This is a genomic window from Micromonospora qiuiae, assembly GCF_016863555.1.
Taxonomy (GTDB): domain Bacteria; phylum Actinomycetota; class Actinomycetes; order Mycobacteriales; family Micromonosporaceae; genus Micromonospora; species Micromonospora qiuiae.
This window is the reverse complement of the sequence record NZ_BOPC01000051.1, coordinates 1-57,671: the sequence shown is the minus strand read 5'-3', so window position 1 is coordinate 57,671 and position 57,671 is coordinate 1. Positions and strand designations below refer to the sequence as shown.

Annotated in this window: 54 protein-coding genes and 1 tRNA gene (1 of these 55 running past the window's edge); 36 read left to right on the top strand and 19 right to left on the bottom strand. The window is 71.6% G+C overall.

Features of this window, described 5'->3' with window-relative positions; genetic code table 11:
* Positions 1-652: the 5' portion of a DNA recombination protein RmuC gene (locus Vqi01_RS18900; protein ID WP_204036133.1), read on the bottom strand. 530 nt of this gene lie to the left of the window's left edge; the window shows 652 of its 1,182 coding nt (coding positions 1-652); its start codon is at positions 650-652; its stop codon lies off the left edge, out of view.
* 74 nt (positions 653-726) lie between these two features.
* Between Vqi01_RS18900 and Vqi01_RS18895 the strand changes: the two genes are divergently transcribed.
* Together Vqi01_RS18895 and Vqi01_RS18890 are read left to right on the top strand one after the other, a co-directional pair.
* The gene (locus Vqi01_RS18895) at positions 727-897 is read left to right on the top strand and encodes a hypothetical protein (protein ID WP_204036132.1); all 171 of its coding nucleotides are present in this window, start codon (positions 727-729) and stop codon (positions 895-897) included.
* Positions 870-1,652, top strand: a complete 783-nt coding sequence (locus Vqi01_RS18890) for a hypothetical protein (RefSeq protein ID WP_204036131.1) — start codon at positions 870-872, stop codon at positions 1,650-1,652. Before Vqi01_RS18895 ends, Vqi01_RS18890 begins: the two co-directional genes overlap by 28 nt.
* A 101-nt stretch (positions 1,653-1,753) precedes the next feature.
* Here Vqi01_RS18890 and ppc read toward each other — a convergent pair whose 3' ends face one another.
* Complete coding sequence (ppc, locus tag Vqi01_RS18885) at positions 1,754-4,540, bottom strand: phosphoenolpyruvate carboxylase (protein ID WP_204036130.1); 2,787 nt, start codon at positions 4,538-4,540, stop codon at positions 1,754-1,756.
* Between the two features lie 162 nt (positions 4,541-4,702).
* Positions 4,703-4,840, bottom strand: coding sequence for a hypothetical protein (locus Vqi01_RS18880; protein ID WP_204036129.1), 138 nt, complete (start codon positions 4,838-4,840; stop codon positions 4,703-4,705).
* Between the two features lie 82 nt (positions 4,841-4,922).
* Here Vqi01_RS18880 and Vqi01_RS18875 point away from each other — a divergent pair, with 82 nt between their 5' ends.
* Positions 4,923-5,963, top strand: coding sequence for a S66 family peptidase (locus Vqi01_RS18875; RefSeq protein WP_204036128.1), 1,041 nt, complete (start codon positions 4,923-4,925; stop codon positions 5,961-5,963).
* A gap of 86 nt (positions 5,964-6,049) precedes the next feature.
* On the opposite strand, the gene Vqi01_RS18870 is transcribed toward Vqi01_RS18875, so the two are convergent.
* Positions 6,050-6,304 carry a winged helix-turn-helix domain-containing protein gene (locus tag Vqi01_RS18870; protein WP_239098488.1) on the bottom strand — a complete coding sequence of 85 codons (255 nt, stop codon included), beginning with the start codon at positions 6,302-6,304 and terminating at the stop codon, positions 6,050-6,052.
* A 179-nt stretch (positions 6,305-6,483) separates the two neighbouring features.
* On the opposite strand from Vqi01_RS18870, the gene Vqi01_RS18865 reads away from it, so the two are divergent.
* Positions 6,484-6,792: a hypothetical protein gene (locus Vqi01_RS18865; RefSeq protein ID WP_204036127.1), complete on the top strand. Its 309-nt coding sequence runs from the start codon at positions 6,484-6,486 to the stop codon at positions 6,790-6,792.
* A gap of 124 nt (positions 6,793-6,916) precedes the next feature.
* Here the strand turns inward: Vqi01_RS18865 and Vqi01_RS18860 are convergent, their stop codons facing one another.
* A complete protein-coding gene (locus tag Vqi01_RS18860) occupies positions 6,917-7,408 on the bottom strand; it encodes a hypothetical protein (RefSeq protein ID WP_204036126.1) in 492 nt (163 codons plus the stop codon).
* A gap of 200 nt (positions 7,409-7,608) precedes the next feature.
* The gene (locus tag Vqi01_RS18855; protein WP_204036125.1) at positions 7,609-8,532 is read right to left on the bottom strand and encodes a cyclase family protein; all 924 of its coding nucleotides are present in this window, start codon (positions 8,530-8,532) and stop codon (positions 7,609-7,611) included.
* Positions 8,533-8,955: 423 nt separating this feature from the next.
* Here Vqi01_RS18855 and mfd point away from each other — a divergent pair, with 423 nt between their 5' ends.
* From mfd to Vqi01_RS18835, 4 genes are all read left to right on the top strand, one after another.
* The gene (mfd, locus tag Vqi01_RS18850; protein WP_204036124.1) at positions 8,956-12,618 is read left to right on the top strand and encodes a transcription-repair coupling factor; all 3,663 of its coding nucleotides are present in this window, start codon (positions 8,956-8,958) and stop codon (positions 12,616-12,618) included.
* Between the two features lie 105 nt (positions 12,619-12,723).
* On the top strand, positions 12,724-13,482 hold the full coding sequence (locus Vqi01_RS18845) for a hypothetical protein (protein ID WP_204036123.1): 759 nt from the start codon (positions 12,724-12,726) through the stop codon (positions 13,480-13,482).
* Between the two features lie 2 nt (positions 13,483-13,484).
* Positions 13,485-14,468: a nucleoside triphosphate pyrophosphohydrolase gene (locus Vqi01_RS18840; protein WP_204036122.1), complete on the top strand. Its 984-nt coding sequence runs from the start codon at positions 13,485-13,487 to the stop codon at positions 14,466-14,468.
* A gap of 104 nt (positions 14,469-14,572) precedes the next feature.
* Positions 14,573-16,189: a DUF885 domain-containing protein gene (locus Vqi01_RS18835; RefSeq protein ID WP_204036121.1), complete on the top strand. Its 1,617-nt coding sequence runs from the start codon at positions 14,573-14,575 to the stop codon at positions 16,187-16,189.
* A 14-nt stretch (positions 16,190-16,203) separates the two neighbouring features.
* Here Vqi01_RS18835 and Vqi01_RS18830 read toward each other — a convergent pair whose 3' ends face one another.
* Entirely contained in the window at positions 16,204-16,896 is a 693-nt protein-coding gene (locus Vqi01_RS18830) for a hypothetical protein (protein ID WP_204036120.1), read from the bottom strand.
* Between the two features lie 221 nt (positions 16,897-17,117).
* Between Vqi01_RS18830 and eno the strand changes: the two genes are divergently transcribed.
* The 15 genes from eno to Vqi01_RS18755 all read left to right on the top strand — a co-directional run bounded on the left by eno (position 17,118) and on the right by Vqi01_RS18755 (position 29,527).
* Positions 17,118-18,401, top strand: coding sequence for a phosphopyruvate hydratase (gene eno / locus Vqi01_RS18825; protein ID WP_204036119.1), 1,284 nt, complete (start codon positions 17,118-17,120; stop codon positions 18,399-18,401).
* Positions 18,402-18,430: 29 nt separating this feature from the next.
* Positions 18,431-19,063 (top strand): FtsB family cell division protein, encoded by a 633-nt coding sequence (locus tag Vqi01_RS18820; RefSeq protein ID WP_204036118.1) that lies wholly within the window; start codon positions 18,431-18,433, stop codon positions 19,061-19,063.
* A gap of 16 nt (positions 19,064-19,079) precedes the next feature.
* Positions 19,080-19,637, top strand: coding sequence for a DUF501 domain-containing protein (locus Vqi01_RS18815; protein ID WP_204036117.1), 558 nt, complete (start codon positions 19,080-19,082; stop codon positions 19,635-19,637).
* A 26-nt stretch (positions 19,638-19,663) separates the two neighbouring features.
* Positions 19,664-20,173, top strand: coding sequence for an amino-acid N-acetyltransferase (locus Vqi01_RS18810; RefSeq protein ID WP_372444380.1), 510 nt, complete (start codon positions 19,664-19,666; stop codon positions 20,171-20,173).
* A 43-nt stretch (positions 20,174-20,216) separates the two neighbouring features.
* Complete coding sequence (locus Vqi01_RS18805; protein WP_204036142.1) at positions 20,217-21,155, top strand: Ppx/GppA phosphatase family protein; 939 nt, start codon at positions 20,217-20,219, stop codon at positions 21,153-21,155.
* Between the two features lie 111 nt (positions 21,156-21,266).
* A complete protein-coding gene (locus Vqi01_RS18800; RefSeq protein ID WP_204036116.1) occupies positions 21,267-21,767 on the top strand; it encodes an LppU/SCO3897 family protein in 501 nt (166 codons plus the stop codon).
* A gap of 210 nt (positions 21,768-21,977) precedes the next feature.
* The gene (locus tag Vqi01_RS18795) at positions 21,978-22,664 is read left to right on the top strand and encodes a dienelactone hydrolase family protein (protein ID WP_204036115.1); all 687 of its coding nucleotides are present in this window, start codon (positions 21,978-21,980) and stop codon (positions 22,662-22,664) included.
* Positions 22,657-23,397 (top strand): uracil-DNA glycosylase, encoded by a 741-nt coding sequence (locus tag Vqi01_RS18790; protein WP_372444378.1) that lies wholly within the window; start codon positions 22,657-22,659, stop codon positions 23,395-23,397. The genes Vqi01_RS18795 and Vqi01_RS18790 overlap by 8 nt, the downstream gene beginning before the upstream one ends.
* Positions 23,398-23,473: 76 nt before the next feature.
* Entirely contained in the window at positions 23,474-24,202 is a 729-nt protein-coding gene (locus Vqi01_RS18785; protein WP_204036114.1) for a DUF4129 domain-containing protein, read from the top strand.
* On the top strand, positions 24,199-24,786 hold the full coding sequence (locus Vqi01_RS18780) for a hypothetical protein (RefSeq protein WP_204036113.1): 588 nt from the start codon (positions 24,199-24,201) through the stop codon (positions 24,784-24,786). Before Vqi01_RS18785 ends, Vqi01_RS18780 begins: the two co-directional genes overlap by 4 nt.
* Entirely contained in the window at positions 24,786-25,793 is a 1,008-nt protein-coding gene (locus tag Vqi01_RS18775; RefSeq protein WP_204036112.1) for an AAA family ATPase, read from the top strand. The genes Vqi01_RS18780 and Vqi01_RS18775 overlap by 1 nt, the downstream gene beginning before the upstream one ends.
* 7 nt (positions 25,794-25,800) lie before the next feature.
* Positions 25,801-27,183 (top strand): DUF58 domain-containing protein, encoded by a 1,383-nt coding sequence (locus Vqi01_RS18770; protein WP_204036111.1) that lies wholly within the window; start codon positions 25,801-25,803, stop codon positions 27,181-27,183.
* Between the two features lie 58 nt (positions 27,184-27,241).
* Positions 27,242-27,805: a hypothetical protein gene (locus Vqi01_RS18765; protein ID WP_372444379.1), complete on the top strand. Its 564-nt coding sequence runs from the start codon at positions 27,242-27,244 to the stop codon at positions 27,803-27,805.
* Positions 27,806-27,961: 156 nt separating this feature from the next.
* Positions 27,962-29,275 (top strand): NAD(P)/FAD-dependent oxidoreductase, encoded by a 1,314-nt coding sequence (locus Vqi01_RS18760; RefSeq protein WP_204036109.1) that lies wholly within the window; start codon positions 27,962-27,964, stop codon positions 29,273-29,275.
* Between the two features lie 171 nt (positions 29,276-29,446).
* Positions 29,447-29,527, top strand: a tRNA-Leu gene (locus Vqi01_RS18755).
* A 180-nt stretch (positions 29,528-29,707) separates the two neighbouring features.
* Here the strand turns inward: Vqi01_RS18755 and Vqi01_RS18750 are convergent.
* Positions 29,708-29,926 (bottom strand): hypothetical protein, encoded by a 219-nt coding sequence (locus Vqi01_RS18750; RefSeq protein WP_204036108.1) that lies wholly within the window; start codon positions 29,924-29,926, stop codon positions 29,708-29,710.
* Between the two features lie 538 nt (positions 29,927-30,464).
* On the opposite strand from Vqi01_RS18750, the gene Vqi01_RS18745 reads away from it, so the two are divergent.
* On the top strand, positions 30,465-31,298 hold the full coding sequence (locus tag Vqi01_RS18745) for a Bax inhibitor-1/YccA family protein (protein ID WP_204036107.1): 834 nt from the start codon (positions 30,465-30,467) through the stop codon (positions 31,296-31,298).
* Positions 31,299-31,592: 294 nt separating this feature from the next.
* Positions 31,593-31,913, top strand: coding sequence for a hypothetical protein (locus Vqi01_RS18740; protein ID WP_204036106.1), 321 nt, complete (start codon positions 31,593-31,595; stop codon positions 31,911-31,913).
* 200 nt (positions 31,914-32,113) lie between these two features.
* On the opposite strand, the gene Vqi01_RS18735 is transcribed toward Vqi01_RS18740, so the two are convergent.
* Complete coding sequence (locus Vqi01_RS18735; protein ID WP_204036105.1) at positions 32,114-32,917, bottom strand: SGNH/GDSL hydrolase family protein; 804 nt, start codon at positions 32,915-32,917, stop codon at positions 32,114-32,116.
* A 49-nt stretch (positions 32,918-32,966) separates the two neighbouring features.
* Positions 32,967-34,019 (bottom strand): SGNH/GDSL hydrolase family protein, encoded by a 1,053-nt coding sequence (locus Vqi01_RS18730; protein ID WP_204036104.1) that lies wholly within the window; start codon positions 34,017-34,019, stop codon positions 32,967-32,969.
* A gap of 139 nt (positions 34,020-34,158) precedes the next feature.
* Between Vqi01_RS18730 and Vqi01_RS18725 the strand changes: the two genes are divergently transcribed.
* Positions 34,159-34,515: a YkvA family protein gene (locus Vqi01_RS18725; RefSeq protein ID WP_204036103.1), complete on the top strand. Its 357-nt coding sequence runs from the start codon at positions 34,159-34,161 to the stop codon at positions 34,513-34,515.
* 84 nt (positions 34,516-34,599) lie between these two features.
* Positions 34,600-35,970 (top strand): cystathionine beta-synthase, encoded by a 1,371-nt coding sequence (locus tag Vqi01_RS18720; protein WP_204036102.1) that lies wholly within the window; start codon positions 34,600-34,602, stop codon positions 35,968-35,970.
* Between the two features lie 140 nt (positions 35,971-36,110).
* On the opposite strand, the gene Vqi01_RS18715 is transcribed toward Vqi01_RS18720, so the two are convergent.
* From Vqi01_RS18715 to Vqi01_RS18685, 7 genes are all read right to left on the bottom strand, one after another.
* A complete protein-coding gene (locus Vqi01_RS18715; RefSeq protein ID WP_204036101.1) occupies positions 36,111-36,620 on the bottom strand; it encodes a GNAT family N-acetyltransferase in 510 nt (169 codons plus the stop codon).
* Positions 36,617-37,546 (bottom strand): ribonuclease Z, encoded by a 930-nt coding sequence (locus Vqi01_RS18710; RefSeq protein ID WP_204036140.1) that lies wholly within the window; start codon positions 37,544-37,546, stop codon positions 36,617-36,619. Before Vqi01_RS18710 ends, Vqi01_RS18715 begins: the two co-directional genes overlap by 4 nt.
* A gap of 400 nt (positions 37,547-37,946) precedes the next feature.
* Positions 37,947-39,140: an osmoprotectant NAGGN system M42 family peptidase gene (locus tag Vqi01_RS18705; RefSeq protein ID WP_204036100.1), complete on the bottom strand. Its 1,194-nt coding sequence runs from the start codon at positions 39,138-39,140 to the stop codon at positions 37,947-37,949.
* A complete protein-coding gene (gene ngg / locus Vqi01_RS18700) occupies positions 39,137-41,011 on the bottom strand; it encodes an N-acetylglutaminylglutamine synthetase (protein ID WP_204036139.1) in 1,875 nt (624 codons plus the stop codon). The genes Vqi01_RS18705 and ngg overlap by 4 nt, the downstream gene beginning before the upstream one ends.
* A 2-nt stretch (positions 41,012-41,013) precedes the next feature.
* The gene (locus tag Vqi01_RS18695) at positions 41,014-42,798 is read right to left on the bottom strand and encodes an N-acetylglutaminylglutamine amidotransferase (RefSeq protein ID WP_204036099.1); all 1,785 of its coding nucleotides are present in this window, start codon (positions 42,796-42,798) and stop codon (positions 41,014-41,016) included.
* Positions 42,799-43,019: 221 nt separating this feature from the next.
* Positions 43,020-43,682 carry a peptide-methionine (S)-S-oxide reductase MsrA gene (gene msrA / locus Vqi01_RS18690; RefSeq protein ID WP_204036098.1) on the bottom strand — a complete coding sequence of 221 codons (663 nt, stop codon included), beginning with the start codon at positions 43,680-43,682 and terminating at the stop codon, positions 43,020-43,022.
* 156 nt (positions 43,683-43,838) lie between these two features.
* The gene (locus Vqi01_RS18685) at positions 43,839-44,264 is read right to left on the bottom strand and encodes an HIT family protein (RefSeq protein ID WP_204036097.1); all 426 of its coding nucleotides are present in this window, start codon (positions 44,262-44,264) and stop codon (positions 43,839-43,841) included.
* Between the two features lie 167 nt (positions 44,265-44,431).
* On the opposite strand from Vqi01_RS18685, the gene Vqi01_RS18680 reads away from it, so the two are divergent.
* The 3 genes from Vqi01_RS18680 to ilvA are packed head-to-tail and all read left to right on the top strand — an operon-like array spanning position 44,432 to position 48,277.
* Positions 44,432-45,574: a cystathionine gamma-synthase gene (locus Vqi01_RS18680; protein WP_204036096.1), complete on the top strand. Its 1,143-nt coding sequence runs from the start codon at positions 44,432-44,434 to the stop codon at positions 45,572-45,574.
* 16 nt (positions 45,575-45,590) lie between these two features.
* Positions 45,591-47,003, top strand: coding sequence for an amidase (locus Vqi01_RS18675; protein ID WP_204036095.1), 1,413 nt, complete (start codon positions 45,591-45,593; stop codon positions 47,001-47,003).
* Between the two features lie 53 nt (positions 47,004-47,056).
* On the top strand, positions 47,057-48,277 hold the full coding sequence (gene ilvA / locus Vqi01_RS18670; protein WP_204036094.1) for a threonine ammonia-lyase: 1,221 nt from the start codon (positions 47,057-47,059) through the stop codon (positions 48,275-48,277).
* Between the two features lie 56 nt (positions 48,278-48,333).
* Here ilvA and greA read toward each other — a convergent pair whose 3' ends face one another.
* Both greA and Vqi01_RS18660 read right to left on the bottom strand, forming a co-directional pair.
* Positions 48,334-48,831, bottom strand: coding sequence for a transcription elongation factor GreA (gene greA, locus Vqi01_RS18665; RefSeq protein WP_204036093.1), 498 nt, complete (start codon positions 48,829-48,831; stop codon positions 48,334-48,336).
* Between the two features lie 200 nt (positions 48,832-49,031).
* Positions 49,032-49,466 (bottom strand): DUF4307 domain-containing protein, encoded by a 435-nt coding sequence (locus Vqi01_RS18660; protein WP_204036092.1) that lies wholly within the window; start codon positions 49,464-49,466, stop codon positions 49,032-49,034.
* Positions 49,467-49,687: 221 nt separating this feature from the next.
* Here Vqi01_RS18660 and mca point away from each other — a divergent pair, with 221 nt between their 5' ends.
* The 6 genes from mca (at position 49,688) to purE (ending at position 57,604) form a co-directional block, all read left to right on the top strand.
* Positions 49,688-50,569, top strand: a complete 882-nt coding sequence (gene mca, locus Vqi01_RS18655) for a mycothiol conjugate amidase Mca (RefSeq protein WP_204036091.1) — start codon at positions 49,688-49,690, stop codon at positions 50,567-50,569.
* Between the two features lie 48 nt (positions 50,570-50,617).
* Positions 50,618-50,911, top strand: a complete 294-nt coding sequence (locus Vqi01_RS18650) for a hypothetical protein (RefSeq protein WP_204036090.1) — start codon at positions 50,618-50,620, stop codon at positions 50,909-50,911.
* 178 nt (positions 50,912-51,089) lie between these two features.
* Positions 51,090-53,621 carry a putative bifunctional diguanylate cyclase/phosphodiesterase gene (locus tag Vqi01_RS18645; RefSeq protein WP_204036089.1) on the top strand — a complete coding sequence of 844 codons (2,532 nt, stop codon included), beginning with the start codon at positions 51,090-51,092 and terminating at the stop codon, positions 53,619-53,621.
* 85 nt (positions 53,622-53,706) lie between these two features.
* Positions 53,707-55,746 (top strand): thioredoxin domain-containing protein, encoded by a 2,040-nt coding sequence (locus Vqi01_RS18640; protein WP_204036088.1) that lies wholly within the window; start codon positions 53,707-53,709, stop codon positions 55,744-55,746.
* Positions 55,747-55,799: 53 nt separating this feature from the next.
* The gene (locus Vqi01_RS18635; RefSeq protein ID WP_204036087.1) at positions 55,800-56,984 is read left to right on the top strand and encodes a 5-(carboxyamino)imidazole ribonucleotide synthase; all 1,185 of its coding nucleotides are present in this window, start codon (positions 55,800-55,802) and stop codon (positions 56,982-56,984) included.
* Between the two features lie 128 nt (positions 56,985-57,112).
* The gene (gene purE / locus Vqi01_RS18630; protein ID WP_204036138.1) at positions 57,113-57,604 is read left to right on the top strand and encodes a 5-(carboxyamino)imidazole ribonucleotide mutase; all 492 of its coding nucleotides are present in this window, start codon (positions 57,113-57,115) and stop codon (positions 57,602-57,604) included.
* Positions 57,605-57,671: the final 67 nt, after the last annotated feature.

Genomic DNA, 57,671 nt, shown 5'->3' with positions numbered 1-57,671 from the left:
GGGCCCGCAGGTGCTTCGCGTGCGCGTCGAGGTGGGTGTCCCGGCCGCGCTCGTCGCGCGCCTCCATCGCGGTGAGGTACGCGTCGAACGGCGCCTTGGCGTCCACCACCACCGTCCGCCCGCCGTGCAGGCGGACCACCAGGTCGGGGCGTACCGTCTGCTGATCGGTGGCGGCGGTGACCTGCTCGGAGAAGTCGCAGTGCTCCAGCATGCCGGCCGCCTCGACGATCCGGCGCAACTGGTGCTCGCCCCACCGGCCGCGTACCTGCGGCGCGCGCAGCGCCGCCACCAACTGCTTGGTCTCGGTACGCAGCTCGCCGGAGACGGCGCTCATCGAGCGCACCTGCTCGCGCAGTTCGGCGTACGCGTCGACCCGGTCGCGCTCCAGTTCGGCCACCCGCTGCTCGTAGCGGCGCAGTGTGTCGTGCAGTGGGGCCACCGCCCGGGCGACCGCCTCCTGCGACTGGGCCGTGGCTTCGTAGCTCAACGCCCGCATCGACTGCTCCAGTCGGCCCTCGCCGTCGCGGGTGGCGCGCAGGGTGGCGTCCAGCCGGGCGATCTCGGTCGCCGCGCGGGCCCGGCCGGCGAACCAGCCCACCGCGCCACCAGCGCCGAGGCAGACGACGACAACGGCCAGGGTCGTGAACTCCACGCCACGAGCTTGCCAAACAACGCCGACCGGCGCCGCGACAGGCGGCCCGCGTCTTTACATGGAGATGAGTCTGGATGCCGATGCTGCGGCGGCTGGCCTGGCTGAGCCTCGCCGTCATCGCGCTGCTGATCGGCTACGGAGCGCCGCGCTCGGTCATGTGGCGGGGTCGGGCAATCGAGCAGGTGGGCCCGTGGCGCCGAGTGGGTACGTTTGAACCGTGGAATGTCTGCTGGTCGTACTCCTGATGGTGATGCTCGGTGCCGGCCTGGTCTGGTGGCAGCGGCAACGTGCGGCGCGTGACCTCGCCGACGTGCAGGCCGACGCGCGGAGGTGGTACGAGCGCCTCGGCGGGCAGGTGATGAACCTCAGCGGTGACGAACCAGCCGTACGCCAGGCGCTGGCCGACGCCGCCGAGCGCTACCACGCCGCCGGTTCCCAGTTGGAGCAGGCGCGGAGTGCCACGCAGTACCGGCTGGCTCGGGAGACCGCGATCGAGGGCCTCACCTACATCCGGGCCGCCCGGGTGGCGCTCGGCATCGACCCGGGGCCCGACCTGCCGCCGCTGGCCGCCGCGAGCGGTGCCGGGCAGTTGACCGTGCCGCGCCAGGTCGACGTGCAGGGCCAGACGTTCAAGGCGGGCCCGCAGCCGGGCCGGGACACGCCGTACTACTACCCCGGTGGGCGGATGCAGGGCCGGCCCGTGCCAGCAGGCTGGTATTCCACCCCCTGGTGGAAGACGGCGCTGGGTGCCGGTGCCGGCGTCATCGGCGGCATGCTGATCGCCGACGCGCTCTTCTCGCCGTCGTTCGGCGACCCCGGCTACGACGCCGGTGCCGCCGAGGGATTCGGCGACCCGGGCGACGTCGGCGCCGACTTCGCGGCTGGCGACTTCGGCGGTGGTGACTTCGCGGCTGGCGATTTCGGCGGCGGTGACTTCGGAGCTGGCGATTTCGGCGGCGATTTTGGCGGCGGCGACTTCGGTGGCGGTTTCGACATCTGACCCGATCGACCACCGCCAGCAGGTGCGCCGGTCGATCGGCAGGTGTTAAGAAGGGGCCCTTCCTCTACCGCAGGCGTTAACAAGGGACCCTTCCTTACACCTCAGCCGGTGTTGCGCATGCCGGCGGCGATGCCGTTGACGGTGGTGAGCAGCGCACGCTCCAGGGCGGTGCCGTCGCCGGGGGCGCGCCGGCCGCCGGGCGCGGTGGACACCGTCCGGCCGGAGGCGCCCGAGTCGCGGTACTGCCGCAGCAGCGCCACCTGAAGGTGGTGCAGCGGCTCCAGGTAGGTGTCGCGCACGGCGAGGGTGCGTTGCAGCACCGGGGAGCTCTCCAGCAGCGCCGGCGAGTCGGTGACCGCCAGCACCTCGCGGCGGGTCAGCTCGTACTCCTCCTCGATCTTGGCGAAGATCGGGTGCAGCTTCTTCGGCACGAGGGTCTCCACGTACCGGCGGGCGATGCCGAGGTCGGTCTTGGTCAGCATCATCTCCACATTCGACAGGAACGTGCGGAAGAAGTGCCAGTTGCGGTGCATCTCGGCCAGCACGTCGGCCAGCCCGGCCTCCCGAGCAGCGGCCAGACCGGAGCCGACGCCGAACCAGCCGGGCACGATCTGCCGGGTCTGGGTCCAGCCGAACACCCACGGGATGGCCCGCAGCCCGGCCAGCCCTGCGCCGGTGTTCGGCCGCTTCGCCGGCCGGGAGCCGATGTTCAGCGCGCCGAGCAACTCGGTCGGCGTGGACGCCCAGAAGTACGCCGGCAGATCCGGATCCTCGACCAGCGATCGATACGACCGGTAAGCCGACTCGGACACCACGTCCATCGTCGCGTCCCAGCGCTCCAGCATCTCGGCCGGCTGTCGGGGCGCGGTGTGCAGCAGGGTCGCCTGGAGCACCGCGGCCACGGTCAGTTCCAGGTTCTCCCGGGCCAGCGCGGGCAGGGTGTACTTGTCGGAGATGACCTCACCCTGCTCGGTCACCTTGATTGCGCCGTCCAGCGTGCCGTACGGCTGGGCCAGGATCGCGTCGTGCGTCGGCCCGCCGCCGCGACCCACCGTGCCGCCCCGGCCGTGGAACAGCCGCAGGTGCACCCCGTGCCGGGCGGCCACGTCCCGCAGTGCCCGCTGGGCCCGGTGGATGGACCACTGGCTGGTGGTGATGCCGGCCTCCTTGTTGGAGTCGGAGTAGCCGAGCATCACCTCCTGCACGTCGCCGCGAGCGGCCACCAGAGCCCGGTACGCGGGCAGGGACAGCAGTTCGTCGAGCAGCTCACCGCCGGAGTTCAGCTCGGCCGGCGTCTCCAGCAGCGGCACGAAACCGATTCGGGCTCGGCCGCTGTGCACGTCGACCAGCCCGGCCTCCCGGGCCAGCACCACCGCGGCCAGCACGTCGTCCACTCCGAGGGTCATCGAGATGATGTACGACTCGATGACCTCGGCCCCGAAGCGGTCCTGCGCCTCGCGAATGGTGCCGAACACGTCGAACGTCTTGCGGGCGTTCTCGGTCAACGGGGTGTCCACGGTGGACAGCGGTCGGCGGCCGGCCAGCTCGTCGGCGAGCAGCTTGGTGCGTTCCAGCCGGGTCAGCGCCGGATAGTCGGAGACCTCGCCGACCGCTGCGTACAGCTGGCTCAGCACCTCGTGGTGCTTCTCGGCGTGCTCACGGACGTCCATGGTCGCCAGGTGCAGGCCGAACGCGGAGACGGTACGGATGGTCGAGGCGAGCCGCCCGACGGCGGTGAGCTGGCCGGAGTTGCGGGCCAGCGAGGCGCGCAGCAGTTCCAGGTCGGCGATCAGCTCGGCCGAGCCCCGGTAGTCCCGCCCCGGCACGTGCGGGGTGCCCTGGCGCAGCCGGGCGCGGGTGTTGGCCAGCTTGGCGCGTACGCAGCGGGCCTTCAGGCGGTACGGCTCCTCGGCGTTGACCCGGCGGAACCGGGGCGCCACCTCGGGCAGCGCGTCCAGGTCGGCGGCGAGGCTGGCGGAGAGGTCCAGCGACACCCCGCGCAACCGGCGGGACACCGACACCTCGTTGATCAGCTCTTCCATCGCCGCTTCGGTGGCGGTCAGCCCGTGCTCGTGCTGGATGACCAGCACCTCGCGGGTGACAGTCGGAGTGACGAAGGGGTTGCCGTCCCGGTCACCGCCGATCCAGGTGCCGAAGGTCAACGGCCGGGCCGTCGGCGAGGTCTCCACGCCGAGGGTGCGCAGCGTCTCGGCGAGGTCGTCGAGCACCTGCGGGGCGGCCTCGGCGTAGAGGTCGCGCAGGTAGTAGATGGCGTTGCGGGCCTCGTCGGTCGGGTCGGGCCGGTCCAGCCGCAGCTCGTCGGTCTGCCACATCAGGTCGAGCAGCTCGGCCAGCCGCCGGTTCGCCGGGCCCTCGTCGCTGGCGCCGTAGAGGATCGCGTTGGCCGTCTCGGCGTCCAACTCGTCGGCGATCGCGCGCAGCTTGGACAGGATCGAGCGGCGGGCCGCCTCGGTCGGGTGGGCGGTGAAGACGGGGCGTACCGCCAGCCGCCGGGCCACTGCGGCGATCTCCTCCGCCGGCACCCCGCGCTCAGAGATCATCTTGGCTGCCTGGTCCAGCCAGCCACCGTGCACGGCGCGGCGGCGGCGCAGATCGCGGGCCCGGTGCACCTGTTCCGTGATGTTGGCCAGGTGGAAGTAGGTGGAGAAGGCGCGGGCCAGCTTGGTGCCGGTGGTCACGTCCAGCCCACCGAGCCGGCGGGCGGCGGCCGGGGCGTCGGCCCGGACCTGGGCGCGGATCTCCTCCACGAGGTCTAGCAGGGGACGGCCTTCCTGGCGGGCCAGGGTCTGCCCGAGCAGGGTGCCGAGACGGCGGATGTCGGCGCGCAGGGCGGCGTCCGGGCCGTCGTGATCGTGCTGGTCGGTCACCATGCGCTCCTCACGTGAGTACGAAGGACAGCGCTGTCCGACTGCCCCGATCGTATCCACGCCAGCCCGGCTGCAAGGAGGGGCCCCTTGTTATCGCCTTTTGTATAGGAGGGGCCCCTTTTTAACACCCCGGCCACCGGGTGCCCGCCGTCGCCGAGGGGATCAGTGCTGGTGGGACGGGTGGCGGCGCTCCGGGCGGGCAGCGGCACGCCGACCGCGTACCCGCGTCGCGGTGACCAATTCCACGATGCCGGCCACCACGCCGATCACCAGTCGGGTGCCGACCCCACTGGCCGGCATCGCTGACCGCGGTCGCCGGCCCGCGTGGCCTGCCCTGATTTGGAGGGCAAAAAACGCTGGTGGCGGTCGATAGCGTTGCGGCATGACGCCGTTGATCTATCCCCCGAAGCCTCAGCCCGGCGACCGGGTCGCGGTCGTCTCACCCGCCGCCGGCCTGCCGGGTCTCTTCCCGCATGTGTACGAACTGGGGCTGCGCCGGCTGCGCGAAGAGTACGGCCTGGAGCCGGTGGAGTATCCGACCACCCGGATCACGGGTGCCGACCCACGCGACCGGGCCCGGGACCTGAACGACGCCTTCGCCGATCCGACGATCACCGCCGTCCTGGCCACCGTCGGCGGGGACGACCTGATCACGGTCACGCCCCACCTCGACGACGAGGTGCTACGGGTCAATCCGAAGCCCTACTTCGGCTACTCGGACAACACCAACATGCTCAATCACCTGCACCGACTGGGCATCGTGAGCTACCACGGCGGGTCGGTGCTGGTGCACCTCGGCCGGCCCGGCGCGCTGCACCCGCTGACCGCAGACTCGCTGCGCGCCGCCCTGTTCACCGCCGACTGGTACGACCTGACTCCCGCGCCGGAGTGGGGCGACGAGCCGAACGACTGGAACGACCCCGGGTGCCTGGCGGACGAACCGGCGATGTTCCCCGGCGCGGGCTGGCAGTGGCAGGGCCCGGCAACGGTGGTCGAGGGCCGCGCCTGGGGCGGCAACCTGGAAGTCCTGCACTGGCTGCTCGCCGCCGACCGGGTCGCCCCGGTGGCGTCGTTGGCCGGTTCGGTCTTCCTGATGGAGACCTCGGAGGAGTTGCCGCCGGCCGTCGAGGTCTACCGGATGCTGCGTAACCTCGGCGAGCGCGGCCTGCTCGCCACCTTCCCCGCCGCGCTGGTCGGTCGCGCCAAGGCGTGGGAGTTCGGCCGCCGACTCACCCCGGACGAGAAGCGGGCGTACGCCCGGGAGCAGCGCGCCGCCGTCACCCGAGCCTTCGCCGAGTACGCACCCGACACGGTGCTGGTCTTCGACGTCGACCTGGGCCACACCGACCCGCAACTGATCATCCCGTACGGCGGCGAGGTCCGCATCGACGCGGCCGAACGCCGCGTCTCGGTGCGCTACTGACCCGTCGACCGCTCCTCGTGTAGATCTTGGTCCGAAAACGCCCTCCTGGGGGCACTTTCGGACCAAGATCCCTGCTCAGAAGATGGTCAGCGGTTCGGGGCGCGTACGAAGACGCCTGCGCCGGGTGCTCCGTCGACCAGTCCTCGCGCCTTGAGCCAGTCGATCGCTGAACGCACCACTTGGCGGGACACGCCGAACTCGGCGCACAGTTCGGTGCCCGAGGGCAACTTTGCGCCCGGCGGATACTGGCCTGACTCGATGCGCTCGGTAAGGGCATCGATCAGCTGTTGCTTCTTCGTATAGGCAGGCATGGGCAGACTTCCGTGGCAGGTAATGCCCATGTGATCACGGCAGCCGGTGAAGCGTCAATGAAAGGTGCCTTCAGGTGTTGACCTGACATGACAGGTAGTCGTAGGTTGACGAGGGCGGCCGTGGGCAGGCATACCCATTCAAAGTAGGGCGGCCCGGGGTGGAGGTGGCTCTCCATCCCCGGGCCTTGACCGGGAAGGAGCCCGGCCCAATGAGCAAACTATCCAACTCCGCACACCCGCCGTGGTGCCTGCGCGGCCCGGACTGTGCCGGGCGCAACGACCTGCATCTGTCCCGCCTTATCGGTACGGCTGTGCGAGGCGATGAAGTGATCCAGGCCAGGATCGGCCTGTGGCGGATGGACGTCGGCCCGACTCCGCCGTCTGGTCTGTTGCTCGAGCTGTCCGCCGACGCGGATGCCGAACGCTGGCCGATCGACTTGGCCCAGTCTCGTTCGCTGGCCTACCTGTCCCAGCGGCTGGTACGCCGGCTCGGTCCAGGCTCGGCCCGAGCCGCTTGACGGCCCACCGAGCCCAAGATCGACTCCACTTGCGCGATGTCGCGGTGTCCACTGGCGGTGGATGCCGCAACATCGCGTATCTGGAGTTGACCTTGAACGTGGACTCGGACGGGGCCCGCGACGGTCAGAGGAGGGGGCAGCGGCCGGCGCTGAAGTGGGCGACGGCCGCCAGGATTTCTGCCTCGGACTTGTCGGCGAAGTTGAGTGTGGCGACGAGCCCGGAACCGTAGAAGGCGCTCAACGCCGCGCTGTCCAACGCTGTGTACGCGCCGAGGTTCTGCAGGGCGCGCGTGTCGCGCGGCTTGACCACCAGCATCTTCTCCAGGCTCCACCGGCGGCGCGAGATCTGTGCGACGCCCTCCCAGGGCAGCCAGACCGCCTGGCCCCGGGTCGGCCGGGTACGAATCCAAAGCCCGGCCGGGCCCAGCGCCAGCACCGGACCGCCGGAGCCGATCAGCCACAGCTGGATGCCCAGCGGCAGGCAGATCACGGCCAGCAGGCAACCGAGCAAACCCAGGAAGCCGAGGATCGCTCCGCTCCCGCTGTCGGCCGAATCCATGACGCCGGCCCCGATGCAGCAGGCGATCGGCACGATGAGCAGCAGCGCGACGCCCAAGAAGACCAGGCCACGCTTGGTGATGTCGGGGCGTACGACGAAGGGTTGGTCCTCGGGGATGCGCCGGACGATGGGCGCCGGCTGCGGGTGATTTCCCGGTGGGTGGGGGCCGGCCGGTCCGAGGGGGTTTCCGGGCGGTTGGTCGCCGTAAGGAGGCTCCGGCGGGAATCCGGGTGGCGGGGTGGTCACTTGTCTCGCTCTCAGTCGATGGTGGCGAAGGCACGGACTGGGAAGGTGCCCATGCCGGCGACCCTGGGCGGGGCGGCGGTGAAGCGGAAGCCATCCGGCGGCAGCGCGGCCAGCCCGGTGAGGTGCTCCACGATCGGGATGCCGGCGGCCAGCAGGGCGCTGTGCGCAGGGCGCTCGCCCCCGGCAGCCGGGCTCATGTCGTCGATGTTGATCGAGTCGATGCCGACCAGGGCGGCGCCTGCGCCCACGAGGGCCTGTGCGCCGTCACCGGTCAGGTAGGGCGCCTCCGGCGCGCCGTACCGCTCGGTGCCGAAGTGGATATCCCAGCCGGTGTGCAGCAACACCGCCCGCCCGGCCACGTCGTACGGGGCCAGCAGCAGAGGGTCCACGGCGCGGGTCCCGGCGGGCAGCCGTACCACGATGCCGGGCAGGTCAGCGAGGCGGTCCAGCGCGGTGTCGGCCAGGTCGGCGCCGTCGGCGTACCGGTGCGCGGGTGTGTCGAGGTAGGTGCCGGTGTTGGCGATCATGTCGATCCGCGCCACGTGGAACTCCGTGCCCGGGGCGTAGCGCTGCCGGGACGCCTCGCGGGTCAGCCAGTCGGTGATCCGGGGTGCCGGCCAGCCGGGCAGGGTGATCACCCCGTCACTGATCACATGGCTCAACTCGATCAGTCGCCGACCGGCGGTACCGCTCGCCGTAGCAGCGGAGGCGGCGACGGCACGCCCACCCTTGTGCGGTTCCTCGATGATCGTCTTGTTCGTGATCCGTACCTCGGCCACCATCAGCAGGCCGAGGTGTCGGACGAAGAGCGCCGCCAGGTCGGCGTCGGAGATCGCGTCGCCGGGTATGTCCAGCCGAAATTCTGCGGTACTGAGGCCGCCGCCGTTGGCGAAAACGACCTCTGCGTCGAACTGTGCCCGAAACTCCCCGCTCATGGTTCGGCAGCCGACCACAGCCGCAAACCGGCGTCAAGGTCCGATCCACGCGGACCCGCCCGCGTCGGTACGTCGTCGGACGGCCACCCCCGGCCCGCGCCGCGCCGGTGTCTTCGCGGGCGCTGCCGCGTTGGTGCCGCCCTCGGCCGCTGCCGCCCCGGCCGCGGCCGCCCCGGGCGTTGCCGCCCCGGGCGTTGCCGCCCCGGGCGTTGCCGCCCCCGGGCGTTGCCGCCCCGGCCGCGGCCGCCCCGGGCGTTGCCGCGCTGACCCGTTTGTGCGGTCAGCTCGACAGGACCGACACCCTCACCAGTTCTCTCTGGCCGGCGTCCCAGAATTTCCCGGCGGAGAGATAGTGTCGACCGGTATGACCCCCCGTCCGGCCGGACGCGGGGTGATCGTCGTGTCTCCGCCTCGGAAGTGATCATGACTGCGCTCACCGGACTGTTCGCCGCTGCCCTGGCCGACCCGGGCCTGGCCCGCGTCCGTGACCTCGCGCGCTCCGGTGCGGCCCAGGTCGACGGCCTCGACCTGACCGCACCGCCGGCCCTGCGTCCGTTCGCGGTCGCCGCCGTCGCAGCGGATCCCGTCGGCGGAGAAGGCAGCGGGGGAGCGGGACGGCCGGTGCTCGCGGTGACCGCAACCAGCCGCGAGGCGGAGGATCTCGTCGCCGCGCTGGGCAGCCTGCTGCCGCCGGAGCAGGTGGCGATTTTCCCGAGCTGGGAGACGCTGCCGCACGAGCGGCTCTCGCCCCGCTCCGACACGGTCGGCCGGCGGCTGGCCGTGCTGCGTCGGCTCGCACATCCGGACTCGGCCGACGCGCACGGGCGCACCGGGCCGCTGCGGGTGGTCGTGGCGCCGGTCCGCTCGGTGCTGCAACCGCAGCTCAAACGGCTCGGTGACCTGGAACCGGTGCGGTTGGCCGCCGGTGACGAGGCCGACCTGGAGCAGGTCGCCCGCCGGTTGACCGACATGGCGTACGCGCGGGTCGACCTGGTCACCAAGCGGGGAGAGTTCGCCGTGCGCGGGGGCATCCTCGACGTCTTCCCGCCCACCGACGAGCACCCGTCCCGGGTCGAGTTCTGGGGCGACGAGGTGGAGGAGATCCGCACCTTCGCCGTCGCCGATCAGCGCACCATCGAGCAGGTTGCGCAGATGTGGGCGCCGCCCTGCCGGGAGCTGCTGCTCACTCCGGCGGTTCGCGAGCGGGCCGCCACGCTGGCCGGGCAGCACCCGGAGCTGGCCGAGATCCTGGACAAGCTGGCCGCCGGCGTACCGGTCGAGGGGATGGAGTCCCTCGCTCCGGCGCTGATCGGCGGTGACTCGATGGAACTGCTGCTGGACTGCATGCCGGCCGGCACCCACGTGCTGCTCTGCGACCCGGAGCGCATCCGCACCCGGGCGCACGACCTGGTGCGTACCTCGGAGGAGTTCCTCCAGGCGAGCTGGGCCGCGGCCGCCGTCGGTGGCCAGGCCCCGATCGACCTCGGCGCCGCCGCCTTCCGCACCCTGGCCGACGTACGCGCGGCGGCCGGGCGGCTGCGCCAGCCCTGGTGGACGCTCTCGCCGTTCGGGCTGGCGGAGCCCGCCGAAGCCACCGCTCGACAGCCGTGGGAGGACGAGTCGGAGGAGGCCGACGTCACCCCCGACGACGCGATCGCGGTGGCCATGGCCGCCCAGCCCGCGCCGCTTTACCACGGCGAGACCGCCCGGGTGGTCGACGACCTGAAGCGGTGGGCCGGCGAGGGTTGGTCGGTCGCGCTGGTCTTCGAGGGGCACGGCCCCGCCCAGCGGGCGGTGGAGGTGCTCCGCGACGGTGGCTTGGGCGCCCGGATGGTCGAGGAGGTGCCGGCCGCGCCCGCCCCGGGCGAGCTGCTGGTCACCTGCGGCAGCCTGACCAGTGGTTTCGTCGACGAGGCTGCCCGGTTCGTGCTGCTCACCGGCAGCGACGTCACTGGCGGCCGGGGCGCCTCGACCCGGGACATGCGCAAGATGCCGAGCCGGCGGCGCAACACCATCGACCCGCTGGAGCTGCGCGCCGGCGATCACGTGGTGCACGAGCAGCACGGCATCGGCCGGTACGTGGAGCTGGTGCAGCGTACGGTCAACGGCGCCTCCCGGGAGTACCTGGTCATCGAGTACGCCCCGAGCAAGCGCGGCCAGCCCGGCGACCGGCTCTTCGTCCCCACCGACCAGCTCGACCAACTCAGCCGCTACGTCGGCGGGGAGCAGCCCACCCTGCACAAGATGGGCGGTTCGGACTGGCAGAAGTCCAAGGCACGGGCCCGCAAGGCGGTCCGCGAGATCGCCGCCCAGCTGATTCAGCTCTACGCCGCCCGCAAGGCGTCCAAGGGGCACAACTTCGCCCCGGACAGCCCGTGGCAGCGCGAGCTGGAGGACGCCTTCCCCTGGCAGGAGACGCCCGACCAGCTTGCCGCCATCGAAGAGGTCAAGCGGGACATGGAGCAGAGCGTTCCGATGGATCGGCTGATCTGCGGCGACGTCGGCTACGGCAAGACCGAGATCGGGGTGCGGGCGGCGTTCAAGGCGGTGCAGGACGGCAAGCAGGTGGCCGTGCTGGTGCCCACCACTCTGCTGGCCCAGCAGCACTACAACACCTTCGCCGAGCGCATGAGCCAGTTCCCGGTGACGATCCGGCAGCTGTCCCGGTTCCAGACGCCGAAGGAGGCCGAGCGGACCCTGGAGATGGTTGCCGACGGCAGCGTCGACATCGTCATCGGCACCCACCGGCTGCTTCAGGCGGCCACCCGGTTCAAGTCGCTGGGTCTGGTCATCGTCGACGAGGAGCAGCGCTTCGGCGTCGAGCACAAGGAGCACCTCAAGTCGATGCGGGCCGCGGTCGACGTGCTGAGCATGTCGGCCACCCCGATCCCGCGCACGCTGGAGATGGCGATCACCGGCATCCGGGAGATGTCGACCATCGCCACCCCACCGGAGGAGCGGCACCCGGTGCTCACCGCCGTCGGGGCGTACGACGAGCGGCAGGTGGCCGCCGCGATCCACCGCGAGTTGCTCCGCGACGGCCAGGTCTTCTACCTGCACAACCGGGTCGAATCGATCGAGCGGGCGGCGCGGCGGCTGCGCGAGCTGGTGCCCGATGCCCGGGTCGCGGTGGCGCACGGCCAGCTGGGGGAGGACGCTCTGGAGCGGGTCATGGTCGGCTTCTGGGAGAAGGAGTACGACGTCCTGGTCTGCACCACGATCGTGGAGTCCGGCATCGACATCCCGAACGCCAACACCCTGATCGTGGAGCGGGCCGACCTGCTCGGCCTGGCCCAGTTGCACCAGATCCGAGGTCGGGTGGGCCGGGGCCGGGAGCGGGCGTACGCGTACTTCCTCTACCCGCCGGACAAGCCGCTCACCGAGCACGCCCACGAGCGGCTGGCCACCATCGCCCAGCACACCGAGCTGGGGGCTGGCATGTACGTGGCGATGAAGGACCTGGAGATCCGGGGTGCCGGCAACCTGCTCGGCGGCGAGCAGTCCGGGCACATCGAGGGCGTCGGGTTCGACCTGTACGTGCGGATGGTCGGCGAGGCGGTGCAGGCGTTCAAGGGCGAGCGGCCCGAGGAGGAAGTGGACGTCAAGATCGACCTTCCGGTGGACGCGCACCTGCCGCACGACTACGTCGGCGTGGAGCGGCTGCGCCTGGAGATGTACCGCAAACTCGCCGAGGCCCGTGACGAGGAACGGCTGCGCGAGGTGGCCGCCGAGATGACCGACCGGTACGGCGATCCGCCCGCCCCGGTGCAGAACCTGATCGCGGTGGCGAAGTTCCGGCTGCTGGCCCGCCGCTACGGCCTGACCGAGGTCAGCATGCAGGGCAGGCATATTCGGTTCGGCCCGCTGCCGCTGCCCGACTCGAAGCAGTTGCGCCTCAAGCGCTACCACCCCGACTCGGTCTACAAGTCCGCGCTGGAACAGGTCAGCGTCCCCCGGCCGAGCACTCGCCGGGTGGGCGGGGAACCGTTGCGCGACCAGGCCCTGCTGGAGTGGTGCGCCCAGCTCATGTCCGACGTTCTCGGCGACCCCACCCCCGCCCAGCCGATGGCCGCAGCCGCCCGATAGCCAACCGGCCGACCGCCGCCAAGGCACGGTCGGATCGCATCCACGACAGGGCTCCGGCGGAACCCCCGACCTGAGCCGAACGGTGGGCATGAGAGAGTGACGGGCATGCGTGCTCGCCGTCTGTTCGCCGTCGCCAGCGTGGCGGTCGGCCTGGTCGCCCTCTCCGGTTGCCGTTCCGAGCCCGGTGTCGCCGCGTACGTCGGTGACCACCGGATCACTGAGGACGCGGTCACCGAGGTCATCGACGACGCGCGGGCGAAGAACGCGGTGCCGACCGAGACGGCCGGCCCGGCCGAGATGCCGGCCGGTCCGGAGCCCCGGTTGCCCGGGCGCAGCGAGGTGGTGAGCGTCCTGCTGCTCGGCGAGGTCTGTGACCGGGTCTCCGCCGCCGAGGGCTACCGCCCGCAGCGGGAGGTCGATCCGGTTCAGATCGCCCAGGGGGCCGGCCTGAATCCCGAGACCGAGTACGTGCGCCGGACCGCCGAGTTGTACGCCTGCCTGTCCGGCATTCCGGTCGGGGCTCCGGTGGCCCCCAGCGAGCAGGAGTTGGCCGACCTGGTGGCCGCGGGCAAGCGGGCCGGTGCCGTGCCGGCCGAGGTGACCGTGGAGCAGGCCGCCACTCAGCTCGACGGCGAGCAGCTCCGCTTCGCGCTGGCCAACCGCAACTCGCTGGCCGAGGCGGTCGAGGCGTACGACGTGACGGTCAACCCCCGGTACCGTCCGTTGGTTTTCCCGGTGTTGAGCTTCAGCGGGGAGACGCCGATCGTCGCGGTGGGCGTGCCGCTGGGCGAGCCGACCTCCGGCGCGGTCTCCGACATTTCCACCCCGAAGCCGCAGCCGGCGGCCGGCCCGACCGACGGCTGAGCATGCCGCGGATCGTCCTGCTGGTCACCTCGCCCCGGCTGCCGGCCGGTCTGCTGACGGCGGCCGCTTGGGACGTCGTACGCGCCGCACCGGTGCTGACCGCGACGGAGAGCGAGCTGACCACGGCGATCCGGGCGGCGGGCGGCGAGGTGCGGGTGCTCGACGGCCCGGCGGTGACCGCGTTGTTGGATGCGGCGGCGGCGCACGGCACGGTGGTCTGGCTGGCCGGCCCGGCCGGGGACGAGACGCTGGCCCGGGAGTTGGGCCTGCGGCTGGCCCGTGAGCCGGGCCGGGCGGAACTGGAGCTGATGTACGGCTCGTGGGATCCGCCGGGTGCCCGGTTGCTCGACGCGGTGGCCGTGCTGGACCAGTTGCTCTCGCCCGGCGGTGACCCGTGGAAACGGGTCCAGACCCATCGAAGTCTGGCCGGCTTCCTGCTCGAGGAGTGCTACGAGGCGTACGACGCGATCAGCGCCGGGGACACCAACGCCCTGCGTGAGGAGCTGGGTGACGTGCTGCTCCAGGTGGTCCTGCACGCCCGGCTGGCCGAGGAGTTGCCCGAGGGCGAGCGGTGGACGGTGGACGACGTCGCCGGCGGGCTGGTGGACAAGATGATCCGGCGTAACCCGCACGTCTTCGCCGGTGTCGAGGCGGGCAGCCTGGAGGAGATCACCGCCAACTGGGAGCGGATCAAGCAGGCCGAGAAACCCCGTGGCTCGGTGCTCGACGGCATCGCGCTGAGCCAGCCCGCGCTCGCCCTGGCAGCCAAGATCCTGGAGCGTTCCGCCCGGGCCAAGCTCACCGTGCCGCTCCCGTCGCCGGAGGCCCAGCCCGACCCCGAAAGCGCCCTCGGCGCCAACCTGCTGGCCGCAGTCGCCCAGGCCCGCGCCTCCGGCCTGGACCCCGAGTCCGCCCTCCGCCGCACCACCCTGCGCTACGCGGAAACCATCCGCGCCACCGAACCCTCACCCACCTCGACCAGCTGATTAGAAGGTTCGCGTCGGAAATCGCCCCGGCGAAGACGCGAACTTCTTGATCGCCGGGGGATCAGCGGGGAGGCGCGGAGGCGCTGAGTGGTTAGGGTCGGGGGGTGGAGCGGTTTGGGGTGCTGGGGGAGCGGATCGTCGAGGCGCTGCTGGCCAGCCGGCCGGGGGTGGCCACCTCGGTGGGGGACCACCGGCTCGACGACCGGTTGCCGGATTTCTCGGCCGATGCGCTGGGCAGTGACCGGGCGATGCTGGTGGACGCCGCGAGCGCGCTGTGCGAGATCGACCCGGATTCGCTGGAGATCGACGAGCGGGTGGACCACGCGCTGCTCGCCACCCTGGTCGACCGGCACCTGTTCGAGCTGACCGAGATCCGGGCGCACGAGTGGGACCCGCTGGTGCACAATCCCGGGCCGCTGCTGCATGCTCTCGTCGCCCGTCCGTACGCGCCGGTCGAGGAACGGTTGGCCGCCCTCGCCGGCCGGCTCGACGCCGTACCGGACGCGCTGGCCACCGCGCGCGCGGCGTTGCGCGACATGCCTCGGGTCCACGCCGAGACCGCGATCGGGCAGTTCACCGGGACGGCAGCGCTGATCCGCGACGAGGTGCCGGCGCTGCTCGCCCAGGCGCCCGCGTTGCTCGCCCGGGTCGAACCGGCGGCCACCCGGGCGATCGCGGCGCTGGAGGAGTTCGTCGCCTGGCTGCGTATCGGCCTGGCCGCCGGCCCCGAGGATCGCGACCCGCGGCTGGGCCGGCGACGCTGGGAGGCCCGGCTGTGGTACGCGCTCGACACCGAGCTGAGCGCCGCCGAGATCCAACGCCGGGCCTGGGCGAACCTCGAGCGGGTCACCGAGGAGATCCGCGAGGCGGCGGTCGAGCTGGTCGGCGGCCCGGCCGACGACGAGACGGTACGCCGGGCGCTGGACCTGCTCGCCGCCGAGCGCCCGGACGACCACACGATCGTCGATCTCGCCTCGGTCACCCTCGATGAGGCGAGTGACTTCGTCCGGGCGCATGACCTGGTCACCGTGCCGGACGACCCGTGCGTGATCCAGGTGATGCCGGAGTTCGCCCGTGGTGTGGCGGTGGCCTACTGCGACGCGCCCGGCGCGTTGGAGACCGCCGACGTGCCCACGTTCTACTGCATCGCGCCCACCCCGGCCGACTGGCCGGCGCAGCGGGTGGACTCGTTCTATCGCGAATACAACGACCACATGGTCCGCAACCTGACCGTGCACGAGGCGATGCCCGGCCACTTCCTCCAACTCGCCCACGCCCGGCGCTACCTGGGCTCCACCCGGGTCCGGGCACTGACCCGATCCGGCCCGTTCATCGAGGGATGGGCGGTCTACGCCGAGGAGCTGATGACCCGGTACGGCTTCGGCGGCCTGCCGGTGCGGTTGCAGCAACTGAAGATGCAGCTGCGGATGACCCTCAACGCGTTGCTCGACCAGTTGGTGCACGCCGAGCAGTTGCCGGAGGTGGAGGCGATGGCGCTGCTCACCGGCCGGGGTTTCCAGGAGGAGGGCGAGGCCGCCGGCAAGTGGCGGCGGGCCCTGCTCACCTCCACCCAGCTGTCGACGTATTTCGTCGGCTACCACGAGGTCGCCGAGATCGCCGCGGCCCGCCCGCACGACGTGCCGCTCCGGGACTGGCACGACCAGATGTTGGCCCACGACTGCCCACCCCCGCGCCACCTGCGCACGCTGCTCGAGCGGTGAGCGGCGCCGGCCGGTCAGGAGGTGGCGGGGCGGCGGTCCACGACGTCGGCGCCGGGCGGCAGGTCGAAGGCCGACCCGTCGACCTGCTCGTGGTAGCGGCTCAGCGCCAGCTCCACCGGCTCGCCGTCGATCTGACCGGTGAAGCTGCCCAGCGCTCCCTCCCCGGTCACGCAGGCAGCGAAGGCGTCGGCGTTCTGGCGGATGTCGACGCAGGTGGCGTGGAGCCCGGCGACCGTGGTGTCGCTCTGGGTGATCACCGCGGCCGAATCCAGCGCTGCGGCGGTCAGCAACCCCATCACCATCGGCGGGGTGATCAGCCCTTCCCGCTCGGCTGCGGAGAAGACCACGACGGAGGGCTTGGCGTTCGGGGCGGGGGGTGCCTCGAGGACGCAGGTCGTCCGCTCGCCCTTGATGCCGCAGCGGGTGGTCGCCTCCGCGGTGACGGTGAGCTTTCCGCCCGGCCACTCGTACGAGGACCGGGCCGGGTCCTGCGCCTGGCTGATCGTCGCGGTCTTCCCGCCGGGGAGTTGGTACTCCGCCGAGTAGGTCGACTCCAACGCCCGGTCCATTCGGGTGGCCAGGTCGTTGACGATGTCGGCCCGGCCCATCGCCCGTCCGGCGTCGTCGAGGGCCTGACAGCCGGTGACGGTGAGCAACATGGCGGCCGACACGGCGAGCGTACGAAGAGTGGTCGAGGCGGCGGGCATGGCGACCAGACTGGTCGATCGGATCCCACTCGTGCAAACCGGTTGCCGGTTGAGGCACGAGAATCCGGGAATGTCCGACCTGTCGGCAGCCGGACCGTGGGCCACAGTCCGCCCGGTCGCGGTGCCGACGGGCGGGGACCGATACGCTGCGTTCAACACCTGCCTCAGCCGCACCGTCGCGGCCCAGATCGGACGAGAGCACACGAACGAGGAGCGACTCAGTGGCAACCATCGAGGTAATCGAGGCCCGGGAGATCCTGGACTCGCGGGGCAACCCGACGGTCGAGGTCGAGGTCGGGCTCGACGACGGCACGATCTCCCGGGCGGCGGTGCCCTCCGGCGCCTCCACCGGCGCCTTCGAGGCGATCGAGCTGCGCGACGGTGACAAGGGCCGCTACCTGGGCAAGGGAGTGGAGAAGGCGGTCGCCAACATCGAGGACCGGATCGTCGACGAGCTGATCGGCTACGAGGCCAGCGAGCAGCGGGTCATCGATCAGAAGATGCTCGACATCGACGGCACCGACAACAAGGCCGAGCTGGGCGCCAACGCCATCCTCGGGGTCTCGTTGGCGGTGGCCAAGGCCGCCGCCGGCAGCGCCGACCTCAGCCTGTTCCGCTACCTGGGTGGGCCGAACGCCCACCTGCTGCCGGTGCCGATGATGAACATCCTCAACGGTGGGGCGCACGCCGACAGCAACGTCGACATCCAGGAGTTCATGATCGCGCCGATCGGCGCGCCCAGTTTCCGGGAGGCGTTGCGTTCCGGCACCGAGGTGTACCACGCGCTGAAGTCGGTGCTGAAGAAGAAGGACCTGTCGACCGGGCTCGGTGACGAGGGCGGCTTCGCGCCGAACCTGCCCACCAACGCCGCCGCGCTGGACCTGATCGCCGAGGCGGTGGAGAAGGCCGGCTACCGGCTCGGCACCGACATCGTCTTCGCCTTGGACGTGGCGGCCACCGAGTTCTTCGCCGACGGCAGCTACACCTTCGAGGGGGTCACCAAGACCGCCGAGGAGATGAGCGAGTACTACACCAAGCTCGCCGACGCGTACCCGATCGTGTCGATCGAGGACCCGCTGGCCGAGGACGACTGGACCGGTTGGCAGACGCTGACCGCCGCGATCGGCGACCGGATCCAGATCGTCGGTGACGACCTGTTCGTCACCAACCCGCAGCGCATCGCCCGGGGCATCGCCGAGAAGACGGCGAACGCGGTGCTGGTCAAGGTCAACCAGATCGGCTCGCTGACCGAGACCCTGGACGCGGTCGACCTGGCTCACCGGGCCGGCTTCAAGTGCATGATGAGCCACCGCTCCGGCGAGACCGAGGACACCACCATCGCCGACCTGGCGGTGGCCACCGGCTGCGGCCAGATCAAGACGGGCGCTCCGGCCCGCTCGGACCGGGTCGCGAAGTACAACCAGCTCCTGCGCATCGAGGAGGAGCTGGCCGACGCGGCGCGGTACGCCGGCGCGGGCGCCTTCCCGCGCTACCGTTCCGCCTGACGAGTGCGAGACCTCGGGGGAGGGATGTGATGCAGCAGCGCCGTACGCCGGGTGGTCCGCGCCCGGTCCGTCGACCGGGCCGCACCGGCCGGCCCGGCGCGGGTCGGGGCACCGTCCGTGACGGCGGGGTCCGTGCCACGTCGCGCGCCGCCGCCGGCCGTACGCCCTCGGCCGCCCGCGGTGCCGAGGCGGTACGCTCCGCCAAACGGCCCGCGGCTGCCCGGCGTGCCACGGCCGGCGGTGGGGCCATCCGGCGCACCGCATCCTCCTCCCGAGGTCTCACCGGGCGGGCCACCGTGCTCTTCGCGGTGCTGATCGCGCTCGCGCTCGCCTACACCTATCCGGTCCGGGTCTACCTCGACCAGCAAGCCGACATCGAGCGGATGGAGGCCGCGCAGGCGGCCCAGCGCAAGCTGATCGCCGAGCTGACCATCAAGGCCGAGAAGTGGCAGGACGAGGCGTACATCGAGACCAAGGCCCGGGAGCGGTTCTTCATGCGCCGCCCCGGCGAAAAAATGGTCATCCTGCTCGAGGACCCGGCGGGTGCCGCCCGGGAGTCCGTCGAGCCCGGCGACCCGACGTCGCCGCCCCCGCCGGACGCGTGGTACGACACCCTCTGGTCGAGCGTGCGGGCCGCCGACGCCAACCAGACCGACAAGTGAACGAGGACATCGCAGCGTGACCGTCGTACCACCGCAGGAGCCGGCGGCGGCTTCCGTACCCCCACCGAAGCGGGAACCAGCCAGCGACGCCGACCTGGCCGCGGTGGCCGCGCAGCTCGGACGCCCGCCACGGGGGACCCGTGCGGTGGCCCACCGCTGCCCGTGCGGCCTGCCCGACGTGGTGGAGACGACCCCTCGGCTGGCCGACGGCACTCCGTTCCCGACGCTGTTCTACCTGACCTGTCCCCGGGCCACCGCGGCGTGCAGTCGGCTGGAGTCGGCCGGGTTGATGCGCGAGATGGCGGACCGGCTGGCCGCCGACCCGGAGTTGGCCGCCCGCTACCGCGCCGCGCACGAGGACTACCTGACCCGCCGGGAGGCGATCGCCGAGGTGCCCGAGATCGCCGGCATCTCGGCGGGCGGCATGCCCGGACGGGTCAAGTGCCTGCACGTCCACCTCGGCCACGCGCTCGCCGCCGGGCCGGGGGCGAACCCGTTCGGCGACGAGGTCCTCGCACTGGTGGAGCCCTGGTGGGCGGCGGGCCGCTGCGTCGACGTGCCGGAGGCCGAGTGAGCGTCGACGCGGCCCGCAACGGGGTCCTGCCCGACGACTTCGTGATCCGGCGTGCCCGGACGACGGACGTGCGGGCGATCCGGCGGCTGGTCGACACCTACACCGACGACCGCCGGTTGCTCAACAAAGCGACCGTGACGCTCTACGAGGACGTGCAGGAGTTCCGGGTGGCCAGCCGGGTCGCCGACGGCACGGTGGTGGGTTGCGGCGCGCTGCACGTGATGTGGGAGGACCTGGCCGAGATCCGTACCGTCGCCGTCGACCCGGCCTGCCGGGGGCGGCGGATCGGGCACCGGATCGTCGCCGAGCTGATCGAGGCGGCGCGGGAGCTGGGCGTGGCGCGGATTTTCGTGCTGACCTTCGAAACCCGTTTCTTCGGCTCCTTCGGCTTCACCGAGATCGATGGTGCCCCGGTGCCGCATCAGGTCTACGAGCAACTGCTGCGCTCGTACGACGAGGGCGTCGCCGAGTTCCTCGACCTGGAGCGGGTCAAGCCGAACACCCTGGGCAACACCCGGATGCTGTTGCGCCTCTGACCGGCCCGCTGGTCGCTGTAGGGTTCTCGTCGTGACGACCCGCGTGGCTGCCATCGACTGCGGCACCAACTCGATCCGGTTGCTGGTCGCCGATCTGCCCGACCCGTCGGCCGAGCCGTCCGCGCCGTTGGTCGACGTGTGCCGACGGATGGAGATCGTCCGGCTGGGGCAGGGCGTGGACCGGACCGGCCGGCTCGCCCCGGAGGCCATCGAGCGGACCCGGGTGGCACTGGCCGACTACGCCGCCGAGATCGAGAAGCTGGGCACCGAGCGGGTGCGGATGTGCGCCACCTCGGCCACCCGTGACGCCGACAACGCGGCCGACTTCCGGGCCATGGTGGAGCGGACCCTGGGCGTCGTGCCCGAGGTGGTCAGCGGGGACGAGGAGGCTCGGCTCTCCTTCACCGGCGCGGTGCGCGGGCTGCCCGCCGATGCCCGGTCGCCGTACCTCGTGGTGGACATCGGCGGCGGCTCGACGGAGTTCGTCGTCGGTGACCGCGACGCGGGCGTGCGGGCGGCCGTCTCGATGGACATCGGCTGCGTCCGGATGACCGAGCGGCACCTGCGTGGCGACCCGCCCGGCCCGGACGAGATCGCCGCCGCGCGGGCCGACATCACGGTGGCGGTGGATCGGGCGCTGGAGGTCGTACCGGGCCGTGAGGCGGCCACCCTGGTGGGGCTCGCCGGGTCGGTCACCACCGTGGTGGCGATCGCCGAGGGACTCACCGGGTACGACCCGAGCCGGATCCACCACGCCCGGGTGTCGTACGACCGGGTGGCGGAGGTGACCACGGGGCTGCTGACGAAGAGCCGCGAGCAGCGCCTGGCGATACCGGTGATGCATCCCGGCCGGGCCGACGTGATCGGCGCGGGGGCGCTCGTGCTCCAGGTGAGCATGGAACGGGTGGGCGCGGACTCGGTGATCGCTTCGGAGCACGACATTCTCGACGGCATCGCCTGGAGCCTCGCGCCGAGATCCTGACGGTCCGGGAAGTCTGGGAAATAGCTGAACGGATGAGGCCTGCGGGACACCGGGCGACGTCGATGATCGCTACGGTGTCGTCTGCTCATTGATCCCTCGAAAGGAAAATTCGTGTCAGAGCAGGCAGTCCCACCGTCCACTTCGGACGCTCCGCATACCTCGCCGGGCGTTCCGGCGCCGCCCGTGGCGGGCGTGCAGCCGCCACCGCCGGCCCAGTCGGAGCAGTCCTCCGGCGGGGGCAAGAGGAAGATCTTCAGCATCGTCGGCGCGATCGTCGCCTTCGCGGTCGTCGCGGGTCTGAAGTTCGGAATCGGCAGCCTGCGCAACTCCGACGAGGCGGCCGAGGCGAAGATCGGTGACTGCATCGCCGAGCTGTCGGCGACCAACCTCGGCGAGAAGGAGACCAAGGTCGACGGGGCGAAGGTGGTCGCCTGCACCGACAGCCAGGCGGTGTACAACGTCGTCGGTCGGGTCGACGGCCAGACCGAGGCACAGGCCCGCTCGGACGAGGCGTGCGACGAGTATTTCACCGAGGGTGACGACGGCTACGTCTTCTACTCCATCAAGCCGGGCAGCACCGGCTACCTGCTCTGCCTGACGAAGCGGGCCTGAGCGGGCGGGAGCGTTATCCCCACCACAGTCGACGGCGGCGCGGCCCACGCCGCGCCGCCGTCGATGTTGTCCGGATCACCAGAGGCGAACGGGAGGTGAATGCCACTCTTTCGCTGTCTTCCCGCAGGCGGTCAGGGCGTGGCAGGCTACCGGCACGTAGCCCCACTGGGCGACCAGCCAACGATGACTGACCGCTAGGAGGACGGGCCGATGGGCGAAATGGTGACCTACCGCGTCAATGGGGGAAACGCGACGGGGTACCTCGCGATACCCTCGACCGGTGCGGCCAGCCCCGCGGTCATCGTCATCCAGGACTGGTGGGGTTTGGCGCCCCACGTGCGGGCCGTCGTGGACCGTTTCGCCGAGGCGGGTTTCGTCGCCCTGGCGCCCGACTTCCGGCACGGCGGGCCGGCGAGCAAGCCGAGTGAACCGCGGCAGATGCTGAACAGCACCCAGATGGATGAGGCGGCCGCCGACATCGCTGCCGCCGCCGATTACCTTGCCGGGCGCGGCGAGACCACCGAAAAGGCCGGCTGCGCGGGTTTCTGCGCGGGAGCCAGCCTGGCGTTGTGGGCGGCGAGTTTCACCGAGCGGATCGTCGCCACCGCCGCGTTCTATCCTCGACTTCCCTGGGTGGGGATGCGCACCGAGTGGCCGGACTACACGGGCAAGGCGGCGCTGATCCACTGCTCGGAGGCGGACGGCACCTCCAGCGAGCCGGGTGTGCAGGCCGTACGCCGGGCCATCGAGCACGCGGGCGGCAGTTGCCAGTTGCACGACTACCCGGGCACCGAACACGCCTTCTTCAACGAGGACCGGCCGGAGAAGTTCGACCAGCGCGCCGCCACCAGCGCCTGGGCCCGCACCCTCGAGCTCTTCCGGGCCAAGCTTGGCTGAGCCGCGTACCCCGGCAGAGGTGGTCGCCCGCGCGGCGCGGACGACCGCCCTGACCGACCTTGATGCGGCGATCAGCAACTGTTTCGCCTGTCCACGGCTGGTCGACTGGCGTGAGGAGGTCGCGCGCACCCGACGTGCCGCCTTCCGCGACCAGGAGTACTGGGGCCGACCGGTGCCCGGGTTCGGTGATCCGGCGGCAAGGATCGCCATCCTCGGTCTGGCCCCGGCTGCGCACGGCGGCAACCGCACGGGTCGGATCTTCACCGGCGATCGCTCCGGTGACGTGCTCTTCGCCGCGCTGCACCGCGCCGGGCTGGCCAACCAGCCGACCAGCGTCGCCGCCGACGACGGACTGGCGCTGCGGCAGACGAGAATCTTCGCCGCCGTACGCTGCGCGCCACCGGACAACAAGCCCACGCCGGCCGAGCGGGACACCTGCGCGCCCTGGCTGCACCGGGAGGTCGCGCTGGTCAGGCCCACCCTGCGGGTCGTGGTCGCGCTGGGTGCGTTCGCCTGGGCCGCGTGGTGGCCGGCGTTGCGCGAGGTGTACGGCGTGCGTCCGCCCAGCCCGCGACCGGCGTTCGGCCATGGGGCACACTGGTCCGGCACGGCCGTACCGGAACTGCTCGGTTGTTACCACGTCAGCCAGCAGAACACTTTCACGGGACGGCTGACACCAGGAATGCTGGACGAGGTGTTCGCCCGGGCGAAGCGATTGGCCGGAGTGGACTGAGGCTGCGGGGCGGTGGCGATGACGGACAGTGAGCGCGGTGGTCCGACGTACGCCTCGGTGGCCCGGAGGTAGCCGGATGGAGGCTCTGCGCAGGTGGTGGCCGCTCGCGGTGGTGGCCGGCCTGCTCGCCGCGGTCACCCTGGCGGCCGCGAACTCGTCCATCGGTGCGAGCCGGGTCCCACCCGTCGCCAAGGACGCCCCGTTCGTCCTGGAATACCCGAGCGATGATCCCCGTCCGTCGATCCCCGTGGAGCCGCGAGAGGCTGCCGAGCAGACCCGTACGCAGATCCCGTCCTGGCTCGGCACGGTGGCGCTGGCGCTGTTCGGCGCCGCGCTGGTGGCCGCCCTCGGCTATCTGGTCTGGACTCTGCTGCGGGCGGCGGCCCGCCGGGTGACCCGCAGGCTGCCCGCGCGGCCGGCCCGGCGCAGCGCCGAGGGCACGGCGCGTGAGGTGGTCGCCGCCGTCGATGCCGGTCTGGTCGAACTGGACGACCGGTCCACCGACCCGCGGACCGCGGTGATCGCCTGCTGGGTCCGGCTCGAAGAGGCCGCCGCGGGCGCCGGGGTGCCCCGGCTGACCGGTGACACCCCCACCGACCTGGTCACCCGACTGCTGCGCGGCGATCCGTCCACCGGTGTGCCGGCGATCGTCAGCGCCGACGTGCTGGCCGAGTTCGCGCACGTCTACCGGGAGGCCCGGTACGCCACCCGTCCGGTCGACGAACGCACCCGCGACCAGGCGCGGGCGGCGCTGCGCCGGCTGCGCGGTGAACTCACCGCCACGGTCGAGCAGGTGACGGCGTGAGCCGGACCAGCATCGACGACCTGCTCAGCTTCGAGGAGGAGCGGCCACCGCGGCCCGACCGGCGCGAGGGCGGGCGGCTACGGACCGTGCTCAGCGTCCTCGGTGTGGCCGCGGCCGCGACCCTCGTGCTCGTCGCCGGGCTGCGCGCGGTCGGGTTGCGGGTGTCGCTGCTGGTGCTGGTCGCCGCGGTACTCACGCTGCTGCTGGTGCGCCGGATCGTGGCCGTGCTCGCCCCGCCGCCGAAGTCCCGCCGCCTCGCAGACGCGTCCCGGGGCGGCGAGGAGAACGGCATGTACAACTGGATGGCCCGGGACGCGCTGCGCACCGCGATCAACGGTTGGGCAACTCCGCTGGACTGGTCCAGGAACCGACCCGAGCGATTCACCAAGATCATCCTGCCCCGTCTCGCTGAGCTGGCCGACGAGCGGTTACGCCTGAAGCACGGTGTGACCCGCGAGTCGGACCCGGGCCGCGCCCGTGTCCTGTTGGGCGACCGGCTGTCGGCGTTCCTGGAGACCCCGCCCCGCCGCACCCCCTCGCCGCGCGACCTCGTGGCGATCGTCGCCGAACTGGAGAAGATCTGATGAACGACGCCGGCCGGAAGATGCCCCCTACCGAGGTCGGTCACCTCGCCCAGGCGGTACTGGACGCGGTGGGCCAGGTCGTGGTCGGCAAGCGGGATGCCCTCGAACTCGTCCTCGCCGGCATCCTCGCCGGTGGACACGTGCTGTTGGAGGACCTGCCCGGTCTGGGCAAGACGCTCACCGCCCGGTCCTTCGCCCAGGCCCTCGGGCTGGACTTCCGCCGCCTTCAGTTCACCCCCGACCTGTTGCCCGCCGATGTCACCGGCTCCTTCCTCTACGACCAGCGCAGCGGCGAATTCGCCTTCCGGGCCGGGCCGGTCTTCACCAATTTGCTGCTGGCCGACGAGATCAACCGAACCCCACCGAAGACCCAGTCGGCCCTGCTGGAGGCGATGCAGGAGAAGCAGGTCTCGGTGGAGGGCGTGACCTACCGGCTGGACGAGCCGTTCCACGTGCTGGCCACCGCCAACCCCGTCGAGTACGAGGGCACCTACCCGCTGCCGGAGGCGCAGCTGGACCGGTTCCTGCTGCGGGTGTCGTTCGGCTACCCGGAGCAGGAGGAGGAGTGGGAGGTGCTGCGCCGGCGGATGGCCCGCCGACGCGAGGAGGCCGAGATCAAGCCGGTCGTCGACGCCGACACGCTGCGTGCCATGCAGGCGGCCCTGGAGGACGTGGTGGTGGAGGACTCGGTCGGCCGCTACATCGTGGCGCTGACCGCCGCCACCCGGGAACATCCGTCGGTGCTGGTCGGCGCCTCGCCGCGTGGCTCGCTGGCGCTGTTGCTGCTGGCCCGGGTCCGGGCGGTGCTCTCCGGCCGCGACTACGTGGTGCCGGAGGACGTGAAGGACGTGGCGACGCCGGCGCTGGCGCACCGGATCACGCTGCGGCCGGAGATGTGGCTGCGCCGGGTCGACCCGTCGTTCGTGGTCGGCGAGGTCCTCGACGGGACACCGGCGCCGGCCAGCGGTGCGCTGCCCAGCTACGCCTCCGGCCGGCAGGGGCACTGAACCCGTCGTGACCCGTCAGGACCGATCCGCACCGCAGCAGTGGGCGCCCACCTGGGCGCTCGGCCGCGCCGTGCTGCTCACCGGCCTGCTCCTGATCGCCGCGGTGCTGCTGGGCCGGGTGGATCTGGTCGTGCTGGCCGCCCCGTTCGCGCTGGGCACCGCGTACGCGTTGCGCCGCCGCCCCACCGAAATGCCCGAGGTGCAGATCGAAGCCGACGAGGGGCACCTGGTGGAAGGCGGTCCGGTGGCCGGCACGATCAGCGTCGGCAACCCCGGCCCGGTGTCGTACGACGTGGCGGTGCTGCGTACCCGGGTCTCGCCCTGGCTGCGGGTCGAACGCGTGGCGCTCGCCGGCGGTACGATCGCCGGGCGAAGCGGGGCCGGCGAGCGCCCTGGGCTGGCCGACCGGCCGTTCGTCACCTCGGTCGCGCCGGAGACCGCGATCGACCTGGAGCTGAGCGGCAGCGCGCTGCGTTGGGGACGGCATCCACTCGGCCCGGCCGGCGCCCGTGTGGCCGCGGCACAGGGGCTGTTGATTTCGCGGGCGGTGATCGCCGAGCCGGTCCGGTCGAAGGTGTACCCGAAGACCGAGCCGTTCGAGGCCGTCGAGGCGATGCCCCGGGCCGCCGGGCTGGTCGGCGCCCACCGCTCACGCCGCCCCGGCGAGGGCGGCGAACTGGCCGGGGTCCGGATCTTCGCGCCCGGCGACCGGCTGCGCCGGATCGACTGGCGGGTGTCGTTGCGGACCCGGCAGCTGCACGTGGCGGCCACCCTCTCCGATCGGGACGCCGAGGTGGTCGTGCTACTCGACGTGCTCGCCGAGGCGGGCCGCTCCGGTGGGATCGGCGGCACGGCGTCGGTGCTGGACACCACGGTGCGGGCTGCTGCCGCCATCGCCGAGCACTACCTGCACCGGGGCGACCGGGTGGCGTTGCTCGAATACGGCCTGAGCGCCCGCCGGCTGCGGCCGGCCACCGGACGGCGACAGTATCTGACCGTGCTGGAGTGGCTGTTGGACGTGAAGGCCCAGCCCTCTCCGCGCGCGTTGGACGAGCACGCGTTCGGCCCGCAACTGCTCTCCGCCGACGCGCTGGTGGTGGTGCTCACTCCACTGCTGGAGGAGGGATCGGCGCAGATGATGGCCCGGTTGGCCCGCTCGGGACGGTTCGTGGTGGCCGTCGACACCCTGCCTAGTGACCTGCCGCCGCCGAAGGAGCAGGGGTGGGGCGAGGTGGCGTACCGGCTGTGGCGGCTGGACCGGGACACCATGATCATGCAGCTGCGGGAACACGGTGTGCCGGTGGTGCCGTGGGTCGGCGCGGGCAGCCTCGACCAGGTGTTGCGGGACGTGGCCCGGCTGGCCACCGCGCCCCGGGTGGGCAACCGATGATCGCGGGCGACGTGGCGCGGCGCGCCCCCGTGATCACGGACGAAGGGCGGCGTCGATGATCGCCTCGCTGACCGGCCGCGTCCGGGCGCTGCGCACGGCGGTCGGCCGGATCACCCTGGCCCCGGTTCTGGTCCGTCTCGGGATCTTCCTCGCGGCACTGGTCGGGTTGCTGCTGGCGTACCCCGCCGAGGTGGTCGCGGGGCAGGCGCTCGGCGCCCTGGTCGTGGTCGCGGTGCTTCCCGCGCTGGCGCCGCGCCGCTTCTGGCCGACCTTCGCGGCGCTGGTCACCGTCGCCGGATGGCTGCTCGCCACCGACATGTACGACCGGCCGATCGCGCTGTGGCGGCTGATGGTCGTGGCGGTGGCGCTCTACCTGACGCACACGCTCTGCGCGCTGGTCGCGCTCTTGCCGTACGACGCCGTCGTGGACCCGGAGCTGATCGTGCGTTGGCTCACCCAGGCCGCAGGCGTGTTGCTCGCCACCTCGGTGTTCGGGGTGCTGCTGCTGGAGCTGGCCCGCGCGGGTGGGAATGCGGACGGCTGGCAGGCGGTCACCGTCGCCGGTCTGCTGATCGCGCTCGCGGTGACCGCGATGCTGGCCTGGCTGCTGCGTCGTCGGTGACGGAGGGGTCACCGGGACGGGAGTGCACGCCGGTGCGCGGGTGCCGGTTGTGCCCCGAGCATCGAGAGTTGTCCGGATCACAGCCTGGTTGTGCTCGGTCACAGAACGGGAGCCGGGATCGGGATTAGCGCAGCCGGTGGGGGAAAGATGGTAGGCGTGAATCCGAAACGGATCCTTGTGGTGGGCGCCGGGCACGTCGGTCTCTACGCGGCGCTGCGCCTGTCGAAGAAGCTGAGCTCCCGTGAGGCCGAGGTCATCGTCGTCGACCCTCAGCCGCACATGACGTACCAGCCGTTCCTGCCGGAGGCGTCGGCGGGGAACATCTCCCCGCGCCACGCCGTGGTGCCGCTGCGTCGCGAGTTGCGTCGGTGCACGGTGGTGGCCGGCGCGGTGACGCGGATCGAGCACGACCGCAAGACCGCCACCATCCAGCCGATCGTCGGTCCGCCCCGCGAGATCGCGTACGACCACGTCGTGGTCGCCCCCGGCTCGGTTTCCCGGACCCTGCCGATTCCGGGCCTGCACGAGCACGGCATCGGGTTCAAGACCATCGGTGAGGCCATCTACCTGCGTAACCACGTGCTGGAGCTGCTTGACGTGGCCGCCGCGACGACCGACCCGGAGGTGCGCCGCCGGGCGCTGACCTTTGTCTTCGTCGGTGGCGGGTACGCCGGCATCGAGGCGCTCGCCGAGATGGAGGACATGGCCAGGGACGCCCTGAAGTACTACCCGGAGCTGAAGATGTCGGACATGCGGTGGGTGCTGGTCGAGGCCACCCAGCGGGTGCTGCCCGAGGTCGACCGGGACATGGGCGCCTACACGGTGCAACAGTTGCTGAAGCGGGGCATGGACGTCCGACTGGACACCCGGCTGGAGTCCTGTGTCGACGGGGTGGTCAAGCTCTCCGACGGGGACACCTTCAGCTCCGACACCATCGTCTGGACCGCCGGCGTGAAGCCCTCGCCGATGCTGGACGCGACCGACTTCCCCCGCGACGACCGGCGTCGGCTCACCTGCCTGCCCACCCTTCAGGTGGTCGACGGCGACCGGGTGATCGAGGGCGCGTGGAGCGCCGGTGACTGCGCTGCCGTGCCGGACCTGACCAAGCCGCCGGGCAACTACTGCTCGCCCAGCGCGCAGCATGCGGTGCGCCAGGCCCAGCGGATGGCCGACAACATCGTCGCTGTGCTCCGGGGCCGGGAGCCGGTCGAGTACAAGCACAAGCACGCCGGCAGTGTGGCCAGCCTCGGCCGGCACAAGGGCGTGGCCCAGGTCTACGGCATCAAGATGACCGGCTGGCCGGCGTGGTTCATGCACCGGACGTACCACATGAGCCAGATCCCCTCGTTGAACCGCAAGGTCCGGGTGGTGGTCGACTGGACGCTGGCCCTGCTCCTCAAGCGTGAGGTGGTCGCCCTCGGCCAGTTGCACGACCCCCGCGAAGAATTCGCCGAAGCCTCCCGGAAGTAAGGAAGGGCCCCTTCTTAACGTCTGCGGTATAGGAGGGGCCCCTTTTTAACAACGCCTGTCGATCTGATGGCCGGCCGGCGTAGGGGCGGCTACGAGCGCGGGACGCCGCAGTGGCCGCGAAACCGCTACCGTGGCACTGCACCACGCGTCATCGGTCGCGTCGGGGCACCCGCCCGGGTGGTGGAACGGCAGACACGGCCGCCTTAAAAGCGGCTGCCGCAAGGCGTGCGGGTTCGACCCCCGCCCCGGGCACACGATCTCCGCCTCGCCGGACCGCAGGCTGGGCTCCGCGCCGCGCTCGCCCCGGGGCTACCCGAGTGTCTCTAGAACGATCCAGTGCAGGGCGCATCGCGTCATCGGGTTGCTCGGCGATCCGCACACGGTGCTCATCCCGCACCCGCCCGAGGAACTCTTCGACCCCAAGCGGGAATTTCAGGCGGTGGTGATCCCCGCGTCGCTGCATTCCGACGGGATCAACCCGTCGGCATCCTGTCGCCGTTGATGCCGTAGTTGGTCACGCCGAGGATGCCCTCGAGTGAAGCCGAACTCGGTCTTGCTGCCGTAGAGCGCCACGTTGCCGAGACCGGCGAACTTCATGCGCTCGGCCTCGTTGAGCTTCGGCTGCTCGGTGAGCGTGAGCGTGACGGTCATGTTCGTGCGAAGCCCTTGAAACCGTTGGCCTTCAGCGTATCCACGAGGCCGTCGACGGATTTGATCAGCGGCCCCCGCTCGGGGAAGGGGATGGTGCCGAGGCCGTGGAGAGCCGGTCTTCTCCCGATTGTTCCTCGGCAGGGCCACCAACTCCGTCCGGTTTGAGGCGGGGAGCGGCTCCCGCCGTGATGACGCCGGCCGAGAGTACGAGCGTTCCGGCGGCTGCGGCCAGTCTTCGCAGGCCACGAGGGTGTGGGTGGTCTGCCATGAGACCTCCAACGGATCAACGAGCATGGGCCGCGGGGACGCGGACACCGCAAACCATGGTGCGAGCGCTGGAGATCGAAAACGTCCTTCCCCCGGCGGATCTTGGGCGTCCATCCCGGGTGGGACATCAGGGCCGGTCGTAAGCCGTCGGCTGGGCCACCCCGGGCACTCTCAGCGTTCCCTCAGCTTTCCGATGAACATCCCGCTGGCGGGGACGTTTACTCTTATAGCGCGCGTTGACGTGCCACGACCCCCTTAGGGAGGCCAGACAGTGAAGACTTCGAACCCGGTGCTCGCTCGGCTCGGGCAGGCGGCCGAGCGGGAGCGGGCCGCCGGGTACGCCCCGACCGGGCCGTACGGACAGCCCGGCTACCCCCAGCAGTACCCGCCGCAGGCCGGTTACCCCGGCGCGCCGGGCTTCCCGTCCGCCCCGCCGGCGGTCACCCCGATGTCGATCGACGACGTGGTGGTCAAGACGGTGACGCTCCTGGCCATCGTCGGCGTCGCCGCCGCGGCGGCCTGGGTGCTGGTGCCGGACGCGCTGCTCGGCGTCGCGTGGATCGGCGCCGCCGTCGTGGGCCTTGTGCTCGGCATGATCATCTCGTTCTCCCGGATGGCGAACCCGGCGCTGGTCGTCGCGTACGCCGTCGTCGAGGGTGTTCTGGTCGGTGCGATCAGCAAGTTCTTCGAATCGCTGTACGACGGCATCGTGCTCCAGGCGGTGACCGCCACCTTCGGTGTCTTCTTCGTGATGGCCATGCTCTACAAGGCGCGGGTCATCCGGGCGACGCCGAAGTTCGTCAAGGGCATGATCGCGGTGATGGCGGGCCTGTTCGCCGTCATGCTGATCAACCTGGTGCTGGCGATGTTCGGCGTCAACACCGGCCTGCGCGACGGCAGCCCGCTGGCCATCGGATTCAGCATCGTCTGCATCGTGGTCGCCGCGCTGAGCTTCGTGCTCAGCTTCAAGGAGGTCGAGGACGGCGTCCGGATGGGGCTGCCGCAGCGTTACTCCTGGGTGGCCGCGTTCGGCATCCTGGTCAGTCTGATCTGGCTCTACATCGAGCTCCTGCGACTGCTCAGCTACTTCCAGGGCGAAGACTGACCGGCCCGCCCAGCGACCGGCGCCCGCCCCCACCCGGGGACGGGCGCCGTCGTCCTTCCCACCCACGCTCCCGCGCGCCGCACCCGCCGCTCCCACGCGCCGCGCCTCGGCGCACGCCGCACCCGCTCCAGCCGCCGTCGATCATGCACTTCTTGTCGCGGCATAAGGCCCTAAAAGGGACTTTCCGGCGACCGAAACTGCATGATCGACGGGGGCGGGTGACGGCGGGGGCGGGCGGGGGTAGCGGGTGACGGTGGGGGTAGGGGCGAGGGTGGGGCGGGTAGGGTTTGGTGGGTGGGGAATGTGGCATTGGGGCGGGGGGTGGAGTTGCTGGTGCGGCAGGTGGGGCACTGGCAGCAACCACGATGGTCAGCTGCCGCCTCGGTCGGCAACGTGTCCCGGGCCGATCTGGTGCACCGACTGGTGCAGGAGATCGCCAACCTGGCCGCCGATGCGGAGGGGCAACCGCGGCGCACCGTACCCCGGCTCGACAACGACTTGGTCTTGGCCGACCAGCTCCGGGTGGTCGCGGCCGACCTGCTCGCGGCCGCCCCGCCCGACGAAATCCTGGCCCGGGCCACCGCCGAGGTGGCCGCGATCCGGGCCGCGCTCTAGGGACTGCGCTCAGAAGATCGCGCTCAAAACGCGCCCTAGGGATCGCGCCGTAGGCATCGTGCTGGAGGGATCGCGCTGGAGGGGCCGGGTGTAGGGATCGCGCTGTAGGTAGGGACCGGGCTGTAGGGACCGCGCTCGGGGGGCCACCGCTGATCTCGGGCCGGACTGGGCTTGGCCCTCCGTAGGCCAGGAAAGGCCGGTCAGCGGCGTTGGGTGACCGCCGCGGCGGCGGCCACGGCGGGCAGCAGGGCGTGTGCCCAGACCCGATAGCCGTCGGCGGAGGGGTGGTAGCCGTCGTGGCAGAACGTGCCGGCGTCGGCGCGGAACACCGGACCGGTCTCGGCGGCCAGGTCGACCACCGTCCCGCCGGCGTCGAGCACCGCGCTCGTCTGGGCCCGGCCGATCCGGCGACCGACCCAGCCGATGACCTGACGCAGCGGTGGCGCGATGGCTCGTACCGCGCCGAGGTCCGGGCAGGTGCCGACCACGACCTCGACCCCGGCCTGGTGCAGTCGGTGCACCGCCGCGCCGAGGTAGGCGGCGGCCTCGGCTGGACGGCGCAGGCTGGTGGCGTCGTTCGCCCCGACCAGGATGACCGCCACGTCCGGCCGCTCGCCCAGCAGTGCCCGGGCCACCTGCGTAGCCAGGTCGGTGGAGCGCGAGCCGGAGACACCTACGCTGGACAGGTGCACCAGCCGCCCGGACGGCCCTTCGGCGAGCAGTTCGGCCAACTGCCCGCCGATGGTGTCGCCGAGGCGGTCGACTCCGACGCCGAGGGCAGCGGAGTCGCCCAGCAGCACCAGTCGTACCGGTGGGGCACCGACACGCCCGATGGTCGCCCGGAGCGCCAGACCCAGCTCGGGCTGGGCGTAGCGGCGGTTGCGGGCCACGACGGCCTGGCCGGCGAGCACGGCCGCTCCGCCGAGCGCGCCGGCGAGCAGCGAGGTGCCAGCGGCACGGGCCAGCTGCGCGGCGGCCCGGGCTTCGGGAGACAAACCGCTCATGTCGTCGCCCCAGGGGTGTCGGCGCCGTACGGGCGCCTGATCCACTCGATCATGTGCGTCCCTCCACTGGGGGTGAGTCGGTGGCGGGATTCGACTGTGGCACGGCAGCGGCACCGAAGAACCCCCGGCGGCGCAGTCGTGCCCAGCGGCCAGCTGGACCGCTCTCGCTGCCACGGACCTGCGTGCCGCTGACCTCCGTCCCGGGATGCCGGGCCGCCTCCTGAGCTGCCTTCGGCAATGACCGTACGCCTTCGACGCGGCCAGGCGAAGGCCTGCGCTCCGCACCGGCTCCCAGCGCGGACAGCACCGTGGGTAACAGTGCGGCGGCGGCTACTGCGTACCCCTCTGCGGAGGGGTGGAACCGGTCCCAGGCGAACATCCGGCCCGGCTCGGCGCTGAACCGCGGCCCGAGCAGGTCGCCGAGGGAGACCGTCCAGCCGCCGGCCGAGACGACGGCGACCGTCTGGGCGGCGGCGAGCTGCCGGCTCCACCGGCGGGCCAGCCAGCGCAGCGGCGGCTGGATCGGGCGGATCGCGCCGAGGTCGGGGCAGGTGCCGACGACCACCTCGGCGCCGGCGGCGCGTAGTGCGCGGACCCCCTCGACGAGGTGGCGTACGGCCAGGGCGGGCGGCGTGCGGTTGGTCACGTCGTTGCCGCCGATGAGGATGACCGCCACGTCGGGATGGCATTCCAGGGCGGCCTCGACCTGGAACCTGAGGCCGGCCGAGATGGCGCCGACCACGGCGAAGCGATGCAGCCGCACCGGCCGCTGGAGACGGCGGGACAGGCCGGTCGCCAGCAGCGCGCCGGGTGTCTCCCGGCGGCGGTGCACGCCGTATCCGGCGGCCGAGGAGTCGCCCAGGATGACCATGGTGAGCGCCGGGCCGGGGAACTTCGCGCCGTAGACGCCGTCGCAGCGTGGCGGTGGCGCCTCGGCCATCGGGATGGTGCGTCGGGCCTGGCGGGCCTGACCGAGCAGCAGACCGCTGGTTGCCGCCGCAGCCGCTACCGTGGTGCCTGTGCCGATCGCCGCCAGGCGAGCCACCCGCCATGCGCGCGTCCAGCGCGGGCGATCCGGTACGGCAGACTTGGTGACCCCCACACCGCGACATTAGCGCGCCCCTACGACAGCCCGCTGTCGTCACGGCAGCGCCCAGGTGCCTGGAAAACGACTGTGTTGGGTACTTCAATGGTGAGTGTTGCGCCCGGTCGTCACGCTGCACGTGGAGAGGAGCACGACGATGGCTAAGACGTTGAAGCGAGGTGCGGCCTTCGTGGCCCTGGCTCGGGCGCTGACGGCCGGTGCCCGGGGCGGTCCGTCGCTCGGCGCGCGGCTCGGAGCGTTGCCCAGGATGATCGCGGCCACCGCCCGGGGCCGGTACGACGGCGGCCTGCGGCTGGCCATGATGACGGCGGCGACGGCGTACGTCGTCTCCCCGGTCGACGCGGTGCCGGAGATGTTCCTCGCGGTGTTCGGGCTGATCGACGACGCAGTGATGGTCACCTGGCTGGCCGGCGCGGTGCTCGCCGAGACCGAGCGGTTCCTGGAGTGGGAGTCGCGCCGCAGCTCTGTCATCCCCGGGCACGTGGTGCCCTGACCCGACGTACCCTGGGCGCGGGATCCACATGAACAACCCGCCCCGGCCTGCGGCGCCGGCGCCGGAGGAGAAGGGCACACCGAGGTGCAGTACTACGACAACGTCGTCGAGATGATCGGCAACACTCCGCTGGTGCGACTGCGCAACGTCGCCGAGGGCATCCAGGCGACCGTGCTGGCGAAGGTGGAGTACCTCAACCCGGGCGGCTCGGTGAAGGACCGGATCGCGCTGCGCATGGTGGAGGAGGCCGAGGCAGCCGGCATCCTCCGACCGGGTGGCACCATCGTCGAGCCGACCAGCGGCAACACCGGTGTCGGTCTGGCACTGGTGGCGCAACTCAAGGGCTACAAGTGCGTCTTCGTCTGCCCCGACAAGGTCAGCCAGGACAAGCAGGACGTGCTGCGGGCGTACGGCGCAGAGGTGGTGGTCTGCCCGACCGCCGTCGCACCGGAGGACCCCCGCTCGTACTACAACGTCTCTGACCGGCTGGCCCGGGAGATCCCCAACGCCTGGAAGCCCAACCAGTACGCCAACCCGGCGAATCCGCGTTCGCACTACGAGACCACCGGTCCAGAGCTGTGGAAGCAGACCGAGGGACGCATCACCCACTTCGTCGCCGGGGTGGGCACCGGCGGCACCATCTCCGGGATCGGGCGGTACCTGAAGGAAGCATCCGGTGGCACGGTCAAGGTCATCGGCGCGGATCCGGAGGGCTCGGTCTACTCCGGTGGCACCGGCCGGCCGTACCTCGTCGAGGGGGTCGGTGAGGACTTCTGGCCGGAGACGTACGACCGGGGCGTGTCCGACCAGATCATCGAGGTCTCGGACAAGCAGTCCTTCGAGATGACCCGGCGGCTGGCCCGCGAGGAAGGGCTGCTCGTCGGCGGCTCCTGCGGCATGGCGGTCGTGGCCGCGCTGGAGGTGGCCCGCTCCGCCGGCCCGGACGACGTCGTCGTCGTGCTGCTGCCCGACGGTGGCCGGGGCTACCTGTCCAAGATCTTCAACGACGACTGGATGGCCCGCTACGGCTTTCTTGACAACGCGGGCAACGAGCCGATGGTGGCCGACGCGTTCGCCAGCAAACCGGGCGGGCTGCCCGAACTGGTGCACGTGCACCCGACCGAGACGATTCGCGACGCGGTCGACTACATGCGCGAGTACGGCGTCTCGCAACTGCCCGTGCTCAAGGCCGAGCCGCCGGTGGTCACCGGTGAGGTGGCCGGTTCGATCGCGGAAAAGGATCTGCTCGATGCGCTGTTCACCGGCCAGGCGCAGCTGCACGACACGATCGAGCGGCACATGGCGCCACCGCTGCCGATGATCGGTGGCGGCCAGCCGGTCAGCGAGGCGGTCAGCCTGCTGGAGAAGTCGGACGCCGCGCTGGTGCTGATCGACGGCAAGCCCAAGGGCGTACTCACCCGCCAGGACCTGCTCGCCCACCTCGGCGCCCGCTGAGGGTGTAAGGAAGGGCCCCCTTTTAACGTCTCGTGCATAGCAAGGGCCCCTTATTAACGCTCGCGGCGGAACCGCGCCGCCAAGTGTTAAGAGGGGGCCCTTCCTCTACCGCAGGCGTTAATAAGGGGCCCTTCCTTGCATCAGAGCGGGCGGGCGTAGCGCAACTGCCGGACGGTCACCTTGCCGATCGTGTCGTCGCGCTCCACGCCGGTGGGCTGCCAGCGGCCGTGTTCGTAGAAGCGGCGGGCGTGGGTGTTGTCGCGCAGCACCCAGAGCACCGCGCGGTGCCAACCGCGCCCCCGCATGTCGGCCAGCGCGTCGATCATCAAAGTCCGACCGACGCCGCGACCACGCTCGGCCGGCGCCAGGTGGATGGCGTTGAGCAGGCCGGTGTGCGGATCGCCCTCGTCGTCCGGCCCGAGATAGCTGAAGCCGACCAGCGTGTCGTCCCGCTCGGCCAGGGTCATCCGGTGATCGGCCCGCTCATAGCTCCACCGGGCCAGCCAGTACTCGCCCATCGCCTCCGGGGTCGGGTCGGCCAGCGCCTCGGGCGGCAGGATCGACGAATAGGCCGCGACCCGCGAACGCTGGTGCAGCCGGCCCACCGCCATCAGATCCTCAGCGGTCGCCGGACGTAGCGTGACGGTCACCCGGCCGAGGGTACCCGCCGGGGTGGGACCTGGACCGTGGCCAGATCCTCGGCGATCACCAGGTCGCCGTCGAAGTGGGCGCGGGCCTCGTCGGCGAAGCGGGCCGGGTCGGCGTACCGCTGGGAGAAATGGGTGAGCACCAGCCGGCGTACCCCCGACTCGGCCGCCACCCGCGCGGCCTGGCCGGCCGTGAGGTGCCCGACCTCGGCGGCGAGCGCGGCCTCCGACTCCAGGAACGTCGCCTCGATGACCAGCAGATCGGCCTGCTCGGCCAGTGCGTACACCCCGTCGCAGAGGCCGGTGTCCATCACGAAGGCGACCCGCTGCCCGGGGCGGGGCACGCTCACCTCCTCCCGGGTGACGCGGCGCCCGTCCAGGTCGAGGTGGCCGACGCGCTGCAGCTGGCCGACCGCCGGCCCGCTGATGCCGTACGCGGCCAGCCGCTCCGGCAGCATCCGGTGCCCGTCCGGCTCCACCAGCCGATAGCCGTACGTGTCGATCGGGTGCCGCAGCCGACGCGCCTCCAGGGTGCCGCAGCGCAGCGCGATCCGCTGACCGTCCGCCTCGACCGGCGCCACCACCAGCTCGGCGGTCTCGTAGAAGGAGCTGGCGTGCCGCAGCCGGGCGAAGTAGTCGGTGCCCTCGGCCGGGAAGTGCACCGCCACCGGATGCGGCACCCGGTCCAGAGAGAGGCGCTGGATGATGCCGGGCAGGCCGAGGCAGTGGTCGCCGTGGAAATGGGTGATGCAGATCCGGGTCAGGTCGGTGGCGGTGACCCCGGTGTGCAGCAGCTGCCGTTGGCTGCCCTCGCCCGGGTCGAAGAGGATCACCTCGTCGTCCCAGCGCAGCACGTACCCGTTGTGGTTGCGCGCCCGGGTGGGGGCCTGGCTGGCCGTCCCGAGCACCACCAGCTCCCGCATGGACACGTCGACCTCCCGCGCCGGCCCGGCTGCCCCGGGCATGAAGCGACCCCCGGGGCTTCCGCGCTGACGCGCGGGCCGGCTGGACTGGGCCGGCGCCCCGGGGGTCGGGTGGCTTGTCGTGGATTCGCCGCACCGCTGCCACACGGTCTCGACGACTCTTACCGTGCCCGCCCCGAGAGGCGGACGCACTGTCGAGGACAGCGGCTAGCGGACAGCCACCTCACGAGTCCGATTGCTATACAAGTCTGGACCACCTCCTTTCCCGTGTACCGCCACGCTATCCAGCGGCGAGCCCGCCGGCAACGGGTTTCGATCACATCCGGCGCCCGACCGGACCGGCCCGGCGTGGCGGCGGCTCGGCCCGACCGGACCGGCCCGGCGTGGCGTGGCGGCGGCTCGGCGCTCAGGAGGTGGGGGCGATGCCGATCGGACCCTCGCGGGGGCCCTCCTCGCTGGCCGGTTGCACCGCCAGGGAGGGAAAGTCGACCAGATCGCCCTCGGGCTCGGCGTCCCATTCGGGGAACACCAGGTCGCTCTGGAGGTAGAGGCAGAGCAGTTGGGTCAGGTGGCGTAGCCCTTCCAGGTGGGTCCGCTCGTGGCCGTGGGTGGCGTCGACACCGAAGCCGACCAGGGCCACCCGGGCGTGGGCACCGGCCTCCACCGCCGCCGCCACGTCCGAGCGGTAGTAGTCGAAGACGTCCCGGACCAGGTCCACGTCGTGTTCTGCGGCGATGGCCGCCAGGTTGCGGGTGAGGTGGTAGTCGAACGGGCCCACTCCGTCGCCCATCGCCAGGGTCGCGGCATCCTCCCGGGACTGCTGCCCCGGAGCGACCACCGCCGCGTCCACGGAGACGATCTCGGCGACGTCCGGGTCGAGGCCGTGTGAGGCGCCGTGGCCGATCTCCTCGGTCACGGTGATCAACAGGTGCGCGGTGACCGCCGGCGTCACCCGGGCGTCGACCATGGCCTTGATCGCGGTGAGTACCGCGGCGACCCCGGCCTTGTCGTCCAGGTGCCGGGACTTGACGTACCCGCTGGGGGTGACAGTCGGGTTGGGCAGGAACGCCACGAAATCGCCCGCGTCGATGCCGAGCGCGCGCAGGCCGGCAATGTCCTCGACCGGCTCGTCGATGCGTACCTCGACCTGCTCCCAGCCGATGCCCTGCTCGTCGACGGCGTCGTTGTACCGGTGGCCGCTGGCCTTCAGCGGCAGCACCTGGCCGGTGATCACCCGCTCCAGATCGTCGGTGAAGATTCGTACGTGCGCTCCCTCGGCGAACCGGGCGCTGTGCGTACCGATCGGCTTCAGTTCCAGCCGGCCGTTCTCCTTCAGCCGTTTGACCATCCCGCCGATGGTGTCGGTGTGTACCACGATCGCCCGGTCCGCCCCGGTCTCCTTGGGGCCGGGCAGGCAGGCGCTCAGCGCGCCCCGGCGGGTCAGCGTCGACGGGATGCCGAGCGCCGAGAGTCGCTCGCCCACGTACTGCTGTACGTGGTCGGTACGTCCGGACGGGCTCGGGATTTCCAGCAACTCGACCAGCACCTGGCGCAGGTAGTCCAGGTCGATCGGCAGCGGAATCGTCTTGCGTACGGTCATGTCCCAGATGTTGCCGCACCCGCCGGGATCCACAGCCGTTGCGGTGCCCGCGTCCCGGGGAAGAGCAGATCCACGAAGCGTTCGGCGGTGGGCTGCGGCTCGTGGTTGGCCAACCCGGGCCGCTCGTTGGCCTCGATGAAGACGTGCTCGGGCTGGTCCGGGGCGGGCACCAGCAGGTCGAGCCCGGTCACCGGGATGTCCAGCGCCCGGCTGGCGGCCACGCACGCCTCGGCGATCACCGGGTGCAGCTCGCCGGTGACATCGTGGATCGTCCCGCCGGTGTGCAGGTTGGCGGTGCGTCGTACCGCCAGCACCTGCCCCTCGGGCAGGACGTCGTGCAGCTCGTACCCGGCCTCGGTGACCACGTCCCGGGTCATCTCGTCCAGCGGGATGCGGGACTCACCATCGGTGGCGGCGGCGCGGCGGCGGCTCTGCCGCTCGATCAGCTCGGCGATGTCGTGTACGCCGTCACCCATGATCGTGGCGGGTCGGCGCACCGCGGCGGCCACCACCTCGTGGTCGATCACCACGACCCGCAGGTCCTCGCCGGTGCACAGCTCCTCCAGCAGCACCTCGGGGCAGAACCGGGTGGCCAGCTCGATGGCGGCGGTCAGTGCCTCGGGGGTGCGTACGCCCACCGTGATGCCGTTGCCCTGCTCGCCCCGGGCCGGCTTCACCACCAGCTGGCCCACCTCGGCGAGGAACTCCACGTCGGCGGAATCGCCGGTGGCGGTGCGCCCGCGCGGCACCGACAGACCGGCCTCGGCCAGGATCCGGCGGGTGATCCGCTTGTCGTCGCAGCGGCTCATCGCCACGGCCGAGGTCAGCTCGGACAGCGACTCCCGGGTGAGGATCGTCCGGCCGCCGCTGGTCAGCCGCAGCTCACCCCACTTGGGGTCGGTCACCTCCACCCGGATGCCCCGCCGCATCGCCTCGTCGGCGACGATCCTGGCGTACGGGTTGAGCCCGTCGTATCCGGCCGGCGTGGCCGGCAGGAACAGCCGCTCGTTGATCGGGTTCTTCCGCTTCACACAGAGCATCGCGGTGCGGTAGAAGCCGAGTCGCTCGTAGAGTCGGATCGCTCCCGCGTTCTCGGCGAGCACGGACAGGTCGACGTACGCCCGGCCCCGGGCGACCAGGCGGGCGACCAACTCGGTGATCAGCGCCTGGCCGGTGCCCGGCGGAGCCTGGTTGAAGTCGACCGTCAGGCACCAGAGGCTGGCGCCGTTGTCCGGGTCGTCGAAGACCGCCACGTGGTCGATGCCGGTGATGGTGCCGACGATCTCGCCGGTCGTCGCCTCCGCCACCAGGTGCAGGAAACAATCGGTGGCGGCGTTGTCGACCAGCACTTCGACCGGCGCGGTGACCATGCCGTTGGCCGCGTAGATCCGGTTGACCGCCTCCGCGTCGGCGGCATCGCGCAGCCGGCGGATGCGTACCCCGGGCAGTGCCGGCCGGCCGTTGGCCGGCGCCGGTGTGTCGACGCTGCCGGCCTCCTCGTCGGGGTCGGGCCGGAAACCGCTCAGCGGCAGCCGGTAGGTCAGTGACGGGTCGATGAACAGCTCGTCGGGCAGCCGGGACACCAGCACGTGCGGGTCGCGCAGGTAGACGCAGATGTCCCGGGAACCGGCCGCTTCGGAGCGCAGCACGTCGGCGACGGCGGCCTGGTCGCGGAAGGTCTGCCCGAAAACCAGGCGTCCCCAGCCGCAGTCGAGCACGACACCTTCGTCGCCGTCCGGGCGTTCGTCGTCCGCGTCCACACCACCGCCGACGGCCATCGGATCACCGCCCGGCCCGATCCGTTCGTACCGCCGTACCATGCCTCGACCGCGTTCGGTCCGGGCCATCCCGGTGGCCAGGGTGTCGGTCAGGCTCAGTCGATTCCATGGGTCTGGAGCCACATTTCCAGGAGTCCGAGTTGCCACAGCTTGTTTCCGTTCAACGGGGTCAGTTCGGCGTTGGGGGCGTCGAGCAGGGCGTTGACGTAATCGGTGCGGAACAGGTCGCGGCGGCGGGCCTCGGGCGCGTGCAGCGCGTCGCGTACCCGGTCGAGGAGCTTGCCCTCCAGGTGGGTGAGGCCCGGCACCGGGAAGTAGCCCTTCGGCCGGTCGATCACCTCGTGCGGCAGCATCCGGCGGCCGATCTCCTTGAGCACACCCTTGCCGCCCTGGGCGAGCTTCATCTCGGGCGGACAGGCGGCGGCCAGTTCCACGAACTCGTGATCCAGGAACGGCACCCGGGCCTCCAGCCCATGCGCCATCGTCATGTTGTCGACCCGCTTGACCGGGTCGTCGGTCAGCATGATCTGCGTGTCGATGCGCAGACCGGCGTCGACGGCGGTCTGCGCGCCGGGCTGGGCGAGGTGCGCGGCGACGAATTCGCGGGCCGGGTCGCCGTCGGCGAGCCAGTCGGGGTTGAGCACCTGGGCCAGGCCGGTGGCGTCGCGGTCGAAGAAGGCCCGGGCGTACGTCTCGATGGCCTGCTCGCGGTCGATCTGCGCCAGCGGCGGATACCAGTGGTAGCCGCCCAGGATCTCGTCGGCGCCCTGGCCGGACTGCACCACCTTGACGTGCCGGGACACCTCCTGACTGAGCAGGTAGAACGCCACGCAGTCGTGGCTGACCATGGGCTCGCTCATGGCCGCGACGGCGGCCTCCAACGGCGGCACCAGGTCCTGGGCGGCGATCCGGATCTGGTGGTGATCGGTGCCGAAGGTCTTGGCGACCAGGTCGGAGTAGCGGAACTCGTCGCCCTCCCGACCGCCGACGGCGTCGAAGCCGATGGAGAAGGTGGCGAGCCCTCGTTGCCCCTCGCCGGTGAGCAGGGCCACCACCAGGCTGGAGTCCAGGCCGCCGGAGAGCAGTACGCCGACCGGGACGTCGGCCACCATCCGTCGACGTACGGCGGTGGTCAGCGACTCCAGCAGCGCGTCCTGCCAGTCCTGCTCCGACCAGCCGCTGTGCTCGGCCCGGCGCAGGAAGGGTGGGTTCCAGTAAAGCCGCTCGTGGGTGGTGCCGTCGGCCTCGTAGACCCGGACGGTGGCCGGAGGCAATTTGCTGACGCCGCGCAGGATGGTGCGCGGCGGCGGCACGATGCTGTGGAAGCTCAGATAGTGGGCCAAGGCCACCTGGTCGATGGTGGTGTCCACGCCGCCGCCGGCCAGCAGGGCGGGCAGGGTGCTGGCGAAGCGGACCACGCCGGGCGACTCGGCGAGGTAGAGCGGCTTGATGCCCAGCCGGTCCCGGGCCAGCACCAGGCGCCCGGTGTCCCGCTCGCTGATCGCCACCGCGAACATGCCGATCAGGTGGTCGACGAAGTCGAGCCCCCACTCGGCGTACGCCTTGACGGCGACCTCGCTGTCTCCCTTTGAGAAGAAGCGGTGACCCTTGGCCGCGAGTTCGGCCCGCAGTTCGCGGTAGTTGTAGATGCAGCCGTTGAAGACGGCCGACAGGCCGGTGGTGGAGTCGACGACGGGCTGCCCGCTGGCGGCGGAGAGATCGATGATTCCCAGCCGTCGGTGACCGAGGGCGACAGAACCGTTCGCCCACACGCCGCTGCCGTCGGGTCCGCGGTCACACATCGTGGCGGCCATCCGCTCCACCGCGACGACATCGGCGCGCGTCGCGTCTCGTCGGAACTCCCCAGCCAGTCCGCACATGGCAGCCCATGCTGCCAGAGGATGTTGCGGTTCGCCTGTTGAGACTATGACGGTCGTGTAACAGACTTGCTAGAATCCGCGCCCCACGAGTAATGACGACGGGCCGGCGGTGTGTCGGCCAGCGGTGACCCGGTGTCGAGCGCTTGCGTGAGCCGATCGGCTGTGAAAAAGACCGCACAAACGCCTACGGGGGCCGACGAGCGTCGACCCCCGCGTACGTCTCAACCGGCGGTACGGGCGACCCCCACCGGGCAGCTCAGCCCGTTCGGGCCGTGGTTGCAGTAGCCGTTCGGGTTCTTGGTCGGGGCGAGGTACTGCTGGTGATAGTCCTCGGCCAGGTAGTAGTCGCCCAGCCGCCCGATCTCGGTGGTGATCTCGGGCTTGCCGGCGCGGGCCACGATCGGCGCGAACGCCTCCCGGGACGCCTGCGCGGTGGCGAGCTGCTCGTCGGTGGTGGCGTAGATCGTCGAGCGGTACTGGGTGCCCACGTCGTTGCCCTGGCGCATGCCCTGGGTCGGGTCGTGGTTCTCCCAGAAGACCTTGAGCAGATCCTCGTAGCTGATCTTCGTCGGGTCGTACACCACCTGGACCACCTCGGCGTGCCCGGTCTCGCCGGAGCAGACCTCCTCGTAGGTCGGGTTCGGGGTGTAGCCACCCGAGTAGCCGACCGAGGTGGTGAAGACGCCGGGCAGGGTCCAGAACAGCCGCTCGGCACCCCAGAAGCACCCCATACCGAAGACCGCGACCTGCGAGCCCTCAGGGAAAGGACCAGTCAGGGGGGTCCCGAGCACCTCGTGCCGGTCGGCGACCGGCATCGAGATCGCGCGGCCGGGCAGAGCCCGGTCAGGGGAGACCATCTCGGCCTTCATGCGGCGGAGGAACACGGTGGAACTCCTTTCGTACCCTTCCCCGCGTGCAACACCGGCGGACTCCGTTTCCTTACCCACCCGGCCGCCGGTCAGGCCCCGTTCCGCCGCCAACGTGTCCGCGCGTACTCCTCGACCCAACTCCGACTGCTCCGCCAGCCTCAGCCGAGATCATCAGGCCGGATCGGCGGAGAGGGCGGTGCGGATGCGGTCGGCGTACGAGGTGGCGTCGGGGTCATCGGCGTAGCGGGTGCGGGGCCAGAAGAAGCCGCGCAGGCCGTCGCCCTTGGTTCGAGGCACCACGTGGGTGTGCAGGTGCGGCACGGACTGGGACACTCTGTTGTTCATCGCCACGAACGTGCCGCCCGCGCCCAGCCCGGCCTCGACCGCGACAGCCAGCCGCCGGACCAGCCCGAAGTAACCGGCGATGGACTCCGGCGGCAGGTCGGCAAGGGTGACCAGGTGGGTGTGGGGCACCACCAGCACATGCCCCTTGAACACCGGCCGGGTGTCCAGGAACGCCACCCCGTCCGGCTCGTCGACCACTCGGAACGCCGGCGCCTCACCCGCCACGATCCCACAGAACACGCACCCCGCCACCGGCTCACCCTATGACCGTCCCGCAGTGATCGGCCGCTGGCCTCCGCAGCCAGTTGATCGACTCCGTTTCGTCCGTACGGCGGTGTCCGATCGGCCGGGACACCGCCATCACGGCGAAACGGCGATCGGCGAAGCCGCTGGTGGACGCACGGACTAACCTCTGCGTAATGAACCACGGCTTCGATACGCTCGCCATCCACGCCGGCCAGGACCCCGAGGCCCGGACCGGCGCGGTCATCCCACCGATCTACCAGACCAGCACGTACGCCCAGGACGCCGTCGGGGCGCCCCGTCAGGGCTACGAGTACAGCCGGTCGGGCAACCCGACCCGCGACGCGCTCCAGGAATGCCTGGCCGCACTGGAGGGCGGGGCCGTCGGGCTCGCCTTCGCCAGCGGCCTGGCCGCTGAGGACACGCTGCTGCGTACCGTCTGCGGCCCCGGTGACCACGTGGTCATCCCCGACGACGCGTACGGCGGCACGTACCGGCTCTTCGCCAGGGTGGCGCAGCGGTGGGGGCTGTCGTTCACCCCGGCGAAGGTCTCCGATCCGGACGCCGTGCGGGCCGCGATCCGTCCCGGCACCACCAAGGTCGTCTGGCTGGAGACGCCGACCAACCCGCTGCTCGGCATCGCCGACATCGCCACCCTCGCCGCCGTCGCGCACGACGCCGGCGCGCTGCTGGTGGTCGACAACACCTTCGCCTCGCCGTACCTGCAACAGCCGATCGCCCTCGGCGCGGACGTGGTGGTGCACTCCACCACCAAGTACATCGGCGGACACTCCGACGTGGTCGGCGGGGCGCTGGTGGCGGCCGACGCCGCGCTCGGCGAGGAACTGCGTTACCACCAGAACGCGATGGGCGCGGTCAACGGCCCGTTCGACGCCTGGCTCACCCTGCGCGGGATCAAGACCCTCGGCGTACGGATGGACCGGCACTGCGACAACGCCGAGCGGATCGCCGCGTACCTGGAGGGGCACGCCAAGGTCAGCGAGGTGCTCTACCCGGGGCTGCCCACGCACGCCGGCCACGAGGTGGCGGCCAAGCAGATGCGCCGGTTCGGCGGAATGATCTCGTTCCGGGCGGCCGGCGGCGAGGAACATGCCGTGGACATCTGCAACCGGGCCAAGCTTTTCGTGCTCGCCGAGTCGCTCGGCGGGGTGGAATCCCTGATCGAGCACCCGGGCCGGATGACACACGCAAGCGCTGCCGGCTCGCCGCTTGAAGTTCCCGGCGATCTCGTGCGACTGTCTGTCGGCATCGAAACGGTCGAGGACCTGCTCGCCGATCTGGAGCAGGCGCTGAGCTGACCGCTGGCTGGGGAGGGTGGCCGTGCAGGACATCATGCCGACCTGGGTCGGGGCGACGGCCAAACAGATCGCCCGGGGCGTACGCCGGGGAGATGTCTCGGCCACCCAGGTGCTGGCCGACCACCTCGATCACGTAGCCAAGGCCGACGCCGACCTCGCCGCGTTCCGCGCCGTACGCGGCGGGGAGGCGGTGACCGAGGCGGAGAAGGTCGACGAGCAGGAGGATCTGGCCAACCTGCCGCTGGCCGGCGTTCCGGTGGCGGTCAAGGAGAACACTCCGGTGGCCGGCATGCCCACCTGGAACGGCTCGGCCGCGGTGCGTACCCCGGTGGCGGAGGCCGACCACGAGGTGGTCCGGCGGCTGCGCGGAGCCGGCGCGGTGATCCTCGGCGTCACCCGGATGCCCGAGCTGGGCCTGTGGGCGGTGACCGACGACGACACCTCCGTCACCCGTAACCCGTGGGACCTGGGGCGGACCCCCGGTGGCTCCTCCGGCGGCGCGGCGGCCGCGGTGGCGGCCGGGCTGGTGCCGATCGCGCACGGCAACGACGGGCTCGGCTCGATCCGTATCCCGGCGGCCTGCTGCGGCCTGGTCGGCCTCAAGCCCGGCCGTGGCGTGGTGCCCTGCCAGCTCGGTGCCGAGGACTGGTTCGGGCTGACCGAACACGGAATGCTCAGCACCACGGTCGCCGACGCGGCGGTCGGTTTCCAGGTGCTCGCCGGCCGCGCCCAGGAGAAGCTCGTTCCGCCGCAGCGGCTGCGGGTCGGCGTGTCGTTGCGTTCCCCGGTGCGTGGGGTCTCGCCGGACGCGCCCAACCGGGAGGCGGTCGCCGCAGCCGGCCGGCTGCTCGCCGGAGCCGGGCACGACACCGTGCCGGCCGACCCGGTCTATCCGACCGCCCTGGGGTTGCAGGGCATCGCCACCTGGTTCGCCGCCGCTGCGGCGGACGTGCGGGCGGCCGGGATCGACCGAGGCAGTTTGCAAGCGCGTACCCGCCGGCACGTCACCTTCGGCAACTGGGCATGGCGGCGCGGGTACGTCCGGGAGGCCGACCGGCTCGCCTGGCGCGAGCGCTCGGTCGGCTTTTTCGCCGACCACTCGGTGGACCTGCTGCTCACCCCGGCACTGGCCAGCGTGCCGCCGCCGGCCACCAGTTGGTCGTCCCGGTCCTGGCGGGCCAACATGCTGGCCAACATCCGGTACGCCCCGTACGCGGCGCCCTGGAACATCGCCGGCCTGCCCGCCCTGGTGGTCCCGGTGGGCCGCCGCCCGGACGGGCTGCCGTTGGCCGTGCAACTGGTCGGCCCGCCCGGCTCGGAGCTGCTGCTGCTCGGCGTCGCCGGCCAGTTCGAGATGGCGGCCCCGTGGCCGCGGCACGCCCCCGGTTACCCGCGGGTCGGAACGGGATCGCCCGCCGGCACATCATGATCTGCGGCAGCTCCGCCGGCCGGGACGGTCGGAGCGGGTGGCACGATCGGAACATGACGGAACTGGTCAGCCTCGACGAGGTGCGGGCGGCGCGGAAACTGCTCGACGGTGTCACCCGCACCACCCCGCTGGAGCCCTCCCGTCCGCTCACCGCCGCGCTCGGCGGGCCGGTCTGGCTGAAGTGCGAGAACCTTCAGCGGGCGGGCTCGTACAAGGTGCGCGGTGCCTATGTGCGCATCTCGCGGTTGTCGGAGCGGGAACGGGCCCGGGGGGTGGTCGCGGCGAGCGCCGGCAACCACGCCCAGGGGGTGGCGCTGGCCGCCGGGCTGGTCGGCACCCGGGCCACCGTCTTCATGCCGGTGAACGCGACGCTGCCGAAGGTGGCGGCCACCAAGCGGTACGGCGCCCAGGTCGAACTGGTCGGGGCCACGGTCGACGAGTCACTGGTCGCGGCGGAGACGTTCGCCGAGCGCACCGGGGCGGTGCTGATCCACCCGTTCGACCATCCCGACGTGATCGCCGGGCAGGGCACGGTGGCGCTGGAGATCCTGGAGCAGTGTCCCGAGGTGCGGACGATCGTCACGGGTGTCGGCGGTGGCGGGCTGGCCTCCGGAATGGCGGTGGTGGCCAAGGCGCTGCGCCCGGACATCCGGGTGATCGGCGTACAGGCGGCGGACGCGGCGGCCTTCCCGCCTTCGCTGCTGGCCGGTGAGCCGGTGCGGCTGCCCACCCTGACCACCATCGCCGACGGCATCGCCGTCGGCCGTCCGGGCGAGATCACCTTCGCCCACGTCCGCAAGCTCGTCGACGAGATCGTCACCGTCTCCGAGGAGGACATCTCGCGGGCGTTGCTCATGCTGCTGGAGCGGGGCAAGCAGGTGGTGGAGCCGGCCGGCGCGGTGGGTGTGGCGGCGCTGCTGGCCGGCGCGGTGGAGGTGACGACGCCGGTGGTGGCGGTGCTCTCCGGCGGCAACATCGACCCGCTGTTGATGCTCCGGGTGATCGAGCACGGCCTGGCGGCAGCGGGCCGTTACCTGCGGATCACCGTCCGCTGCTCCGACCAGCCGGGTCAGCTCGCCTCCCTGCTACGCGAGATCGCCGAACAACGGGCCAACGTGGTGGACGTGGAGCACCAGCGGGCCAACCCGCACCTGCGTCTCGGCGAGGTGGAGGTGGCGCTGTCGGTGGAGACCCGCGGGGGCGAGCACTCGGACAGGCTGATCGATGCCCTGCGGGCCAGCGGATACCAGGTGATGATCGCGCCAGAGGCGTGACACCGGAGGGCGTCACGCCTCTGCGTGCCGTGGTCGGCCGGTGCCCGGCCGGTGGATCAGCCGGAGAACGGCTCGAAGCTGACCACCGTCACCTTGATGTCCGCGCCGCTGGGCGCGGTGTACGTGCAGGTCTGCCCGGCCTTGCCGCCCAGGATCGCCTGGCCGAGTGCGGACTCGGGGCTGTAGACCGTGAGGTCGGTGGTCGCGGCGATTTCACGGGAACCGAGCAGGAACGTCTCTGTGTCGTCGGCGTCGTCGTCGAAGTAGATCGTCACGACCATCCCGGGCGCCACGGCGTCGACGGTCGGTGCCTCGCCGACCTGGGCGGTGCGGAGCAGCTCCTTGAGATAGAGGATGCGCCCCTCGGCCTTGCCCTGCTCTTCGCGGGCGGCGTGGTAGCCGCCGTTCTCGCGCAGGTCGCCTTCCTCTCGCCGGGCGTTGATCTCGGCGGCGATGATCGGCCGGTTGGCGATCAACTCGTCGAGCTCGGCCTTCAGGCGGTCGTACGCGTCCTGCGACAGCCAGGTGGCGGGCGCCTTATTGCCATTGGACACAGGCGGTCCTCCTCGATTGTGCGTGCTGGCTGACAGGTGAACCTCCAAGCTACCAGTGCGCTACGACCGGAAGTCCCGGTGATCACGTCCCGCCGATGAAACGGCCGCGGCCGTGTCCCGGTCCGGAGCTGTGTGTCGGTGCGGGGCTGTCCCGGTTCGGCGTTGTGTACTGGTTCGGAGCTGTGTGCCGGTGCGGGGCGTCAGGCGGGTGGCCGGCAGCGGACCACCTCGCCGATGAAGGGACGGGCGGTGGTGGCGAGGCGGTGGCGGAGGACGACCTGGCTCTGCCCCTCGGCGGCGGTCACCGGCACCTCCTCGCGGGCCACCTCGCCGCCGGCGTGGTCCCGGGCCCGCAGTAGGCACACCGCGGACCCGCCGTCCGGCAGGTGCACCCGGAAGTCGACTACCACCTGCGTGTCCGTGATGTCGGAGTAGCTGATCACCTGCGCGTCGTACATCGGGTCGCCGTACTGCTTGTAGAGCCGGACCGAGATCACGGTGAGCGCCGCGACCGCAGCGACCACCAGCAGCGCGGCCAGCACCGGCCGACGGCGGCGGGGCGCCCGACGGCGGCCGTACCGGCCGGGCGGGAACACCGGCGTGTCTGGTGGAAGTGTGGTGTGCGTCTCGGTCACCGGCGGGTATCTCCCTGGCGTTGTTGTCGGAGGCATCGGCAAGAATGGCGGGGAACCGTCTCTCCTGCCCGACTCGGCGTCAAATACAGCTGGCGTCACATACAACTGGTGTCAAATATGACAGCCGGCCCGGGCCGGTACCGCGACGGGGGAGGATTTCGGCAGGTCAACGACGGGCCGGGCGAGGGCCCGCCGGTGGGCAGAGACGAGGAGCCCCAACCTTGGCAGAACAACTTCGACTCATGGCCGTCCACGCGCACCCCGACGACGAGTCGAGCAAGGGAGCCGCGACCACGGCGAAGTACGTCGCCGAAGGGGTGGACGTGCTGGTCGTCACGTGTACTGGCGGCGAGCGCGGCAGCGTGCTCAATCCCAAGCTCGACCGGCCCGAGGTGTGGGCCAACATCGCCGAGATCCGGCGGGCGGAAATGGACGCGGCGCGAGCCATTCTCGGCATCGAGCAGGCGTGGCTGGGCTTCGTGGACTCCGGGCTGCCCGAGGGTGATCCGCTGCCCCCGCTGCCGGAGGGCTGCTTCGCCCTTCAGGACGTCGAGGTGGCCGCCGGTCCGCTGGTGCGTCTGATGCGCGAGTTCCGTCCGCATGTCGTCACCACGTACGACGAGGAGGGCGGCTACCCGCACCCGGACCACATCATGTGCCACAAGGTGAGCGTGGCGGCCTTCGAGGCCGCCGGCGACGCGCAGCGCTACCCGGAGTTGGGCGAGCCGTGGCAGCCGCTGAAGCTCTACTACGACGTCGGTTTCTCCAAGGGCAAGATCTTGGCGCTGCACGAGGCGATGCTGGCCGCCGGCGTGGAATCCCCGTACGCGGAGTGGCTGACCCGCTGGGAGGACCGGCCGGACAAGGGCCCCCGGATCACCACCCGGGTCGAGTGCGCTGAATACTTCCCGGTCCGCGACGACGCGCTGCGAGCCCACGCGACTCAGGTCGACCCGGACGGCTTCTGGTTCCAGGTGCCGATGGAGTTGCAGCAGCATGCCTGGCCGACAGAAGATTTCCAGCTGGCCCGGTCGCTGGTCGACAGCCCCCTGCCCGAGTCCGACCTGTTTGCCGGCGTACGGGAGACGGCCCATGCCCGCTGAACCGGCGGCGGGCTACCCTTGTCGCACGCCGCCGTTCGGAGGAAGCCCATGCTGACCGTTGCTGAGGTGCTCGCCCAGAACAACTTCGGGGACACCCGCACGGGTGGCCTGGCCGGGCCGATGGGGCTCTTCCTCATCCTGATGCTGGGCACCGCCACCGTGCTGTTGATCCGCAACATGAATGCCCGGCTGCGCCGGCTGCCCGATCGGTTCCCCGCCGAGGCGGCCGCCAGCGGGCCGGACACAGTGGCCCGGACGGCCGATGATCCGACAGGTGGGACCATCACGGCGGATTCATCAGCAGAACCCGCCAGTGGGCGTCAGCAGCGCCGCGACGCCTGATCGGGGCATGATTCACGTCGAACCGGATGGTCGCCCCCTGTTGCGACCATCCGGTTTGGCTTAGCCTTCCGCCGGGGGACCAAAAGTCCCCAAGCTGTGCGCGGGAGGGGGCGCCGATGACCATGGCAATCATGTCCGCCCGTCGCCTGTCCTGTTCCCGGCCGGCGGGAGGGGGTCGGTGACCTCCGACCGGGCCGGTCCTACCCTCGACCGGTCCCCGGGCCGGGGCACCCCGCCCAGGCTGCATCTGCTCACGGCTGCGGTCGTGGGCACCGCGCTGGTCGCCGCCGTGGTGGGCCTGAGCCTGCCGGTGCAGCTGCCGGCCGACGATCCGCTCGGCGGGCTGTCCCGGTTCGGCATCGCGGTCGCCGTCTTCGCCCTGTCGCAGCTGGCCCGGCTGCGCTTCCAGGCAGCGGCCGGAGTGGTCAACATCACCTGGGCCGAGGCCGCGCTGATCGTCTGCCTGTACCTCGTACCACCCGGTTGGCTTCCGGCGGCGGCGCTGATCGGCGTCGCATCGGCCTGGGCGGTGCTGTCGCTGCTGGACGACGGCCGGACGACCTTGGACGTGCTGCGGATCGCCGGCACGCAGACCGCCGCCGTCGCCCTCGCGGTGTCGGTCACCACCGCCCTGGGCCAGCCGTTGCTGGCCTCCCCGACGCCGGCGCTCGTGTTCGCGGTCGCCGCCGGCGCCGTCTCCCACCTGCTCGCCAGCGTCTGGTTGGGCGGGGTCATGCTGGCGCTGCGGCACGGGATGCCGCTCGGGCGTCCGTTGCTCGCCGCGCTGCGCGGCAAGCTGTTGATGTTCGTCGGCAATGTGGTGGCCGGCATCTCGGTGGTCGCCCTGATCGAGATCGACCCTCGGTGGCTGCTACTGCTACCCGCCCCGTTGTGGTTGCTGCAACAGACCTACCGGCAGCGGCTGCGCGACGACCGCGACAGGCGTACCTGGCGGTCGTACGCCGAGGCCACCGCCGCACTCAACCAACTGGACGAGCATGGGGTGGCCACCGCGGCTGCCACCGGTGGGCTGGCGCTGTTCGAGGCGGAGACGGTCGACGTCGAGGTGGTCCGCGGCGACGGGCGGTGGCGTCGTTACCGGGGTGACCCGAGCGGCCGGATCACCGACCGGGAGATCGCGCCGCCGGTGAACGGCGTACCCGACCCCGAGGAGATGGTCCGCGACCTGTCGGTGGGCGAGAGCCAGGTCGGACGGCTGCGGGTCCGCTTCCCCGGTATGGCCCCGCTCGGCGATCGGGAGCGGGACGTCTTCGCCGCCTTCGCCGACGCCCTCGCCGCCGCCCTGCACGACGCGGCGACCCACCGGGAACTCCGCCTGGTCGCCGCGCGATCGTCCTACGAGGCGGTGCACGACCCGGTCACCGGACTGGCCAACCGGGCGGCCATGCTCAGCCGGGGCGACCAGGCGCTCCGGCAACTGGCCCATGATCACCCCGTCGCGTTGCTGCTGCTGGACGTCGATCAGTTCAAAGAGGTGAACGACACTCTCGGGCACGCGGCCGGCGACCAACTGCTCCGACTGACCGCCAACCGGCTCGAGGCGCTGACCCGCTCCGGTGACCTGCTGGCCCGACTCGGCGGTGACGAGTTCGCCCTGCTGCTGACCTCGGTCCCGGTGGTCGCGGACCGTGCCGCCCCGATGGCGTACGCGCTGCGTCAGGCCCGGGACATCGCCGAGCGGCTGGCCGCGCCGGCAGAGGTGGCCGGGGTACGAATGTCGGTCGAGGTCTCCGTCGGCGTGGTGGTGGCCGCGGCCGGTACCGCCGATCTGACCGAGCTGCTGCGCCGGGCCGACATCGCCATGTACCAGGCGAAGGCGGGCGGCGCCAGCGTGGCCGCGTACGACAGCGCCCGGGACGCGGCCAGCACCGACCAGTTGGCCCTGCTCGCTGAGCTGCGCGAGGCGTTGCAGGCCGACGACCAGCTGGTGCTGGTGTTGCAGCCGGCCGTCGACCTGGCCACCGGAGCGCCGACCGGCGTGGAGGCGTTGATTCGCTGGCGGCATCCACGCCGGGGCCTGCTCGGGCCCTCCGACTTCATCCGGCCGGTGGAGAACAGTGATCAGCTGAGCACCTTCACCCGGTACGTGTTGGACAAGGCGCTGGCGGTCGCGGCCGATTGGGGCCGGGAGGGCCTCGACGTGCCGATCTCGGTCAACCTCTCCGCCCGCAGCCTGCTCGACCACCGGCTGCCGGGTGAGATCGCCGACGCGCTGCGCCGGCACCAGGTGCCCGCCGATCGGCTGGTCCTGGAGATCACCGAGACGGTGATGATGAGCGAGCTGGAGGTCATCGACCAGGTGCTCACCGCACTGCGGTCGATGGGCGTGCAACTGGCGGTGGACGACTTCGGCACCGGCTTCTCCTCGCTGGCCTTCCTCACCAGGATCGAGGTGGACGAGCTCAAGGTCGACCGCTCGTTCGTCCTCCAGATGGCGGACTCCCGCGAGGCGGCAGCGATCGTACGCTACACCGTTGGCATGGCCAACGAACTCGGGCTGCGGGTGGTGGCCGAGGGCGTGGAGACCGCCGCGCAACGGTCCGCCCTGGTCGAGCTGGGCTGCACCGCCGCACAGGGTTACCACTTCTTCAAGCCGATGCCGGCCGACAAGATCGGCGCCGTGCTCGGCTCCCTGGCCCGCCAGGCCCCCACCAACGTCCTCCCACTGCGCGCCGACGACGCCTCCTAGTCCTAAGGCCGCCTGGCCAGGCGTACGCCGCCTGGCGCCCGGCGTACGAGCGGCGGCCGATCGACGGGCTGGATATGGTCGTCGGGTGAACCGACTCGCGGACGCCACCAGCCCCTATCTGCTTCAGCACGCCGACAACCCGGTGGACTGGTGGCCCTGGTGCGAGGAGGCGTTCGCCGAGGCGAAACGGCGGGACGTGCCGGTGCTCATCTCGGTCGGCTACTCCGCCTGCCACTGGTGTCACGTGATGGCGCACGAGTCGTTCGAGGACGAAACCGTCGGCAGGCTGCTGAACGAGGGCTTCGTGTCGATCAAGGTGGACCGTGAGGAGCGGCCCGACGTCGACGCGGTCTACATGACCGCCACCCAGGCCATGACCGGCCAGGGCGGCTGGCCGATGACGGTCTTCGCCACTCCGGACGGCACCCCGTTCTTCTGCGGGACGTACTTCCCTCGCCCCAATTTCCTCCGTCTGCTCGAGTCGGTCGGCACTGCATGGCGGGAGCAGCGCGACGCCGTGCTGCGCCAGGGCGCCGCGGTGGTCGAGGCGATCGGCGGCGCCCAGGCCGTCGGCGGCCCGACCACCCCGCTCACCGCCGACCTGCTCGACGCCGCCGCCAACCAGCTGGCCAGCGAGTACGACGAGGTCAACGGCGGGTTCGGCGGGGCACCGAAGTTCCCGCCGCACATGAACCTGCTTTTCCTGCTGCGCCACCACCAGCGCACCGGCTCGCCGCGGAGCCTGGAGGTCGTCCGGCACACCTGCGAGGCGATGGCCCGGGGCGGCATCCACGACCAGCTCGCCGGCGGTTTCGCCCGGTACGCGGTGGACGCGCACTGGACCGTGCCGCATTTCGAGAAGATGCTCTACGACAACGCCCTGCTGCTGCGGGTCTACACCCAGCTGTGGCGGCTCACCGGGGACGCGCTGGCGCTGCGAGTGGCCCGGGACATCGCCCGGTTCCTCGCCGACGAGCTGCACCGGCCCGGCCAGGGCTTTGCCTCCGCGCTCGACGCCGACACCGAGGGCGTCGAGGGGCTCACGTACGCCTGGACCCCGGCCCAACTGGTCGAGGTGCTCGGCGAGGAGGACGGCCGCTGGGCGGCCGACCTGTTCGGCGTCACCGAGGCCGGGACCTTTGAGAAGGGCATGAGCGTGCTGCGGCTGGCCCGCGACGTCGACGACGCCGACCCGGAGATACGCGGACGCTGGCAGGGCGTGGTCCGCCGGCTGCTGGCCGCCCGGGACACCCGTCCGCAGCCGGCCCGTGACGACAAGGTGGTGGCCGCCTGGAACGGGCTGGCCGTCACCGCGCTCGCCGAGTTCGTCCGGCTCGTCGAGACCTCCGGCCGCAGCGGCGACGAAGGGGAGGCCAACCTGCTGGAGGGGGTGGTCATCGTCGCCGACGGTGCGATGCGGGACACCGCCGAGTACCTGGCGCGGGTGCACGTGGTGGACGGACGGCTGCGCCGCGCCTCCCGGGATGGCCGGGTCGGCGAGCCGGCCGGGGTGCTGGAGGACTACGGCTGCGTGGCAGAGGCGTTCTGCGCCATGCACCAGGTCACCGGCGAGGGGCGGTGGCTGGAGCTGGCCGGGCAACTGCTCGACGCCGCCCTGGCGCACTTTGCCGCGCCCGGCGGCGCGTTCTACGACACCGCAGACGACGCGGAGCAGCTGGTGACCCGGCCGGCCGATCCGACCGACAACGCCACTCCCTCCGGCCGGTCCTCGATCATCGCCGCCCTGGTGACGTACACGGCGTTGACCGGGGAGAACCGCTACCGGGAGGTCGCCGAGGCGGCGTTGGAGACCGTCGCGCCGATCGTCGGGCGGCACGCCCGGTTCACCGGGTACGCGGCGACCGTGGGGGAGGCGCTGCTCTCCGGGCCGTACGAGATCGCGGTGGTTACCGGGAGCCCGGCGGATGATCCGCTGGTCGCGGCGGCGTACCGGCACGCCCCGCCCGGGGCGGTGATCGTCGCCGGCCACCCCGATCAGCCCGGTGTACCGCTGCTGGCCGGGCGGCCCCTGCTCGACGACCGGCCCGCTGCGTACGTCTGTCGGGGTTTCGTCTGTCAGCGGCCGGTCACCGGCGTCGAGGACCTGGTGGCGCAGCTAACCTAGATCCGGTGTCCGCCGATCGGCTCCCGGACCGGCCCGGATAGGCTGGCGCCGCTATGGATTCCCGTACCGGTCTGCCTGTTGTCGGCATGGTGGGCGGCGGCCAACTGGCCCGGATGACCCACCAGGCCGCGATCTCCCTCGGCCAGTCGCTGCGCGTGCTCGCGCTCACGCCGGACGACGGGGCGGCCCTGGTCGCCGCCGACGTCCAGTACGGCGACCACACAGATCTCGCTGCCCTGCGTACCTTCGCCAAGGGCTGCGATGTCGTCACCTTCGATCACGAGCACGTTCCGACCGAGCACATCCGCGCCCTGGCCGGCGAGGGAGTGAAGTTGTTCCCGCCGGCCGACGCGCTGGTGCACGCCCAGGACAAGCAGGTGATGCGGGAGCGGCTCGGTGCGCTGGGCGCGCCGAACCCTGCCTGGCGACCGGTCGGATCACCGGCCGACCTGGTGGCCTTCGGTGACGAGGTGGGCTGGCCGGTGATGCTCAAGGCGGCGCGCGGCGGGTACGACGGCCGGGGCGTCTGGCCGGTCACCGACGCGGTGGCCGCCGCCGACCTCGCGGAGACCCTGCTCGCCGGCGGCACGGCGCTCATCGTCGAGGAACGGGTGGCGCTGCGCCGGGAACTGGCCGTGCAGGTGGCCCGTTCGCCGTTCGGGCAGGTCGCCGCTTATCCGGTGGTGGAGACGGTGCAGCGGGACGGCATCTGCGTGGAGGTGCTGGCCCCCGCTCCCGGGCTGCCGGAGGAGTTGGCGGTGGCCGCGCAGCAGCTCGCCATCGACCTGGCCACCGCACTTGGCGTGGTGGGTCTGCTGGCGGTGGAGTTGTTCGAGGTGGCCGATCCGGCGGTGCCGGGCAGCAGCCGGATCGTGGTCAACGAGTTGGCGATGCGCCCGCACAACTCCGGGCACTGGACCATCGAGGGCGCCCGTACCTCGCAGTTCGAGCAGCACCTGCGGGCGGTGCTGGACTACCCGATGGGTGACACCTCGCTGACTGCGCCGGTGGTGGTGATGGCGAACGTGCTCGGCGGTGAACCCGGCGGGATGTCGATCGACGAGCGGCTGCACCACCTCTTCGCCGCCGAACCCACCGCCCGGGTGCACCTGTACGGCAAGCAGGTGCGCCCCGGCCGCAAGATCGGGCATGTCACGGTTCTCGGCGACGACCTGGACGAGGTACGCGCCCGGGCCGCCCGCGCTGCCCGCTGGCTCCGCGATGGCACCGGTGAGTGAGCCTCGCGGGCCTGGTCGGCGAACGGCGACGGCCCATGGGTGACCGGGCGGACCGGGCAGCGGCGAACGGCGACGGCCCATGGGGTGACCGGGCGGACCGGGCAGCGGCGAACGAGGAGGAAAACGGCGTGAGCACCGTTGGCGTCATCATGGGTAGCGACTCGGACTGGCCGACGATGAAGGCCGCTGTCGAGGTGCTCACCGAGTTCGAGGTGCCGTACGAGGTTGAGGTGGTCTCGGCGCACCGCACCCCGGTCAAGATGATCGACTATGGCCGGGCCGCCGCCGGACGGGGCCTCAAGGTGATCATTGCCGGCGCGGGTGGTGCGGCCGCCCTGCCCGGCATGGTCGCCTCGGTCACCCCACTGCCGGTGATCGGTGTTCCGGTGCCGCTGAAGCACCTCGACGGCATGGACTCGCTGCTCTCCATCGTGCAGATGCCGGCTGGCGTGCCGGTGGCCACCGTGTCGATCGGCAACGCCCGCAACGCCGGGCTGCTCGCCGTCCGCATCCTCGGTGCGTCGGACCCGGCCCTGCTCGACCGGATGTCCGCCTATCAGGCCGACCTGGAGCAACTGGTCGCCGAAAAAGACGCCGCCCTCCGCGCCTCCTTGATCTAGGTGAGCTAGGCACCCGCGCAACTCCCGCTCGGCATAGCACTCTCCAGCGCCAGAAACCTCGCCGATC

Coding starts and splice junctions, on each gene's coding strand:
- Vqi01_RS18895 (WP_204036132.1), top strand. CDS start 727: ATGCCGATGCTGCGGCGGCTGGCCTGGCTGAGCCTCGCCGTCATCGCG.
- Vqi01_RS18880 (WP_204036129.1), bottom strand. CDS start 4,840: ATGCCGGCCAGTGGGGTCGGCACCCGACTGGTGATCGGCGTGGTGGCC.
- Vqi01_RS18875 (WP_204036128.1), top strand. CDS start 4,923: ATGACGCCGTTGATCTATCCCCCGAAGCCTCAGCCCGGCGACCGGGTC.
- Vqi01_RS18870 (WP_239098488.1), bottom strand. CDS start 6,304: ATGGGCATTACCTGCCACGGAAGTCTGCCCATGCCTGCCTATACGAAG.
- Vqi01_RS18865 (WP_204036127.1), top strand. CDS start 6,484: ATGAGCAAACTATCCAACTCCGCACACCCGCCGTGGTGCCTGCGCGGC.
- Vqi01_RS18855 (WP_204036125.1), bottom strand. CDS start 8,532: ATGAGCGGGGAGTTTCGGGCACAGTTCGACGCAGAGGTCGTTTTCGCC.
- mfd (WP_204036124.1), top strand. CDS start 8,956: ATGACTGCGCTCACCGGACTGTTCGCCGCTGCCCTGGCCGACCCGGGC.
- Vqi01_RS18845 (WP_204036123.1), top strand. CDS start 12,724: ATGCGTGCTCGCCGTCTGTTCGCCGTCGCCAGCGTGGCGGTCGGCCTG.
- Vqi01_RS18840 (WP_204036122.1), top strand. CDS start 13,485: ATGCCGCGGATCGTCCTGCTGGTCACCTCGCCCCGGCTGCCGGCCGGT.
- Vqi01_RS18830 (WP_204036120.1), bottom strand. CDS start 16,896: ATGCCCGCCGCCTCGACCACTCTTCGTACGCTCGCCGTGTCGGCCGCC.
- Vqi01_RS18820 (WP_204036118.1), top strand. CDS start 18,431: ATGCAGCAGCGCCGTACGCCGGGTGGTCCGCGCCCGGTCCGTCGACCG.
- Vqi01_RS18795 (WP_204036115.1), top strand. CDS start 21,978: ATGGGCGAAATGGTGACCTACCGCGTCAATGGGGGAAACGCGACGGGG.
- Vqi01_RS18785 (WP_204036114.1), top strand. CDS start 23,474: ATGGAGGCTCTGCGCAGGTGGTGGCCGCTCGCGGTGGTGGCCGGCCTG.
- Vqi01_RS18775 (WP_204036112.1), top strand. CDS start 24,786: ATGAACGACGCCGGCCGGAAGATGCCCCCTACCGAGGTCGGTCACCTC.
- Vqi01_RS18750 (WP_204036108.1), bottom strand. CDS start 29,926: ATGACCGTCACGCTCACGCTCACCGAGCAGCCGAAGCTCAACGAGGCC.
- Vqi01_RS18735 (WP_204036105.1), bottom strand. CDS start 32,917: ATGAGCGGTTTGTCTCCCGAAGCCCGGGCCGCCGCGCAGCTGGCCCGT.
- Vqi01_RS18725 (WP_204036103.1), top strand. CDS start 34,159: ATGGCTAAGACGTTGAAGCGAGGTGCGGCCTTCGTGGCCCTGGCTCGG.
- Vqi01_RS18705 (WP_204036100.1), bottom strand. CDS start 39,140: ATGACCGTACGCAAGACGATTCCGCTGCCGATCGACCTGGACTACCTG.
- Vqi01_RS18695 (WP_204036099.1), bottom strand. CDS start 42,798: ATGTGCGGACTGGCTGGGGAGTTCCGACGAGACGCGACGCGCGCCGAT.
- Vqi01_RS18680 (WP_204036096.1), top strand. CDS start 44,432: ATGAACCACGGCTTCGATACGCTCGCCATCCACGCCGGCCAGGACCCC.
- ilvA (WP_204036094.1), top strand. CDS start 47,057: ATGACGGAACTGGTCAGCCTCGACGAGGTGCGGGCGGCGCGGAAACTG.
- Vqi01_RS18650 (WP_204036090.1), top strand. CDS start 50,618: ATGCTGACCGTTGCTGAGGTGCTCGCCCAGAACAACTTCGGGGACACC.
- Vqi01_RS18635 (WP_204036087.1), top strand. CDS start 55,800: ATGGATTCCCGTACCGGTCTGCCTGTTGTCGGCATGGTGGGCGGCGGC.